Raw genomic sequence first — 57,671 nt, 5'->3', positions numbered from 1 at the left:
TCGCGCCAATTCGCGCAGCAACGTCCCGTGCGTGCCGATGACCTTCTGCATCGTCGGATCGGTAGTCCGCAACACCACCGCCAAACGCTGCACCGGCGGAATTTGGTGTTCGCTGCGAATTGTGCGAATCGCGGTAATGATCCGCGCGAGTTGGTCGAACAATTTGGCCTCTTTGATATACAGCGGATGCTTCGTGACGGGCGGCCACGCGGCCACGACCAAGCTGCGCCGGCCTTCCCACGCCGCCGGACCGCCCACGGCAACGCGCAGTCGTTGCCACAATTCTTCGGAAATAAACGGCATGAAGGGATGCAATAAACGCAGCGTCCCGTCGAACACGTCGACCAGTGTCTTCAGCGTGGCCTGCCGTCCGGCGATGCCGCCACGGAAGCGCGGTTTGCTCGCTTCCACGTACCAATCACACAACTCATGCCAGACGAATCGGTACAGACAATGCGCAGCGGTGTCGAACTCGTATGCCTCTAACGCCTTCGTGACCGCACGGACCGTTTGTTGATACTGGTGCAGGATCCAGCGATCGGCCAACGCCAAGTCGCATGTCTCGACCGGATCGGCGTCCGGTCCGCACTGCGCGGCCACGTCGCCTTCGAACGCGCCCAATTGGAGCAACAGGAAGCGCGCGGCGTTCCAGAGTTTGTTGCAGAAATGCTTATAGCCTTCGATCCGTTCCTCGCTCAGTTTAATGTCGCGCCCTTGCACCGAAAGCGCGGCGAGCGTGAAGCGGAGCGCGTCGGTGCCGAAGCGGTCGATCACGGCGAGTGGGTCGATCACGTTGCCTTTCGACTTGCTCATTTTCTGGCCGAGCGGATCGCGCACCAGCGGAGTAAAGTAGACATGGTGAAACGGGACTTCACCCATACAATGCAGTCCCAGCATCATCATGCGTGCGACCCAGAAAAATAGGATGTCGAATCCGGTAATCAACAACGAGGTGGGATAGAACGTCTTCAACGCGGTGGTTTGATCCGGCCACCCGAACGTGGCGAACGGCCACAGCGCCGAGGAGAACCAGGTATCGAGCACGTCGTCGTCTTGGCGCAGCTCGGTATCCCCGCATTGCGGACACCGCGCCGGACGCTCCCGCGCCACCAACGGCGGACACGCGCCTTTCGCTTCGCCCGCCTTCACACAATACCAGGCTGGGATACGATGCCCCCACCAAATTTGGCGCGAGATACACCAATCTTCGATGCGCTCCATCCAATCGAAGTACGTCTTCTCCCAACTCTTCGGCGAGAAATGCGTCTGCCCTTTGCGCACCGCCGCGCTCGCCGCAGCCGCCAACGGCTGTACCTTCACGAACCACTGCGGCGAAAGCGACGGCTCCACGACCGTCTTGCAGCGATAACAATGCCCGACATTGTGGGCGTGCGGTTCGGTCTTTTCCAACAAGCCCAGCTGTTCCAATCCTTCGACGACCTTCTTGCGCGCCTCGAAACGATCGAGTCCCGCAAACACACCGCCGTGTTCATTGACGGCCGCTTCCGACGTGAAGATGTTGATCCTCGGGAGTTTGTGATCATTGCCGATCCGGACGTCGTTTAAGTCGTGCGCCGGCGTCACCTTTACCGCACCGGTCCCGAACGCGCGATCCACGCGCTGATCCGCGATAATCGGAATAGTGCGACCAGTGAGCGGGAGAATCACACGTTGCCCGATCAGCGATTGATAACGTTCGTCGTCAGGATGCACCGCCACGGCCACGTCGCCCAGCATGGTTTCGGGACGCGTCGTAGCGACGATGATCGCGGACGGCTGGGGGCTGGGGGCTGGTGACTCGTGGGCCGTGGCCTCGTCTTCGCTCAGTTCCGGCACGGTTAACGGATATCGGACATGCCACAACGAACCTTGATGGGCCTCGTGTTCCACTTCCAAATCGGACAGCGCGGTATGGCAACGCGGACACCAGTTGATCAAATATTCGCCGCGATAAATGAGACCGCGCTCGTGGAGCCGCACGAAGACTTCGCGCACCGCACGCGAACAGCCATCGTCCAACGTGAAGCGCTGTCGCGACCAGTCGCACGAGGCCCCGAGGCGCTGCAATTGTTCGACAATCCGATCGCCATATTGTTTTTTCCAGTCCCAGACGCGCTGCACGAACGCATCGCGCCCCAACTGCTGCCGCGTCACGCCTTCCGTCGCTAATTGTTTCTCCACCACGTTTTGCGTGGCGATCCCGGCATGATCGGTCCCCGGCAACCAACAGACGTTATAGCCTTGCATCCGCCGCAGTCGCACGACGATGTCTTGCAACGTGCAATTGAGCGCGTGGCCCATATGCAGCGCGCCGGTCACGTTCGGCGGCGGAATCACGATACTGAACGATTTGCGGCCGTCTCCCTTGCCGTCTTTCTCCGTCTTGTCGGCGGCGTGAAACAGGCCCGCGTCACACCAGCGCGGATACCACGCCGCTTCCACCGCGCGCGGTTCGTAGGCCTTCGGCAGTTCGCAGGCAGCGGCATCGGGCGTCGCCACCAACTCGGACGATTCGGCGTGTGACATGGCGCCGGACTCTAGAGGGGCGAGGGAGTGGGGTCAAGCGGTGACTGGTGACTCGTGGCTGGTGACTGGGGATGAGGAATTAGAAATTGTCAAAACGAATTCCGATGCCTCGTTGAGAAAAATCGTGCGCAGCGCCTGCGGAAGACGGCGCGGTTCCAACAGCCGCCACAGCAGCACATGCGTGTCGAGCACGAAGGCCATTACACACCCAAATATCCCCGCAACGCCGCGTCGGTCTGTTCATCGAGCGGCTCGCGGATACGACCGGCAATCAGCGGCCGCAGCCCCCGGCCGCGTGCCGCCGGCGATTTGCGGCGCGTCGTCAACGCGCGGTACTGCGCATCACCGAGGATCACGGCGTCCCGCATTTTATACCGGACCCGTGTGGGGATCGTGCGCGTGGCCTGGTCCAACACGCGAAAGAGCCGCTGACACAACGCCGTTGCCGTGATCGTTTTCATACCTGTACAGCAACACATGTACATCGTTATGCGTCAAGTGTTGGCGAGGTGGCTTGGTGGCTGGTGGCTAGTGACCGGAGGCTGGGAATTGGAAATGGGAAATTGTGCGCAGTTGTGCTATGTCGCACTTGTCAGCAGTTCTCCTCGAACTTCGGAACCTCGGAACCCCAATCCACACGCCGCCGGACGGTGCGGGAGAATGATCATCGCAGTGGGGACAGGTACCTTCAAATCAGCGCCGAATGGGGATTTGAAGGTACCTGTCCCCACTGCGATGATTTTAATCGGGATCGCTTTTGGGCGGATCCCCTAACAGCACACGCACCAGCTCCGCCTCGGGACCGAGGTCGGAGAGGATCAATAATCCACTGAGATGGAGCGCCGTTGCGGGACGCGGGGCGGTCGTGTCGGGCGACGCGGATTCAGCGCGGGTGACTACGGCGAGCAATGCCTGGATCAGCACGTACGACGGATGCGCGGGATCGTTCGGGAACACGTCGACCGTCGCCGGCGGTTCCCACGGTTCCGGCAAGGCCTGCGCGCAGACCGCGCGATACAATCGCGCGACCAGGTCGTCACTCGGTTCGATACACGTCGCCAACACTAAATGGACCAACCGAATTCGCCACGCCTCGCGGGCGGCGGCGGCGGAAAGCACAACGCGCGAAGCGTCCGGCGACGCGCCCGTGTGCAACGTCCCAGAAAATTGGCGTATGTATGCCGCCGAGTCTGACGCTTGCGCCAATGCGGCCGCCCAGATCCGCGCCACATCAGAAACCCGAATGATGTCCGTGGCCGCGCTGTGTTGCGCCGCCAACGCCCACCATAGCCCAAGCGGCGGACTGGACGCATCAATCGCCGGATCCGTAAGCGCCGCGCGGAGCTGCACTGTCCGTTCCCCAGTAGTCATGCCCGCCGCCTGGAGCCACGGCACGAGTCCACGGGCCGCCGCGGCGCCCAACGTCTGCTCGATGCCCATCCGCGGCGGCAGCTCCGTAAATGCCAACCCTGCCAACGCGTCGTGCGCCCGCAGCGCATAGACGAATCGCGGCAGGTCGCCGCCGTAACTCGCGATATGTGGAATGGCATGGTCGTTCAGCACACGCCACGTTTCGAGCGCGTCGGGCTCCCACGTCTCATCCGGAGCCAGGCGGAAACGACGGACGGCCGGATCGGTCGGCGGAATGCCGCTGTATCCCAGCATAAAGGCGCCGACCCGGCGCGCCTCGCCCTCCGCCAATACCACGCCCGCCCGCTCCGTGAGCGCCGCCACGCCGCGCGCCCACAGCTCGCCGATCGCCGCCGCGCCGACGCCGAAGCAGCCGATCGGCGTCGTCACGATCACCGCCCCATTCGGCGGCAACTGTCGCGGCGCCTCCAGCAGCTGCAGCAGCCCGATGACCTCGATCGGAATCGCCGGCGTGTCGAAATGGATGAGGAGCGGACACGGCAAGGAGAATGTCAGGAGCGCAGCGTCGGTCGGGGCCGTGGCGCTACGTCCTCGCAGCAGTCGAAGCAGCGCCGGGGCCGGGATCCGTTCGCCATGGAGCTCCATGTATTGAAACGTCCCGGTCTGCGGATCGGTGGACAGATGGCACACGATCTCCGCCCCGGCACGGACATACACATCGCCGCGCCGCGTTCCGCCCGACCGTTCACTCCGCGCCAACGACAGGACCATGCTGACCGCATTCACCAGCTCATCCACGCTGTCATCCGCGACGAAGATCACGTCGCCGCACCGCTGCCACGCGTTGACCAACTCGCGGCTCCAATCGAACATCTCTCTTTTTATCACAATCGGGCCCGGCGCCACTGCCATCGTCCGCGTCCCCACTGGCGGCTGCGCCAACTGCCGGCGTGGCAACAGCGGCCACGGGAGTGGGTCGAGCGCATCGGCCGCGGCCACGACCGGACCGCCGTTGATGACCACCGACGCCTGCGTATAGCCGGCGGCGTGGAGGAAGTGGACGGCCGTCGTGGCCCATTGCTGAAAGGCGCCATCAGTCGGCCCCCCCAGTTCGGCAACCAGAAACTCTATCGGCGCCGCATGCAGGGCCGCACCCTCCGGTTCCGCTGCGATCAGCAGCAGATCCTTGATGATGGCAGCCATCGCCCGCGGCGGCGCGTGGACGCGGAACCCCCAACAGCGTCCGGTCGCGTCGGGGATGCGACCGAACAGCGCCGATCCATAAGTGAGCGTTACCGCCGCAGGCCCGTCGATCATTGCCAGCACGCGCAGGATATCGGACCGGGACAACTCGATGCCCCCAATCAACACCGCGTTTCCCTCGACCTGTAATTCCAGAATCTTGCGCAACACCCCGGCGACCGTCAGTGCGGCTCCGGAGCGTGACTCAATTGTCCAGATCCGCGCACCGACGCCGGGTGAGAATAATGACAGCGGCGGCAGCCGCGGGATCCGTGTCGTGACCGATTGCAGCGGCACATCCCGCACCGCCACGTCCGCCAGTTCAAACCCCGGCGGCAACGGCAGCGCCGCGAGCGCGGATTCGCTCGCGCGTTCGAACCGCGGCGGATCTTCCCCCCGCACCACCGCGCGCGCGGCGGCCAGCGCCCGGCCTTCCGGCCGTTGCAGCGACCAGTTCGGCGGCTTCGCCGCGTCGTCCGTATTCCACTGCGCCCATTCCGCGTCGGTCGTGGCCTCGATCTCCGCTGCGACCGCCGCAAACCCGCGGGCAATCAACTCCGGCGTCGGCTCCAACGTCCGCTCCACTTCAAGCGCTTGGCACGTCACACAGAGCTTGATCGCTTCGCGCTGCACCGCGCCCTCGAACGGCGGCCACTCCGCAAAGTCCGCCACGGGCAATGCAAACTGCGCCACGTAACGAGCCCGATCGCGTTGTTGCGCCAACATCACCGGCCAGACGCGCGGCAACAGCGCGGATCGGAAACGATAACTGCCGTAATGTGCCAGCTGGATCAGCAAATTCAGCGGCGGCAACGTGTCCGCTACTGTGGGCGTCGTGAGGGCCACGCCGAATTGCTGGGCCCATTGGCGGTCTATGGGCTCACGCCAGAGAGGGTGCAACGTTGGTCCGGGAAGTAACAATCGCTCCAGATCGGGAATTTCCGCCATCCAGCGAGCCGCATCGAGTTGCGCAATCGCGCCCCGACTCGCTATGAGTTTGAAATTGACGCGACTGCTCACAATCTGCCGCATCACCATTTCAAAGAGGAGCGGGAGCGGCAACAGGGCATAGCCCCGCTCCACGTACCCGCGCCGCATCCGCTCTTCCTGCTGCCGCTGCATGCTCAGTGCCCGCAAGCCACTTTCTATGTTGTGCTTCGGCGATAATGGAATATCCCCAGTACGGCCCATGATCAGTTGGAGCAAGATCGTCTTCCCCATCCACAGCTCTTCATCGCTCGAGACACACTGCAGCTGCCGCCGTACCACCGCCAAATAGGCTTCGAGGTACCGTTCCAGGACTTCCGTCGTCGCAAAAAAGTACTCAGCGCAGGAGGTCACGATCCGCAGCCCGTACAGAGAGCCCGCCACGCCCATCGCATCGAGGGAGGGAAGCAGTGGGAGCAGCGCTGCAGGCACCTCCTGATCGCGCCAATGCAGCTCGATCGGGCAGCTACGCAACCACGCGGCTTCTCGGTTTCCGCCGTCCGTCAACGCCAACAACCACGCGACGAGCCAATCATCGGGCACTGCGGCCCCGTCGATCACCACGCCACGCGGCACACCCAGCTCCGGATCGACCAACACTTGCACCGCCACGCGATCGTTAACGCGCAAATAGCGATCGCGCGTCATCCGCGTCCGCGGCACGCGGTCGGGATCGCACGCGGTCAAGAAGTCTTGCCACGCCGCCTCGTCCGCCGCAGCCATCGCATCCGCATCCGCCGGGCACGTGAACAGCGGCGCCTCCAGGCGCGCGCGCACGTCGTCCGGCAACGCGTCGGTCGCAGCAATCACATCGCCCAAATTGTCACGCACCACGACGGCCCGATATCCCGCGCGTTGCAAGCGCCACAGCGCGTCTTCCAAATAGTGCTGGATGCCGCGCGTGATCAGCGGCGCCGAGCGGAGCAGCGTGATACTGATCGGCAGTTCGCGCAAAGTGCGCGCCGGACCGCGTTCCGCCGCGCTCAACAGCTCCTCGATGTTGCGGCCGAGCATATCCAACCCACTGCTGATATCGAGACCATACCCACCCGCCGCGAGGGGGGCTCGCGACACGCCGACGTGCTGGCCCACGATCTCAATCGAACCGGAGAGCGCCGGATCGCTCAGCAAGGGAAAAATTTCTACTGCGGCCACCGCCCTGGCAAAAAAAGTGACCTGCGGCACACTCCCAGTAGTCAACGCCGCGAGCTGAGTTCGCAACGCCGCGCATTGCTCCGCAGCCGACCCCGCGAGGGTCGATTCTGTGCCTCGCCCCTGTTCGGACGCACGCAGAAACGGCGTCGCGCCGACCGGAATCGTTGTTGGCACCCGTCCGGCCTCGACGAATTCCGTCGGAGCCAAATCCTCCGGCCGCGCGATCGGGAAATTCACACCCCGCGCCGCTCGCAACGCAGTTCGGATCGTTTGTATCGCGCCCCCCCAAGGATGCTGAAGTGAACAGCAGGGAGCGGCCGGATCATTCTCGGACGCGTCAAGCCCCAAGTCCGCAATCCTGCCGACCGCGTTCCACGCTTCCTCCAGCAGCGCATCGCTTGGGCGACGCAACTCCGCCAACGCCATCGTCACGCAAAAACAACGGAGCAACGTCAACTCCGCCTCGCGGGGCAATGTCCAATCCGGACGGCCAGGACTCGCGAAACTCCGATCGAATCGGGCTGCGTCCCGCGCCGCCGCGCGGGCCATCCGCCAGACCCGTTCGAACAGCGGCAAGTGTCGCACCACCAGATCTGCGCCAGCGCCCAAGCGCACCAGACAGTGCAACGGCGGACGAGCCGACCCCCGCACCCCGGCGAACATATGACCTTCATGCGCCGCGCTCTGCGCCGCCGCGTCCGGCGGGCCGAGCAAATACGGCGCCCAGCCCTGTTCCGCCAAACCGGCAAACAGATCCGCATAGGGGAGATATTGCCCCGCCGACACGCCCGACTCGCCGCCGCCAATCCGCACCGCGAACACCCGTGCGGCACGATTCAGCGCCAGCGCATGGGACACCGCCGGATCGATCGCGACCGGCACCGCCGTCGGCCCGACGCGCGACCGCGCGTGATCCTCGCTCCACAGCGCCTCGGCCCCGAACAGGCGCAACATGGAAATCATTTCTTCCAGATCGGTCCGCGACAGCGCCAACCCTCGTGCGGCCGCGACGGTACGCAGCGCGACCGACCACTGGCTCAACGTCCCCCATTCGCCGATCTCCCACTGTTCCAGCGGCGTCACTACGGCTACCCGCGGGAGCCGCGCGGCGCCATACTCCCGCTGCATCGCGCGCACTGCCGCGATCAACGACTCAGAGAGTGTGGGCGTCGCGAAGCAGACCTCCACCGGAAAGGAACGCTCCGTCATTCGCAGCCACGCATGGAGCTGCGCGATGAGTGTGTCGACCGGCACGCCATCGCCCCGCATCCGCAGCGGCTGCCCGCCCTGTCCCGGAACGGGATCGGGCAATGCAGCGACAGCCGGCAGTTCCATCCCCGCCCATTGCGGCGGGACTGCCGTCACACGATCGCTCGCCGCCAACACGTGTCCGCTGCGGTCCCGCACCACGACCTGCGCGAATCCGCGCTCGCGCAACAAGCGCAACACGTCATCGAGCCAGTCGATGAAACGAGACGTGGGCACCGAGGCGAATTGCATCAATGTGATCGCCAATGGCGATTGTTGCAGTACCCGCGCGCGGGCCGGATCCAGCATGGCCAACCGGCACAGCGCGGCAACGATCGGCCCGACCAACACGGTCGGCAGCGTGAACTCATGTCCGAACACGCCAACGTCCGGACGCAGGTACCGAATGTAGCTGCCATTGGTGTTGGTATGCAGCGCGCACGACACCGGCAAAGCCGCGTCACACAACGCCGCAAACGCCCGGGGCACTGGGAGACCGATCGCCCGGATCGACAACGGGCATGTCGCGTCCGCGCAGATCGCCGTCAAATCTGGAATACCGTCGTGTCCCTGTAACGTCCGGATCGCGAACGGCGTCGCGGCGGAAAATTCCCCCCAACTCGGGAGTGCGAGGATGTCGGTTGTCCGATACGGGACCTCCGCCAACGCGGTTGCCCGGTCCCGCGCCATCTGCGGCATCGTCGGGATCAGATGCGGACCGCCCAGCCCGTCGATCGGCAGCGGCGTCACAAAATCCGCAGCGGTCACCCGATCAGGCCCAAGCGCCCCCCTCTCCCGTTGGGGAGAGGGTCGGGGTGAGGGGGAGAACGCATCTATTATAGCTCGCTCCGCCCCCACGACCTCCCCGTCACGCACTGCCCCCAGCGTCTCAATCCCCGCCCGAACGAGCACGTTCCGAAATCCGCGCGCCCGCAACACCTCCAACCCCGCCGCGCACTCGCTCACCAATTTCCCTCGCATATGCGCGTTCAACTCCGCCGGCGCGCAGCCGAGCCGCAACTCCACCAATTCGTCGGCGACGGCTTCCGTCCATTGCGCGCGCACTTCCGTAATTCTCTGTTTCAGATTCGTCGCGGCCTGTTTCGGTCCGGCCACCGTGAAGACAAAATGATGCGGCCACACCCCATTCCCCGGTTCGTAGCGAAGCAGTTCGTTCCCCGCATGGTCGCCGATCGTAATCGTCGCCGCCCACGGCAAACGCGTCTCGCCGTCGCCACGCACCGTCTTCAGCGCCGCTGTGTGTAGCGTCGCGAGCAATTCCGGATACGCCCGCCCCGCCCGCAACCGCAGCGCCACCAGATGCCGCCGCGCGTCCGGCTGATCGCGCGCGAAATGGGTGAGTGCATTCCCGATCCCGCCGAGCGTCGTCGGATCGCTCAGTGTCAACAGTGACCGTGCGGCCGAAGCGACGGGATCGTCGCCCCCCGGCCGATCCCCCGACGTCACGTAGCAAATCGAATCCGCCTGCCGCCACGGCGCGAACGGACTCGCCATCCCCAACGGCGCATGGTGAAACGCGGCGGCACTCTGCCCACCCGCCGCGCGCCCCCCAACGGCGCAACTCATTGAATCGGCGCCCCTTCGTCCCTCGACTTTCAGCATGGCCTGCTGCCGGCAGGCCATGCTGGGAGGGCGGGGTCTTGAGCCTCGAATGACTTTCATACCCCTCTTCTATCGGCAGGCCACGGAAAGAGTTGCCTGCATAGACCTGATTTCCTTATTTTCCCCTCGCCCCGACGGGGAGAGGGTGGCGCGCAGCGTCGGGTGAGGGGCCGAACCGGCCTCGGCAATGGACCGCAACATCTCTTTACAAAATGTCCATCAAAGTGTACATAATATGTACACTTTGAGGAGGCATCATGGACAAAACCTTAACCATCACCCAGGCCCGGCAACAATTGTTGGGTTTGGCCGACACCTTGACCAAACAACCGGCCGTCGTCACAGTCACGCGGCGCGGGACAAACGTCCTGGTGATCCTCCCCATTGAAACCTATGAACACATGCAGGAAACCATGGCCATCACCGCCGATGCCGCGCTGATGGCCTCGATCGAACGAGGCCTGGAAGACGCCCGGCGCGGACGAGTCAAGTCGCTGAAGGCGGTGCGTAAACAATTACGGTTATGACCACGATGCCGGATGTCCCTTGCCAGGTTGTCCTCACTGCCGAAGCCAGCGCGTTGATCAACAGCATGGCGCTACGAGACCGCCGTATTGCCGCCAAGCTGCTTGATCATATCGAAACGCTTGCCACTGACCCGCAACGGAAAGGCGCCCCGCTGCGTGGCGAACTGCAGGGACTGCTCAGCCACCATTGTCTCGGCAATCGTTTCCGCATCATCTATCGGGTGGATGCGGCGCGCCGCGTCGTCACGATCCTCTCGCTCGGCATCCGCAAGGCCGGCGATAAGCGCGACGTATACGAGCTCACGAAAAAAATCATCCGCCGCTTGCGTAAGCCTTAGAGAAAGGAGTGCTCTAGAGATCGCACTGTCAATACAGCCGTATTGACATTCCCATCCAACTCCCTACACTGAGGCTATGACCACGCCGTCGAAAAACACCTGGATGCAGATCCGCGTCGATCCGCAGCAGAAGACTGCGATTCGCGCGCTGGCGAAGCGGGCCGGGATGGACATGTCGGCCTGGGTCTTGTCGCAGCTTCTGCCGCCGCGCCCGCAGCAGTGGTCGCAACGCCTCCGCGCCTTGGAGACCGCGGCCGACGCGCGCTTTGCGCTCGCCGCAATCAACGATTACCTCACGGCGCTCCCCGCGAGCGCATTCGCGTCCGCATTGGCAACGGCGCAGCCGCGCGGCGTGTCGCCATATCTCGCCAACTATGTCGCCGCGATGGTCGAATGCGCCGCGCATCGCTGCGGCGTCGTGCCGCCACCGTGGGTCGCCGACATCGCGCCACTGGCGCAGCCGGTCTTCGGCACCGACCTCTTGTCGGTACGCCCGCTCTTGTTGGTGTCCGCACCGCCGCCGTTTCGGAATCGGAACATTTTTATCGACGCCACGATCGGCGATCGTGTGTAGTCTGGGAGGGAGCCAATGCTGCGTGAAACCGACATCCTGCGGCTGTTTGCATTGCTCAACGAGGAATTACAACGCCAGTCCGTCCACGGCGAAGTCTATCTGGTCGGCGGCGCCGTCATGTGTCTCGTGTATCAGGCGCGCCCCGCCACACAAGACATCGACGCACTCTTTCAACCGACGGCGCAATTGCGCAAGGCCGCCGCCAAAGTCGCGCAACGCGCCCACGTCGATCCATCTTGGCTGAACGATGCGGTCAAAGGCTATTGCAGCGCGCGTGGCACGTTCGCGCCGTATCTCGCACTGAGCCATTTGAAAATCTTTGCGGCCCGACCCGATTATTTATTGGCGATGAAATGCCTGAGTATGCGGATCGGCGAAGAGTTCCACGACCTGGACGACGTCCGCTATCTGCTGCGCCATTTGAATATCACGCGCTACGCCGACGCCGTGAAAGTCATCGCCCCATATTATCCCCTCAAGCGTTTCCCGCAGAAAACACTGTACGCACTGGAAGAACTGCTGGGAAAGGCGTGACTACTGCCAGTGCGTGTTTGCAATATTGATGAAGAAGTACGGGTCCTGCGGCGCATTCCACACTGCCGTTGTCAGTGCTCGTTCCGAGGGCCGGGCGAGCCTGAGCGAGGGAGATCTATGGTGTTGAAGCCCGACCGAGCGAGGTCTCAGTAAGCCGAGCGCCGTAACGCGAGGCGAACGGCCCGCGGAACTCCCCTCTCGCTCCTGCCGGGGCATGTGACTCAGCAATGCAATCTGGATGCTCTACTACTCCTCTTTTGCCGCCTTCGCCGACTCCGCCAGTTCTGCTAACGTGTCAAGGTGGCCTTCCAACTGCTTGACGGCGGCGTCATCCAGGCCGGTGCCGTTTTCGGCCGCGGTTAATGCATCCACCATCCGACGCCCCTCGGCCAGCTCGCTCTGTAACTCCTCTGCACTACCGTTGATCTCACGCTCGATCGCGTCCAATCGTCCACTCGCAGCAGCAAAACGTGCACTCAGCTGTGCACGCTGCGCGCGTTTGGCAGCGAGCGCTGCGGCGTCAATCCGTGGTGCCGGAGTCGCTGCTGCCGCGGGCGCGGGTGCTGGGGAGGCCACAGTCAGTGCGGATGCGGGGACTGCCGCCGGTCGCGTTGGAACAGACGGCACCGCAACCGAGGTGGGCGCTGGAGTTTCCGCCTTAACAACCGGGGGTTTAGGAGCGGGTGCCGGTTCGGGAACGGGCGCCGGCTGCGCCGCCGTCGGATTCCCAAGCTTTGCCTCCAATGCCTCACGGCACCAGCGGGCATTCCACGGCTCCAAATTCCCGCGCAGCTCCGTCCCTTGCGCTGCCCGTTCCTGTAGCGTGGCTACGAGTCGCTCGCCGACCACCCAATGGACCACATCGGTCAATCCCGCGTCGCTCCAAGTCATCTGCGCTGCAGCGGCCACTCGTTCCGCCACGGTGCGAATGGATGCCATTCGGTCCGAACGGCGCAAAAACTCAGTGGCACGCGCCACGACGCGCTCGATGAGCTGATCTGCAGCCACCTGCTCCCTCAACTTATCCACAAAACGATGTACGACGAACTGGAGATACGCCGCCGGTAACAACCGCCCTCCATATTGGGCCTCCGGCAGCTGCTGCAACCGCTGCAGGACCGCAGCAACGACTTGATCGTCCGGCACGAGCGTGTCTCGCAGCGTTCGGACGTAGCCCTGCAATATGGGGCGATTGAATTGTTGGAACTTGAAGGCCTCGGCCTCGACCTCGCCTGCGCCGGTGAACGCCCGCTCGACATTCCGATAATATCCGTGAATCCGTTGCCGCAGCCGCTCCTGCACTCGCGCGCGGAGCGTTGCATCCGCGATTTCTGCTTGAAGCATCGCGTCCACATCGCCAGCCAGCTTGACGTAATTCGCCACCACCTCGCGGCCACGCGTCAATTTCGATTCCCATCCATCCGCCGTCCGTTGCATCGCAAGGGCCGCCGCGCCGCGCACCACATCGTCGGGAACACCCTCAGTCCCCTCACGCAACGCCTCCAGCATGTTCTTGAAATATGTCGGCCCGTACACAGCGGCAATCTGTTCCTCCAAGGGATCGGTCGCGCGGAAATCGCCACGCGCCGCGACCCATGCCGCGCCCAACCAGGTGTGCGCCGTATCCTTCACATGATCCAGCCCCTTCCCTGATTCAATCCAGGCCGTCACGAGGGCCCACCAGGCCGCGTGAAAGGGCTCACGTAATGCAGTTTGCGCGATCGCCGTTTCGGTCGCTCGTTCAAGCCGCACCAGTTCGGCGAGTATGCTGGATTGTACCGATTGTAAGACCGCAGACGCGGCCTCCCCGACCCGCAGTCCACCGGCTGCCGTCTGCGTGCGCCTACGATTGGCCACCCGGCGCGCCACTGCCGAAAGAAACGCATCGGGAACGCCGAGACTCGTCACGGTGGCATCCCCTTTGACGGCGTCTATCGCCGGCTGCAGTTCCTCGGCCGTTGCCGTGGCACTCGCCGGTGCCACAGCCACCTCCGGCCCTGCGGCCGGACCGGCCGACGCTCGCGCCGCGCGCTCCGCGGCCACCTGTTCGACCATGGCCAGCACGGCGGCACGCGCCGGATAGGAATTGGCGGTGCGGGCATGTTCCACCATCAACGCCAGCACGGCCCGCAACTGCGCCATGCGCTCGGTCTCGCGAGCGGCGGCGTCGCGAATGCCCTGAACAGCCACCTCAACCGCCATGCGCGCCGCACTATTCACCACCACGGCGGCTTCAAGCTGCGCGTCGCGCTGGTCTTTGTCCTTTGAGTAAATATGGTCATCGTACAATGCGGCGAGCTGTTGCCGATCCGCATCCGTGTGGCCGCCCGGATTTTTGTCATCCGCCCCGCGCACGTTGAACAAGTGAAACGCCAGCTTAAAAACACCTGACCCAATATGACGTGGCTGTGGCGCTGGCTCGACCGCCGGTTCCGCCGCACGCCGATCGCCAGCCTGTGCCCCCGCGCCACTCGAAGCGGACACCGCCGTGATTCCCAACACCGCGCATGCCTCCGCCAGCCATCGCGCATTATTCTCACGCAGTTCGTGCGGCGCTTCCGGATTCGGCGCACGGAGTCGGGACGCATACGCGTGTTCCATCACCTGCACGACAATGTCGGCGACTTGGTCCGGCGGCAATCCTCGCTGAGACAATGCTGCGACCCAACCACCGATTCGCTTGGACAGACGGTCCTTGATTTCAACTGCGGCCGTCCTTCTCAAATCCGACTCAAAGGCCGCCTCTTCCTTACGACTGACCGACGGCCGCACCGCGACCTTTTCCACGAGCGCGGCCACGAAGCCCTGCGGCAGTGGGCGGTCAACGAACTCGCCGCCGCTCGCCGCCGCCACGCGCAGCTCGATATCGCGCACCAGGTCGCCTATCACACGCTGTATCACCATTGTCCGTGCTGCTGCGGGGTCTGTGGCACCGCCTACAGTCGCGGCCCCAACAACCGCCGCGCCCTCACTTCCCACCGTCGTGGTCTCGTTTGCGGGGACCGGTGGCTCCGGCTCCGCCGCGCCAGTGCGCAGCTCCGGAGCAACCGCACCCACCGACTCTCCAACAGGCGCCGACAAGTCCAACAGCTGCGCAATCAACACCTGAAACCCATCCAACTTCGTCGCTGCATCCGGCGCCAATACGCGAACCATACCTGTCAATTGCGTCATCACTTCCGCACCCGCCGCCAACGCGGACCGTCCGTCGCGCACCGCATCTGCGACGGCGCGATAACTTTCGCCAGCAAGCGCGAGTCGCTCCACTTCCGCCGCATGCGCCGCTGCTGCGTCGGCATACTGCGTCGCCACCGCCTGTTGCGCCGCGCGCAACCCCTCGACCTCCGCCGCCACATCCGCGATCCGTCGCTGGTTCACGGCCAGCGCCTGTGTCGCGGCCTGCCAGTCGCTATAGACGGTCCAACAGCGCTCGTACGCCGCCGCGACCTGCGCGTACTGTTGCACCAAATGCGAGACCATCATGTCGATCGCGGCCTTCACGCCCGCCTGCATCTCAGCAGAGCTATCGAGTCCCATCGCCGCGGCCGCGTGCTGTCCAGCGGCCGCCCTGACCTCCGGCGCCGTCGCCAATGTCTCGAGCGTCACCACGTGGCTTGCCAACAACCCATGCACTTCGACCGCTAACGCATCCAATGCCGGCAGCAAGGTCGCGCCCAAGTCATTTCGCTGCTCCGCACTCAACAACGCACTCGCGCTCGGCGGCTCCGCGACCGATTCCGAAGCCTCGACCGTCGCGGCCCCATTGCCTCGCACCACCCCGCCGCCGCTCCCACTCCCCGCGCCTAGCGATCCCGCATCCTTCGCCTGTCCCGCTCCACCGGCCGCCGTAAAATTCGCTGCGAGCGCTCCAAACCGCTCCACCCCACCTAGAGAAGAGTGGCCGCCCAACGGAGAAAAACGCCTGCCCCGCTCAGCGGGTGCAGAAAGGGCCGGGGGGGCAAGGTGCGGCTTTGCCGCGCCGCGCAGTCCGCCGGAGGCGGACGGAGGAAACGCCCGCCCAGTCGACAAGAACGGATGAATGAAACGTGATCGCGTCATACGAACTCCTTTTTCTACTCTTCCAACCGTCCACCCGCGAGCAACAGGTCGGCAAAATGCTCCACAATTTGATTCATTGTCTTCGCCCCAATGATCCCCAGGCTCTCACTGCAGATCTCGAGGGAACTCAAGATTTCTGCGATGACCGGCACGGAGACATCTCCACGATTCGCCGCCATCACCGCTTTGACCACGCCCCTCGCCTTCGCAATCGTTGTCACGGCCGCTTGCGCACGGTCATAGGGAAATGAGATCCCTAGCTCTCGAATCAGGAATTTATGTACGGACTTCACCTCTCGCTTCCGCGCCTCAACGTCAGCGTGGCTCGCCACTTCCGCAGCAGTCCGCATCACTACCGCATCGTACTCATGCAATCGCAGTTCAAACACCGCTAACGTCTCCGCCTGCTGCAGGGCCGTGGACGCATCCGTCAGTTGCCGGCGTTGTCTGCCAGTCAATTCATCCTCCGCCAACGCCCGCCGTTGCTGCGCAACCGCCGTCCATTCCGTGACCCGCCGATACAGCTGCCGCAACTGCGCCATCAAGGTCACTTGCTCTGCAAACGGATAGGTCTTCCATCCGAAGATGACGTCGAAGGCCCCGATCTTGTCCAAACGCTCCACAATCCCCTGCAACAAGTCCGGACGCGGCTCCGACACCGTACGCAGTGCGAGTTGGATTGCGGTCAACTCTTCAGCCACCTTGACAGGGCCGTCGCGTCGCAGCTCGGCCACGCAGTCCGCCCCTTCCGACAAATTCAGCGCCCCTTCGGCTCTGCCCGCGTCACGACTTGTCACCTGCTCCAGACGTGCCACGAGCCGACGCGACGCCGCGTCCCACGCAACAGCCGCTCGTTCGAGCGCATCCGCCGTAAACGCGGTTGGCAACGGCGGTAGTTCCACGTCCTGCAACATGTCGACCAGCGTATCGGTCGCGGCCGGCACCAGCGACAACAACGCCGCGCGCTGCGCACTCTCCCACTGACTGACCACTTCCGTCAGATACGGTGGCAACGCCTCCACCGCCACACGCCAAGTTAACAACTGCGCCATCACCGCGTTCACCTGCTCGCGCGCTATCGGCACGTCGATCGCCAAGATCGCCAGCGCCTGCTGTTCGAGCCATGTTCGTAACGCCGCATAGCTCGCCGGGACCTCGTCCACGCTATCCAACACCTGCGTCCCGACGGCATCCAGCCACGCCGTCAACGGATGCTGCACTCCATCCACTTTCGGCGCCATGAGTTGTTCCGCAGTCAGCCCGGTCGCAGCCGTCAGTTGGGCGGCCAAGGCAGCGTCGATGGAAATGGGCGGAGGTGGCGCCTCATAGGGAGGGATCTCAAGTATTTCCGTCAGATCGCCCAGCACTCTGGAGAGCAGCCCGATCTGTAACCGGAGGCGCGTACCCGCAAACTGGACTATTTGCCGCAACCCTGCCCGAAACAATCTGGTATTGGTGGACAACTGATCTCCCGTAAGCGTTCGATTCAGTGCGGCCCTCAGCGTCGGACCTAACAAGTCCGGCACCACAAAACAGGTCGTGATCGGAGTGTCGTCCGGCAATCCAAGAACCACACGAGACGCTTCGAGTTGCGCCACGGCGTCTCGTGTCAAGACGGATTCCAGCCGACCCACAAAATCTTGCCAATCCCCTGTCCACCAGACCGTCTTGAGCTCCACGACCTCGCGAGCGTCGAGCAGAAAATCCGCACTCCGCGCCTCGCCCGGAAGGCCCTCGCCGATCGAGACTACAGTCCGACCCTGACCGGCCACGAAATCGACAAACGCCTCTTCCGCGACATGACCGAGCGGACGCCCCCCACCCCGGACATAAAGAGAACGGAGCAGTCCGTAGAAATTGACCCCAGCCACTCGTGCGCCATGGCGCGCCTGAGCGGCGTGGACCCGTCGCAAGAGTCGTACGACTTGCCCCGAATCCAACTTGTGCATCGTGATATCGAGGAAAAGTCCGAGCAAGGCCATGAGTCGCTCCGGATCACCCAGCGCGGCGCCCACGGCGTCCACGATCAACGCATGCTGTTCCGGAGGCAGTACAGTATCGGTCAAGCAACGAAGCAACGGCTGCTGTGCCTTGCGCAGCACCCGCCTCCGATCAGTCCCATTCAATTCTCCCCAAGCATGGTTGTTATAGACGGTCCGTCTCTGCGCATCGATCGCCGCCCACAGGGCCTCCACCCGCGCCAACACGCCATCCAGCGCCGTTTGCCACACGCCGCGGTCGATCCCCAAATGATCCGCGAGTTGTTGCGCGATCGTCGCCGTTGTCACCCCACCGGTGTCCGGCTGAGCGACATCGGCCGTGGCTTCCGGCGCCAACGCGCTGCTGCCCGCCAGTGGCGCGGCGACACTATCGACCGCGCCCTCTTCCGACACGATCTCCGCCGCAGCAGCGCCACCGATTTCCGCAGCTGCTGCCGCAGCGTCGTTCCCAACACCCCGCACGGCTCCAACGTCCCGAACCGCCATCGCCAGCGGCGTTGCGTCTTCCGCCATCACGACCACTGTCGGTATCGGACGCTTCCGCACCGCCTTGACCGTCTTGGCGATTTGAGTGGCATTGTCGCGTAAGATCGCAATCACGTCGTCGATCGTCAGTCGTAACAGCAGCCCGTCGAGCTCCGCGTCCTCGCGTCCTTGTGCCTGCAAATGGGTCTGCACACGTTTCCGCACTGCGTCCGCACAGGCCGCCGCATTAAAGCGCCGCTCCCCCACGCGGAACACCGGATCGACGTTCGTGCCGATGCCATCTTGGAGATACGCACGAATCACATGCGTCAGCGTCGCAACGCCTGCTTCGAGCGGCACCCGTACTTGTTGGCGCAGCGCCCATTCTTTCAGCGCATCGGCCGCTCGTTGCAACGCCTCCACCGCGCCCGCATGATCTTCCCCACGCAAGTCCCGTTCCACGTAGCCATCATCCCGCAATCGCGTGAGCCGTTGGACGAGATGACCAACGTCCCGCGCTGCGACCTGATGGTCATCCAGCAAGGTCCTGCCGAGGTCCTTGATCACGTCTTCCTCGACCTCAGCGATCGGTGGAGGCTTCAAGTCCAACAGGGCAATGGCCGATTCCAACTCCCGGAGTGCCGCCAAGACTTCCGGCAACGTCATCGCGGGATCCGCTGCCTGTATGCGCTCCGTCACCCGCACGACGGCCGCAATTAAATGCTGCGGCGGGAACCTTCCCCAGACGTCCGTGCGCAACGCGGCATCGCCGAATGTGGCACTGAACAGTTGGATCGCCCCGATAAAGCGCTCGACCAACGTCTGTGGCGGCATGTCGCGCGTAATTTGAAATCGCTCTAAGATATCTCGCGCGCCGGGGAGCGTGGCGGCGAGGCTCGGCTCCGCGGTCTGCACCCACTCCGCGACGGCTGAAATCATCTCCCCGCTGCGGGCCAGGTCCGTATTAAGTTGCAACGCCTCACGAACCATCATCCCCAGGAATGGCGCGCGCACCATTTGTCGCAATGTCTCGCGGGCCGCGTCCAAGCGAGCCAACGCCGCGTCGGCCTGATGCGCGCGATCGATCAGCTGTTGCACCGTATCGAGCCCGATTTGGGCGCGCGGCGGGAAATTGGCTAAGATCCACGCATCGGCCACGCTGCCCCGGAGACCGCGCGTGCGCTGCAATCCGGCACGCAGCTGATGCAACAGCCGCGGATGATTCAACAGTAACAGTTCTAACTGCTCGAGCGCCGCACGTACTTCAGCCATCGATGCCAGCCGTTCCGCAGCGTCGGCATTATCCACAATTTCGGCATCCACCTCGACGGCTGCATCCACACCCGGCGCCGGTACTGCTTCGGATTCATCCTGCCGACCATCCCGCGCAGCCTCCCCATCGGCCGCATCGCCCGCCGCTGCGCCTAAGCACAACGCCGGATTGATCTCGCGCAGAGTTTCGTCGTACCACTCCAGCGGACTGCTAATCCCTTTTCGGAACACATCCAATCGCGCCACCAAGAATCGATCGAGCGCGGCCGCATATAACGTGTCCGGCAAGCCACAGAGCGCGGAAACCGCTTGACCAAATTTTCCTTGCAACCAATCACTAAAGCGCACCCGCACGGCAATATCGGCCATCTCAATATTCAACACGGAGTCCCTCTGTACGATATCGCCGACCACTTCCGCCAAGAACCAGAGTGGCAACGCAGGCGGTTTACCGCCAAACTTGGCCGAGTGTTCGTGCACCACGTCCGCTGCGACGTTCAACAAATCCACCAACGCACGCGCCTGCAATTCCTCCCAAAAGAAATCCTTCGCCGCGACAATCTCCGCGATCTCCCGCAACCGCGGCGTCACGACCGTTCCCGGAAAGGCCTCGCAGACCAAACGGAGCGATTCGGCAACCACATCTCGCGCAAGATCTCCCCCCTCTCCCATTGGGGAGAGGGTAGGGTGAGGGGGAGGTTCACCAAGGGGCTCCGGTCCCACTGCATCCGCCGACTCTTCTACCGGCACCACCGCCCCAATGCGCGCTAACGCCTCCGTCATCGCGACCAGTTGCTGATGCGCGGACGCGTCCATCCAGCCACTGCCTTGCGCCGCCAACGCCTGCAGTGTGCCCACCATCCCCCGCAACGCCTCGCCGTGGGTCCCAACGAATTCCGCGACCGCGCGATCCTGCACCGTCCGCGCCGTCGCCCATCCACGTTCCACATCCCAGCGCGTCTGCGCCGCTGCACGTTCCCCATCCGCTGCCGCAGCCGCGTCGCGCGTGCGCCGCGCATCGGCCTCGACCTCCGACAATCGCGTTGCCACCGCCACTTGGGCATGCGCCACAACGGCCTGTTGCGCCGCAACCGTCCGGCGGTACGCATTGCCCACCGCGATCCGCCGATACGCCTGCGCCAACTGTCCCGCCATCGTGCGCATGATCGGGAGCAGCGACGTGTCGGCCGCCGACCAGCCTTGCATCTCCATCACCCACGCCACAGCCGCCGCATCCAGCACCTGTGCTGCGGCGATCTCACCCTGCATCAAGTCCTTCACCCACGCCGGATCGTGCGCATATGCGTCGTACAGATGCGCCGCAAACGGTTCGAGCCACAGCATGATCGGATCATCACCGGCATCGGCGGCGGAAAGTCCGCGCGTCCCGGATGGACTCACGCCCGGCGCTTCATTCGGCACCAACGCGGCAGGGCGACTCCTGCGGGCCGCAGCATCATCGCCGCTCGTCGCAGCAGTGAACGCTAAGGGAAGGCCGTGGTTGGGGGCTAGTGACTGGGGACTGGGGAAACCGAGTGGGGGATACGAAAGCGGCGATGCGCTGCCAAACCGCGGCAGACCGGAAAACGATGCCCCACCGGGCGGCACACCGCCAAACGCCCCCCCGGCTATCTGCATCTGAGTGGGGACAGGTACCTTCAAATAGCTGCCATTTGGGCATTTGAAGGTACCTGTCCCCACGGAAGCGAATCCAGCTCCCTTGCGGAAAGGGATCAAAAAGTTGCTCGGATAGCCCGCACGCCCCCGACCCACCGGTGGTTTACCCATAACCCGACACCTTAATAAAGCATCCCATGCCCCAACCGCGGGCACACCAACCCTTACCTCTTTATCGGCTGCGACCGCAGGATGTTGCTAAGAAAAGTAAGAGCAGCGCTACGCACGGATTGGCCATGTCTAACCCGTTGAAAACATTGGCCTGAATTTTACGCTCTGCGACTATTAAAATGCGGCCGTTGATTTCCTTACATTTTTTGCCAATTTTTCCCCCATCCTCCAAGCCCGCTTGCATTGCCGAGCCCGTCTAAGTGCCCCACAAAGGCCTTCAATGCCCATGCCTGGCGCAAGTTTTGTCGCATAATAAAATAAAGTCCTCAGGGAACCACGTGCACGTAACACGACACTCCGAACGCATCGATGTGGGCGCGTAGTGCGGCGTTACTGATGCTCGCGTAATCGATGACATCGAAATAATACGGGAGTGGAAGTTCTTGATTCAGCAGCGTGCTGATACGCGTGACACAGGCCAGCGGACCGGTTCCGTAGAGCGCCAAATCGACATCCGACCCGGTCTTGAAATTCCCCATGGCCCGGGAGCCGAAAATTCTGGCCTCGCGAATTTCCGGAAATCGCGCCAACGTCGCGCGCACGGATGCGAGCTCATGCGGTTTCAGTCCCCACGGATTCACGACGCTAGCTTCCCGGCCAAAAAATCGATCGCTTCTTGCAAGGCCGCCGCATAGGGGTGGCGAATCAGCTGCAACGCAGCACTGGCCGCGCCCTCATCGTACGTGTGTGTCATCAGATTGCGTTTTTCCAACATGTCCATCCAGACGTCCCCGCTGCGCACGACACCATAATGAAACGCCTCTTTAATGACTTCCCGCGGAAATTGCGCCGCCACATTTTGACTCTCCAAGTAATCCTTCAGCGTCTTCCACGCGAGCTCGAACGTAAATTCGAAACTTTGAATGATGCCTTGTTTCTCGATGTCATTCGGCGCCGCGATGGCGAGCCCTCTGCGCAATTGGGCATGCGCCTGTTGCAGATTTTCAAACCGTTGCCGCCACCGAATCGCTTTCTTCATAGGGGCATACTAGCCACCTTTCCCCTAATCGACAAAAGAAAATTGCGGGCCTCCGCCATCCCGTTGCCCACTTGACCCTGGCCCGTTGTCCTTCTAGAAGCGGTGGCATGATCCGAATCGTCATTGTGGGGGCTGGGGGCCGGTTGGGGCGGGAGCTGGTCCGGGCCGTGGCGCGTGACGCGCGCTTTCGCCTCTGCGGGGCGACCGTGCGCGCTGATTCGCCACTACTCGGACGCGACGCCACGGAGTTGCTCGGCTTAGCGCCATGCGGCGTCGCACTGAGCGCGGATCTGCACGCATTCCGAGACGCGGCCGACGTCCTGATCGATTTCACGACTCCCGAGGCCACGTTCCAACACGCGAGTTGGGCCGCAGAGGCCGGCGTCCCACTCGTGGTCGGCACGACGGGATTGAGTGGCGACATCACGGCCCATCTGCGGACCTGCGCGGCGCGGATTGCGATTGTCTATAGTCCGAACTTCAGCGTCGGCGTCAATCTGCTGTGGCACCTCGCGAGCGCTGCGGGTGCGGCGTGGGGCGCGTCGCCGGCGATCGAAATCGAAGAGACCCATCATATCCATAAAAAGGACGCGCCGAGTGGGACCGCGAAGCGCCTCCATGAAGTCGTCAGTCTGGCTACGGGACGGCCGCGCGAGGCCATTTCGGTCGTCTCCCACCGCAACGGCGAAGTGGTCGGCGATCACTGCATCCGCTTCGACACCGCAGGCGAGACGCTCACGCTCACGCACCACGCCAAGTCGCGCGCCGTGTTTGCGGACGGGGCCGTGGGCGCAGCGGCGTGGGCGGTCGGGCGACCAGCGGGCTGGTACGGGATGGACCACGTATTGGGCCTGACATCGGTCCGACATCCGGAACGGGAGGATGCATGAAGAACAACACACCGTTTGCCACCGCCGAACGGCTGCAACAATTGCCGCCGTACCTCTTCGCCGAACTCGACGCGAAAAAATCCGCGCTCCAAGCCAAAGGCATGGATCTGATCAGTTTAAGCATCGCCGATCCGGATCAACCGACACCACCGGCCATCGTCGCGGCGATGCAGACCGCCATCCACGACGTCGCCACGCACGTCTATCCCAGTTACCAAGGCGCCCGCGCGTTCCGCGAAGCCGCGTGCGACTGGATGGCGCGCCATTACGACATTGCGTTCTCTCCGGACACCGAATGCCTCGCCCTCATCGGCAGCAAAGAAGGAATCGCCCATTTTCCATGGGCCTTCATCAATCCCGGCGACGTCGTGCTAGTCCCCGATCCTGGCTATCCGGTCTACGCCTCCAGCACCATTTTCGCCGGCGGCGTCCCGTATTTTGTGCCGCTCCTGCCGGAACGCGGCTTTCTCCCCGATTTAAACGCCATCCCCACGGATGTGTTGCGTCGCGCCCGCTTACTCTTTTTGAATTATCCGAACAATCCGACCGGCGCCTGCGCGACCCGCGCGTTCTTTGCCGAGGCCGTGGCCTTCGCCCAACGACACCGGTTGATCATCGCCCACGATGCGGCGTATCTGGAAATCTTCTTCGACGGCGTGCGGCCACCATCGATTTTTTCCGTTCCCGGCGCGCGCGACGTGGCGATCGAATTTCATAGCCTCTCGAAGACCTTCAACATGACCGGATGGCGCCTCGGTTGGGCGGTCGGCAACGCAGCGTTGGTGCAAGGTCTGGCCAAGTTGAAGACCAATCTCGATTCGGGATGCTTTACTGCGATACAGCACGCCGGCGTGACGGCCCTGACCACAGCGGCCGGATGCGTGCATGAGATTCGCGCCCAATACCAACGGCGCCGCGATCGATTAGTTGCCGGACTGCGCGGCCTCGGTTGGGCCGTGGAACCGCCGCAAGCTTCGTTCTACGTCTGGACGCGCGTCCCGACCGAGGAAGACTCAATGGCCTTCGTGACTCGCCTCATGGAAACCACCGGCGTGATCCTCACTCCTGGGATCGGTTTCGGCGTGGCTGGCGAAGGCTTCGTCCGCTTTCCGCTCACGGTTCCGGAGTCACAGCTCGACGAAGCCGTCGCGCGATTGGCGAAATTCGTGTGAGCGCGCTGGCCTTCATCGCCATCGGCTCCAACCTTGGAGATCGCCTCGCGTTTGGTACGCAGGCGATCGACGGACTGCGCGCATATCCGGCCATCGCCGTGCTCGCACAGTCGACGTGGCGAGAATACGCTGCGTTGACGCTGCCGCCGCACGATCCCCAGCCTGCGTACCTGAACGGCGTGGTACAAATACGCACCACGTTGGAGCCTGCGGAATTACTCGCCGTCTGTCACCAATTGGAACGCGACGCAGGACGACCGCGCCGTGACATCGCACTTCGTTGGGGCCCGCGCACGCTCGATCTGGACCTCTTGGCCTACAACACGCGCTGTGTGGACATCCCCGGCCTGACGCTGCCACATCCGGAGTTGCACAAACGCCGCTTTGTGCTAGAGCCGCTCTGCGACATCGACCCTAACTGGCTGCATCCGCGCCTCGGCCGGACGGCCCACCACCTCTTGGAGGCCTTAATATGCAATTCTTCCTAGACTCCGCCGACATCAACGAAATTCGCCAAGCCAACGCAATGGGCTGTCTGGATGGATTAACCACGAATCCGTCACTGGTCGCGAAGACCGGACGCGATTTTCTCAGCGTTGTAAAAGAAATTTTGACCGAAGTCCGCGGGCCGGTCAGCCTGGAAGTCATCGGCACTGAAACCGACACGATGATCCGCGAGGCGCGCACGCTGACGGAATTGGGACAAAACGTCGTCGTGAAAATCCCGCTGATTCCGGCGGGATTGGTGGCCGTCAAACGGCTCGCCAGCGAAGGCATCAAAACCAACGTCACGTTGTGCTTCTCCGCGACACAAGCCTTGCTCGCCGCAAAGGCCGGTGCGACCTACATCAGCCCGTTCATCGGCCGACTCGACGACGCCGCCACCGAAGGGATGCAACTCATCCGCGAGATCGTGACGATTTACAAAAACTACGACTTCGCCACCAAAGTGTTGGTCGCCAGCGTGCGCAATCCCGTGCATGTGCGCGACGCGGCACTGCTCGGCGCCCACGTCTGCACGATTCCGTGGTCGGTCTTGGCCCAATTGCCGAAGCACCCCCTCACCGATGCCGGCTTAGCGAAATTTCTCGAAGATTGGAAAAAAGTCCCGACGCGTTAATCGGCCCGATGCGTTTTCAAATCGTGCAATACGCGCGCGGTGATGGCCTTCAGCGCGTCCAGAATGCCTTCGTGTTTCGTGGCCACCGTTTCGAAATCCGGCACCTTCGACGGATTCAACACCTCGCGGAGTTCGGCCAACGGCGCAGCCTGCGGCAGATCGCGTTTGTTATATTGGATGATCATCGGAAATTCTTCCAGCGCGATGCCATCGACGGCGAGGATTTTTTGCAATTCATGCAGACTGGCCAAGTTCGCTTCCATTCGCTGAATCTGCGAATCCGCCACAAAGACTACGCCGTCCGTTCCTTTGGCGATCAGCTTGCGTTGGGCATCGTAGGCCGCTTGGCCGGGGATGGTGTAAAGGTGGAGACGGATCGTATAGTCTTTGATCTTGCCCAAATGAAGCGGGACGAAATCGAAGAACAGCGTGCGATCGTCGTCGTTGCCGATCGCGATCGGATCCGCGCCTTTGCCGCTGTGCACGTTGCGGTACACCGCGCGGAGGGTCGTCGTCTTGCCGCCTAATGCGGGACCGAAATAGACGACTTTGCAATTAATCTCTTTTTGCTGCTCGTTGATGAATGACATGGCGAAAGCGTAGCAGGGCGGAAATGGTTGTCAATGGTCTTGGTGCCTCGATCCGGCCATTACGCGATCGCGCGGCGGTCGTTCAGCGCGACCGCTAACGTTTGTGGATCGATATATTCGACCTCGGCGCCGAGCGGAATACCGCTGGCGATGCGGGTTAGCCGGCAATTGAACGGGCGCAGCAGCTGCGCCACATACGTGGCCGTCGCATCGCCTTCCACGGTCGGATTCATCGCCAAGATCACTTCGGCAACCGGTCCGGCCCGCAAGCGTGTCAACAATTCGCCGAGCCGCAAGTCCTCCGGCGCGATCCCATCGAGCGGCGACAAGACGCCGTGTAAGATATGATACAGTCCGCGATACGCGCCGCTCCGTTCGATCGCGCCGACATCCGCCGGCTCCTCGACAACGCAGATCCGTTCGTGATCGCGGCGCGGATCGAGGCACAGCGCGCACGGGCTTTGCGGCGACGGCGCCAAACAGATGGAGCAGAGCTGCATCGCCTCTTTGACACGCAGTAAGGCCTGCGCCAGCTCGTGCGCGTAGGCCGCTTCGCTGCGGATCACGTAGAACGCGAGCCGCAGCGCGGTCTTCTGCCCGATCCCCGGCAATTTGGCAAACGCATGGGCGAGCTGGTCGATCGGCGTGGGCATTACGACAGGACCTTCACTTCTTTCACTTCGGCACCCAGGATCCGCGCGGCCTCTTGCACTAACGGATTCTTCAACGCCGCTTCAGTCGCAGCGCGTTGATGTTGCGTACGCGCCGCGACTTGCGCTGTACGCCGCTCTTCCGACGACGGGCCCTCCGCCTGCCGCACTCGCAATTGGCACTGAGGACCGAGACGTTGCTGCAAGACGGCCGTAAATTGATCCAACCGTCGCGGTTCCTTCAACATCTCGACATACACGGAGTCCTTCGGGAACTCGATTTCCACCGCATCCGCATCGGCCCGCGTGATCGTGCCGTGTTCCAGGATCGACGCCAGCTGCGGCCGATTCGCTTGGAGCCACTCGAAACACGTGGACCAAAGGGATGTGACTGGTGGCTGGTGACTGGTGACTGGGGGCGGAGGGGTGATAGTTGGGGGCTGGCGGCTGGGGACTAGTGGCTGGGGCGCGACGGGTAGCATCGCCGATTTTGTGGGCTGCACTGGTGTACGAGCCAGCGCCTGTGGCACCGGCGATTGCAACAGTCGCTCGACCTGCTCGATCAATGCGCCGACGGCCGTTACCGGTTCCACTTGCACCAAGCGGAGCAACAACGCCTCCATCGCCAATTTCGGCCAGCGACTGCGATTGATTTCTTCGATCCCGTGATACAGTAACGTAAACCACTGTTGCCACTCTGCGACGGTAAAGCGCTTCGCCGTGGCTTCCAAAAACGCCAGATCATCCTGCGGCAGACTTTCGGGCGTCGGTGCCTTCCCGCACGAGGCGATCACCCAGAGGTGTCGGAATTGTTCCAAGAGCTCCAAGACCAACCGCCCCACATTGCCACCTGCTTGGTAGACCGCTTCCAATCGTTCCAACACCGTGGCGGCATCCCGCGCGGCAATCGCTTCGACAAAATTCCGCAACGTGGTGCGATCGGTGAAACCGAGCAACGCGCGCAGTTGATCGACCGTCACGACCGTGCCGGCGAACGCGACCGCTTGATCGAGCAGCGATTCGGCGTCGCGCAAACTTCCTTCCGACTCAATGGCGAGGAGTTGCAAGACTTCCGGCTCCACCGTGTAGCCCTCGCGCTGTGCGAGCGTGCGCAGTGTTTCGACGATCCGTTGCCCGCTCACGCGGCGGAAGTCGTAGCGCTGGCAACGCGACAAAATCGTGGCCGGGATCCTTTGTGGTTCCGTGGTCGCAAAGACAAACAGCGCATGCGGCGGCGGCTCTTCCAACGTCTTCAGCAATGCGTTGAACGCCGCAGTCGACAACATGTGGACTTCGTCGATGACGTAAATTTTATAATGATCCCCAGCCGGGAGGTATTTGAGGAATTCGCGAATCTCGCGGACGTCGTCGACGCCGGTGTTGGACGCGCCGTCGATTTCTTGCACATCCAGCGAGCGCCCGTCGGTGATATTCAGACAACTGGGACAGGTGTTGCACGGTTCCGCGCTCTCACCCCGTCCCGCGCAATTCACGGCCTTGGCCAACAAGCGTGCGACGGTGGTCTTGCCTACGCCCCGCGCCCCACAAAACAGGTACGCGTGGTGCAGTCGCCCCCCGGTCAGCGCATTTTGCAACGTGCGGGTGACATGCTCCTGCCCGACCACATCCGCAAACGTCTGCGGCCGATATTTCCGTGCGAGGGCGAGATGCATAGTTTAGATAAGTGGTTGCGGATCGCTCAGATCACAAAGGCAGTCAGGGCACCCTCACAGCACATTGCCGACGGGGACCGTTGCTCCCTTCCGGGCCTGGCGGGGTTCGGCCGCAGCGAATCGCGTAAGACCCTAACTGCCTTCGTGATCGCACGTGCTCTCCACGTGCCCGCCCCCCATAGCGCGATCCCCTACCCCGGGCAACTGGGAAACGCAGCGTCTTCTTCGGGACCGTTTGACACCCCCCCTCCCGCCATGCTACCGAGGCCCTGCTTGATAACTCTGGCCAGAGCGAGTCTCTGGCCTTTGCTTTTCGGCGCCGCGCTGGAACGGCCACCGACCGGCAAGCGAAGGGCGATCCCATGCTGCTGTGTCACTGTCTGACTCCGAACCTCATCCTGTGCCCGATGACCGGCGAGACGAAGGCCAAAGTGTTAACCACGCTCGCGGAACACCTGACCACGGCGCACGACTTGAAGTCGTCGAAGAAAGTCCTCGATGCAATTATGGCACGGGAACGCGTCGGCTCCACGTTTCTCCCGATCGGCGTCGCGGTGCCGCACGCGCGCTATGAAGGGATTGAAGACGTCAAGATGGTCCTGGGCGTCCACCCATCCGGGATCCTGGAAGAGTTCGACGGACAACCGACTCGGGTCCACGTCGTGACCCTCTTTCTCTCGCCATTGGCAGAAGCGGATTTCGGTCGCCACCTGAAACTGCTGGCCTGGATCTCGACCATTTTCCACACGCGGGACCGCGTCGCCGAAGTGGCGAGCGCTCCCAATCCGCAGTCGGTCTTCGCGCTGCTGCAACGCTACGAACGCGAGGCACACGAAGTCCAAAATTGCGCGTTGCGCGAAGATTCGCTGCATCCCCCACGCCCGTGAACGACGCCGACCCCAACCAACCGTCCCAGCTCCACCGCGCAACCACGGCCGTCGTCGTCACGACCGCAATGCTGACGTTCATCTCCCACTGGCGCGCCGCCGCGATCGTCCTCTGCGACCTCTCCTCGTCCGCGTACTACGCCTGCGGGATCGCCGAAGAGATGGTCGGCAAGGCCGCGCCGTGGTTCGTCTTAGGCATCATGCTCTGCTCCATGCCGGTCCGTTGGGTCTTCATGGAATCGTCCACCATGTTCGTACGTGGCGGCGTGTATCGCGTGGTGAAGGCCGCGATGGGCAAGACCACGGCCAAGATCGCCGTAGCCGCATTACTGTTCGACTTCGTGCTGACGGGCCCGATCAGCGCCGTCTCGGCCGGACAATATCTCGTCCACTTCCTGAACGAAACGGCCCGCCATACCGGCTACGGCTACATCCAACTTCCGGAATGGGGCGTGATGGTCGTCGGGACATTGATCATCATGTATTTCTGGCGCAAGAATGTGATCGGCGTCGAAGAGAGCAGCGGCAAGGCGTTGCGGATCGTGCAACTCACGGCCGTGATGGTCGTGCTGCTCCTGGGCTGGAGCATCGTCACGTATCTGCTGCATCCCGTACCGCTCCCGCCATTCACACCGGTGATGCACGACAAGGCCCTGGGCTGGCTGCAGGGCATTTCGTGGGTCCGCACGATCGGCGTCGTCGGTGTCGTGATCGCGCTCGGCCATTCGGTCCTCGCGATGAGCGGCGAGGAAACGCTGGCCCAAATCTATCGCGAGATCGCCGCGCCGAAAGTGGCGAATCTGCGGAAAGCGGCTTACGGCATCTTCATTTTCAGTTTTCTCCTCACCGGCGTCATTTCTCTCTTCGCTGTCATACTGATTCCGGATGAAATTCGCCCGCAATACCGGGACAACTTGCTGAGCGGCCTCGCGATGCATTTGGCCGCTCCGTCGTTCATCAAGTTAGGCATCCAGGCCTTTGTCGTGCTGGTCGGCGTGCTGCTGTTAGCCGGCGCGGTCAACACCGCATTGGTCGGCGCCAACGGGATCATGGGGCGACTCGCCGAAGACGGCATTCTGCCCGGCTGGGTCCGCGTGCTGCATCGTCGATTCGGCACCACATCGCGGATCGTCCATATTTTTGCGTTGTTGCAGATCGGCATCGTCTTCGCCTCGCGCGGCGATGTCGTCCTGATTGGCGAGGCCTACGCGTTCGGCGTGCTATGGAGCATGACCTCGATCGCGCTCGCCACGCTGGTGCTGCGCTGGCGCGATCACTCGCCGCGCGACTTTCGTGCGCCGTTCAACTTCACGTTCGGCCGCGTACATATGCCCATCGGGTTGGCACTGACCTTCCTGTACCTCTTCCTCCTCTCCGCCGCCAATCTGCTCACCAAAACCACGGCCACCAAGTTCGGCATCCTCTTCACTGGCCTCTTCTTCCTGACGTTCCAACTCACGGAACGTTACAATCGTCGCAAGACCAAACTCGCCGGCGATCACTTGGAACAAGTCAACCTGAGTTTCGAACCAACCGCGACGGCCGAGACGTGTGGACTCACGCATGAGTATCGCATCTTGGTCGGCGTCCGCGACCCGAACAACCTCACGCATTTGCGCCGCACCTTGGAACGGATCGATCCGAAACAAACAGACTTGGTCGTGATGGCGGTGCGCAAGACGCCGGCACCGGGCAAAGAAGCGGAAGCGCTTCCCACCGACGAGCAGCTGCTCATTACCAACGTCGTCGCCGCGGCGGAGAAATACGGCGTCCACGTCACACCGTTGATCGTACCCGCCAGCGATCCCGTGTACGCGATTGCCAAAGCGGCCTACGATCTCGGCGCCGCGGAAATCGTGGTCGGACGATCCGGCAAGACCCGGCCGGAGATCCAACTCGAAAAACTCGCGCTCGCGTGGGGCTACGTCTCCGCCGCGCGTCCGCGCCACCTGTTACTGCGCGTCATTTGGCCGCAACAGGAATTGCGGTTTGAATTAGGATAATGCCCCCCTCTCCCCGTTGGGGAGAGGGCAGGGTGAGGGGGAGCGCATGCACCTCATCAGTTTCATTGCGATCGGCATCATCGCCGGCATCGCCGGCGGCTTCTTCGGCATCGGCGGCGCGATCATCCTGATCCCGCTGCTGACCGGATTGTTTCACTTCTCTCAACACCTCGCCCAGGGCACCACGCTCGTCGCACTGCTATTTCCAATCGGGCTGCTCGCCGCGATGAAATATTGGCAACAAGGTCACGTCCATTGGTCGGCCGCGATCGGCATCGCAATCGGCTTCTTCTTCGGCGGCTACGGCGGCGCCACACTCGCCCACTACGTCCACGGCCCCACCCTCCGCCGCGCCTTCGGCGCCCTCTTGGTGGCGATGGGGTTGAAAATTTTATTGGGGAAATGACTGCAGTATTCTGACGCGGGCCTTTTTCAACAGCCCGCCGCTTTCTTCCCCTCGACACACATCATCTTCCACATCCCCAACACCGTAAACTGCCGATAGTCCGCTGGCGTCAGGCCGGCGTCGCGCATCAGTTGTTGCATTTCGGCCAGATGATAGACGCGATAATGTTGCGGGAAGAAGACCTTCCGCATCAGGTGATAGAGTTGCGCAAAGAGGAAGTCGCGACACCAATCGAGGACCACGACCCGCCCGCCCGGTCGCACTACACGTGCGAATTCGTTCACCACGCGCTGCGGCTCCCGCATGTAATGAAACGCGCTCAACGTGACGACAATATCGAAATGCGCATCCGGGAACGGCAAGTAGCGACTGTCCGCCCGTTCCCACTGAATATTCGGCACCTCACCCAATTTTTCCCGTGCCGCAACGAGCATCTCTTCGGTGAGATCGATTCCCCAAATCGGTTGTTGCGGATGGACTTCCAGAATGCGCCGTTCCAATTCGCCGGTACCGCACGCGACATCAAGAATGCGTTCGGTCCCGGTAAGCTGCAGCATCTCCAGCGCAGTCGAGATGGTGCGCGCGATATAGCCGCGAAAACGCCGATCATAGACCGACGCCATGCGTGCGTACGACGTGATCACTTTTTCCTGACGTTCCACGGGGCGGCGTTTAGCGAAAACGCCACATAAAAACAAGGAAGACCTGCACAAATTTCAAATTTTCAGGCCCGCGAGATCTTTATCCGAAATACCGAGCAGGTAGAGAATCGTATCGAGCCCATGCCGCGCCGAAATCCCATGCGCCGCCTGCCTCCGTACTCGCTCATGCGCATGAAACGCAATGCCGAGCCCCGCGCGCGCCAGCATCGGCAAGTCATTCGCGCCGTCGCCCAACGCCACGACCTGATCGAGCGCAATCCCCTCGCCTTGGGCGATCGTCGTGAGCAACAACGCCTTCCGCTCGCCATCGACGATTTCCCCCAACACGCGCCCAGTTAACGCCCCGTTCCGCAGTTCCAACGTATTGGCGAACGCATAATCGAAACCTAAACGATGTTGCAGTCGCTCCGTGAAATACGTGAACCCACCACTAATCAACGCGGTGCGAAACCCGAGATGTTTGAGCACGCGGATCAGTCGCTCCGCACCCGGCATCAGCCGAATGCGGCGATACACGCGATCCAGCGCCGCGACCCGCACCCCACGCAACAAGCGCACTCGTTCGGCCAGCGCTTCGCGGAACGGCACCCGCCCTTGCATCGCGCGCGTCGTGATCGCTTGCATCTTCCGCTCCACGCCCGCTTCGCGCCCTAGTTCGTCGATCACTTCCGTTTGAATGAGCGTCGAATCCATATCGAGCGCGATCAAACGCTTCGCGCGCCGCAACCAATCGGCCGGCTGCACCGCGATATCGATTTCCAGCGCCGTCGCCAATCCCAACAACTCCCGACTCAATTGCCGATGATCCAACGCGCGATCGGCGTGCACCAGCAGTTCGACACAACTCAAATTTTGCACCGTGAGTTTGCCGATCTTGTCGATGTTCACACGACGCGCCGCCAACGCCCGCGCAATGCGCGACAGCGGGACGGCCCCCACTTCAGCCCCAAGACACGTCACGGCGTATTGATAATCGACTGCCGGCTGCATCCAACGCGGATCGAAGACATCGAACGATAACTGCACGCCCAGCCCCTGCGCCGCGAACAGCAACTCCTTCAGCACGGCGCCATGTTCGACAGCCCCATCAAATCCCAGTAACAAACTGAGCAACAATTTCCGATGCACCACCGTTTGCTCGATGTCGAGCAGCCGCGCGCTCGGAAATTTCGCGATCACTTCAGTCAATGCGGCCGTAATGCCCGGACCATCCGGCCCTTGCACCGTGACCAACACGATATCAGCAGCCGCTCTTCGCACGACGCGCCGTTTCGGTTGCATAGATCCGCTCGTTTCTTCGACTTCGCAGATGCCACAGCAGCCACGCCAGCAGCGTGGCGAAAATCAGCGCCGCACCGCTGAACGTGCGCACGCTCGGCACTTCTCGTAGCACAACATACGAGACGAGTCCGCCGAAAATTGGCTGCAGGAATAACGACAACGTAATCTGATTGACCGGCATCCGCCGCAACAACACACACCAACCGGCATAGCCGAGCGCCGAACAGCCGAGCGCCAAGAAGAGCACCATCCCCCACCCGGTCGGCCCAATCGCCGCCACCTGCGCATGCGTCAACGCGTCGTGGTGCGCCAACAGATTCGCCACCGCTCCCGCCGACATCATCAGACACGAGAGTCGATACGGCGAATGTTGCTGACTCAGAAAACGGCTCGACACCGAATAAAGCGCTTCGCAACAGAGGCTGAGCAGAAAGAGCACGTTGCCATACAAGCGCAGGCCACCCGAGAGCCCGTCCGTCGTGAATGCTAAGTCCGACATCAACAACATCCCCAATGTGGCCACCGCAAACGCCACTAACGTGGGCCGCGCCAACCGTTCGCGCAGCACCATGACCGCAAGCAACGCCGTCAACATCGGTTCGAACGCCACCAGCACTGCCACATCGCTGGTGAACGTGAGCTGCACCGCGCGCAATTGCAGAAACGGCGACAGCGCGAAATCGAGCACGCCGACGAGCACGATGATAGCTGCATCGCGGATTGAAAACCGCCACCCGCCGCCGCTCCGCAGCGCCAGCGGCCACAACACCAACGCGGCCATCCCGTAACGAAAGATCAGCACCAGCCCCAACGGCATTTCGCCGAGCGCCAGTTTCATCGCCGTGTACGACGACGCCCAGAACAATTGAAAGAGGGCTAACAAAAAGAAATCGCTCATATTAGCGACGACGCATCCGCGGCCGGAGACGCGCGATCGACTTGGCCGGGGCGTCGATCCAGGCGGGAATCGTCGACAATGTACAACGCGGCAGCGGATTGCCCAACAGCCGCTCAATGTCCCCGATCTTCACTTTATCCATCCACGTGGCAATCGCCGACGCAATTCCTTTCGACGCGAAACGCGCCGTGCGACCGGCGCGGTGAATGTAATCCTCCGCTTGCTCCGGCAAGTCGTACTGCACGACATGCGCGATCTCCGGCACATCGAGCCCGCGCGCAGCCAAATCCGTGGCCACCAAGACGCGCACGTTGCCTTCGCGGAACGCGGCCAACGCCGCCTCGCGTTCGTTCTGATTCCGATCGGCGTGCATGCGCTCCGCCGTCACTCCGGCTTGCACACTGAGCGCCCGCGCCATCCAATCGACATCGTTCCGCATCCGCACAAAAACGAGCGTGCTCCCCGGCACTTCATTCAGCAGCGCGACCATGGCCTTCAACTTGTGCAGCGGATCGACCAAATAGAGCCGATGTTCAATTCCCGCCGCCGCCGTGCCGGACGGCGCGATCATGATCTTTTGCGGCTCGTGCAAATACCGATGCGCCATCCGCTCCACCGACGACGGCATCGTGGCCGAAAACATCATCGTGTGCCGCGTCTTCGGCACATGCCGCATGATCGCTTCGATTTGCGGCAGGAATCCCATGTCGAGCATCCGATCCGCTTCGTCGAACACCAACTCCGTGACGCGCTCCAACCGCACCGACTTCCGCTCCAAGTGATCAAACAAGCGGCCCGGCGTCGCGACGACAATATCGGGCCGCTGTTGCAAGGCCCGCAGCTGCGGGCCGATCTTGACGCCACCGATCAAGACCACGGACGTCAGGTGATGATTTTCCCCGAACAACTCCAAGAACGCCTGCGTCTGCATGGCCAATTCACGCGTCGGACAGAGAATTAATCCGCGCACATGATCGCCGTGGCCTAACCGCTCCGCCAGCGGAATCGCGAATGCAGCCGTTTTTCCCGTCCCCGTCTGCGCGCAACCGATCACGTCCTTTCCTTGCAACGCGGTCGGAATCACGGCCGCCTGAATCGGCGTCGGATGGACGAAATTCACATTGTCGAGACAACTCAAGATCGGCCCGGAGACCCCCAATTCCGCAAAGGTCTGCTGCGTCGTCGGAACCGCGTGCTCCGTGGGCAAGGAATGAGGCATAGTGCGGCGTCCCTAACACACACAGCGAAAAACCAAAGGAAAATCCCGAGACCCCGCCGCGCCCCCGCCACTCCAGATACCGATTGACGATGCTTACCCGGTAAGCATTGCCCTCGCCGCCATCGATCAATAAATCCTCACGCGCGCATGCGAAACCCCAGACGCCAAACACACATCAGCAGCACCACGATCCCCGCTGCCGTCAACAGCGACTGCACGGCCACTCGTTCAGCCAACACGCCCGCGAGTATCATCCCGAACAAAATGCCGCTCCGCTCCACCATATTGCAGATCGACATCGCCCATCCGCGCTGCACGTCGTCGATCTGCAATTGTATCGCCGTCCGCCCGGCCACATTCCACATGGCCTCTCCGGCCCCTTCCAACAGCAGAAACGGCAATGTCGCCCACAACACGGTCTGCAGACTGAAGCCGAGGATGCCTGCCCCAAACAACGCGATGCCCACCGAGTACCAGATCGCGGCCCGCTGCGGCGCCAGTCGCCGCAACAGCAGCGTCGTCACGACCGCGCCGCATCCGGCAACGGCCACTAAGCCACCATACGTATGCGCATCGACGTGCAGCACGCGCACACAGAAAACCAACTCCAGTGTCCCCAACGCCCCCATCGCCGCAAACGCCACGGCCGACATCACGAGGAAATCCAAGACAACTCGATTCGCGCACCACGCTCGCCACCCCGCCCCACATTTCGCCATTCCCTGCGCCGCACTTGCACCGACCGACGCGCGCCGCGACGGAAAGCGGATCAGCGCAAGCACGAGCCCGAAACATGCGAACGAAATCCCATCCAACAGAAACGTCGTCCCCACACCAAACGCCGCAATACAGAACGACGCAACTGCCGGCCCCAGCACCATCGCCGCCATCCGCCCCGCCCCCAACCACGCATTCACGCGCAGCAGCCGCTCCGGCGCCACGCAGTTCGGTACCGCCGCGTCCAGCGCCGGCCGAAAAAACACCCCGGCCGCCGCCACCACGCCAGTCACGACATACACCACCGGCATCGCTTGCGTAAAAAAGAGGACACTGATCCCAAGACTGCGCACGGCGTTGGCCACTACCATAATGCGCCGCCGACAATACCGATCCGCCGCCCGACCGGCCACGACCCCGCAGAGCAATGTCGGCAGCGAACGGACCAACAGAATCGTACTCATCCCAAACGCCGACCCCGTCCGCTCGTAACCAAGAACCATCAACGCCACGAGCGACAACCAATCCCCCAAATCCGACACCCCACTACTCACCAACAGCCACGCCAACTGCCCCCGGGCCATTTCGCGAGCCGGATCGATGCGACAATTCATCATCCATGGCTTAACCCTCAACGACCTCAACCCGCAACCCCAACGCCCCACTCCCCCACTCGACGCCGAATCACACACTACGGCTTCGAAATTGACACCGGCCGCGAAATTCACTACCAGGACCCCTCGCACCGGGGGGAACAACGCCAGACACCCGCCGGTCGAAATTCCGCGGTAGCTCAGTTGGTAGAGCAGGTGACTGTTAATCACCGGGTCACAGGTTCGAGTCCTGTCCGCGGAGCATTTCAGAACAAGAAGCCGTTTTTCCGAACAGGGAGAGCGGCTTCTTCTTTTCATATTCAAGGGTTGCGCCGTTTAAGCGCAGGTTCGAAAGTGTGAAGTTGATGAGAGCCCGCTTTTGGGCGACTTTCGAACTCTCGAATAAATCGTAGGCTCGCGAGGCCAAGTCTAGCAAGGTGGAGACGGTGATATTAAAGCTTTCGTCGGCCTTGGTATGGGCTGATAATTCCGCGTTCAACGCGTACTGCCGCTCCTTCAACTGCGTGCACTTTTTGTCGTATTCATCCCGTGTAATACTCCCTTCGAGGCGCATATCGAGCAGGGCATCGAGTTTCTTCTGGATCAGGTCGTAATCCCGACGGATCCGGGCAATGGCCTCTTCGTGATAAACTTTTTTGGAGTTGGCTGAGGCGCTGAGATGATTTTTGATTGCATCGAGGACATTTTCAGGAAGTTGGAAACTTTTGAAGATGTCTCGAACTTGCTCCACGACGACTTCTTCCCGAATACGATGGTTGGCACAGGAGCCTCTGTATTTGGTGCAGAAAAGATAAACGTATTTCCCCTTCTTCAAATCGCTGGTGATGGTGCAACCACAGTGGGCGCATTTGATGAGGCCCCGAAGGGCTTGTCGGAATATTTGAACGGTTTTTTCTTCCAGCCAAGCCGAATCTCCTGACAGCGGTCGAAAAGCTCCTGAGAAATAAGCGGCTCGTGGATGGCGGGGAATACTTCCCCCTTTACCCGCATGGCACCGTAGTAAAAGGGGTTCTGAATGAGCGCGTGAACAAGGCTTGTCGTGAGTGGCCGTCCCTTGTAACCAGTGAGCCCCCATTTTTTGGCAAGGGCCGCCACCTCGCGGATTGATTTGCCACCGGTGCCGTATTCTTCGAACACTCGCCGAACCTGGAAGGATTTTTCCGGTTCCAGAACAATTTTTCTTTTACCGGTAACGGGATCGGGTTCATTCATGTAACCCAGTGGCGCCTTACCGATCCATTCGCCGTTTTTGACTTTGTGATTGAGGCTGCGCTTCACGTTATCACTCAGATTCAGAATGTAGGAATTGGACATGAGCACCGACATGTTCCACATGAGATGCTGTGTGCCCGTGGAGTTGCGGTTGATGATGAGATTCTCGCGGTTGAAGTGGAGCTCGATTTTACCGGAGCGAAGCTGGCCATCGAGATCCACTGTTTCCTTGAATCGTCGCTGAAAGCGGTCCACCGCATCAATGACAATCGCGACCGTTTCCTTTTGTGCATTGGCAAAGTTGATGACTTTCTGGAATTCCTTGCGCTCTCCCTGAGTGGAGGATTCGATCACGCGACAGACCTTGAGTACCTTGTGTTGTTTTCGCTGGCAATATTCATGCAATCGCGCAACCTGGGCATCGATGCTGTGGCCTTCTTCTTGTTCTTTTGTGGATACGCGGGCGAGAATGATGGCGTTCATGGGGCTCCTTTCATTACGTCGTTCTGTTGCCTATGTTGGGCTCCTGTGCCCACCATAGCAAGTTCTCAGATCCATTGAGATGTCGGGCCGTTAGGGCGGCATTACCTCTTCTTTTACGCTCTTAAGGATGTAATACGCTTTTGGGTGAAACTGGGTGGATGGACTTCGCCGGATCCAGAAAGAAATGAGGTAATGGGGATGAATGATTAGAATTCTTTACCTTTTTTCAAAGGAGAAGTATGTAACTCCCTTCAAATTATGACCAATGATCTTTCAAAACTCGAGGAGCAAGCGTGTAATCCTTTGCTTGTTGATGCAGCTTGCCTGAACAAGGATGCTGTCATTCCGTATGGCTGTACCGTTTCACATATTTGCGCTGCCATGAATGATTTTATTGATTTCCTCGGCTTTATAAATAAGCAACTGCACTCACGTTCAATGCCACGACTTGAATCATTTTTGATGCCGGCTAATTTTAGCAGTCTAGTAGGCGAATTCATGGCGATGACAATTCCTAAATACAGTCCTGGTTTGATAAAGAACAAATACCACAATGGGCACCCAGATCTTATTCCTCTCGGCGTCTTTGCCGATGATGCAGTTTTACATGCAAAAGATGGAATTGAAGTAAAAGCCTCTCGGCACTTGAGTGGTTGGCAAGGGCATAATCCAGAAGAAGTATGGCTTTTGGTTTTTGCCTTTGATGCCAACAGTTCTCGGGATGAGTTACAGGGTGGCTTGCCAAAACCCTTTCGGTTTTCTCAAGTCTTAGGAGCACAATTAACGAAAGATGACTGGAAATTCTCAGGTAGATCGGAAACAAGTCGGCGCACAATTACTGCCAGCGTGACTCGCAGCGGTTATGAAAAAATGAAAGCGAATTGGATTTATCGTGCTCCCGCGTAATTAAATATATGCTTATTGGTAGAGTTGTTTTCAATTAAGTTGGTCTCATTGAGAAATAAACTTTGTTGACCTGTACCAATTCTGTCCTCTATTTCTTCAACGGCAACACTGGCTAGTTTTGGAATTGCCCTACATGCTAGTTGGAAATAATCAAGATGCCGTTCGATTCCAATGGATTCAAGTTCTAGTGCATTGGCAGCAGCAATCGTGGACCCTGATCCCATAAACGGATCTAGTATTTTCCCTTTTCCAAGAGGCAGAGCAGTATAAACAATTTGCCTTAGGAAAGATTGAGGTTTTAGGCTCGGGTGTTCTGCTATTTCTCTTTCAGCACGGGGAGTGCGTTCACTAAAGATTAAATCTTCAAAGGGTTTTTCATTAGCATATCTTCGTATTCCCCCAGTTTCAAATTCTCTCAGACAATCGCTCACAGTCATACCTGCCAATAATGGCTTTCTAAACAACCCCCACGGTTCATAACAACCACGTGGCATTGAAGAAACACCAGGAAATTCCTCCTCGGCATTTTTAGGCCGATCTCCACCTCGTAATGTTCTCACAATGCGTATCACCTGTCCCCTGAATTCAAGTTCCCCCTTCGATAAGGACTGATAGAGCATTGGAGCAATAAAGGAGTTTGTTGCAATAAAAATATGGCCGCCTGGTCTTAACACTCGCGAAATGGCTTTCGCCCATTCAGAAAAAAAAGTGACCAACTTGTTTTTTTCTCTGTCATTAAGTGCAGTAAATCTAGGGAGCGGCGATCTTATATGCCCATCAAAAGAAGGTGGTATGCGCCATACACCACCTCTGCCACTTGACAACTTTTGAAGCTCAGATTCTTCGTATTCTTTTATTCCATATGGAGGGTCTGTAACAATCGCATGAATAGAATTTTCATCAAACTGTGCCAGTACATTAAGACAATCATCTTGAATAATCGTTCCCTTTCCGATTGAAAGGATCTGAGCTTTAGATGTTTTAAGCGTTTGACTCTTTAATTTCATAACATTTTCCATAGCATCCGCCTTTTTGGAAGTACTCTACTATTCGATGCTTTGCTTCATAGGCACGTTCAAATTAACCCAATAGCTGATAGTCTGATTGTCATCGCTTGAAGACTGACACCAAAAAAATCGGCCATATTTGCAATTGTTGTTTCGGTAATCACCCTGACCTTGTTGTCAACGATGTATTGACCAACGCATTTTTCGGGCATCAAAAGTTCTGCCGCAAACTGGTTGGCCTCGATTTCATGAAGGTCTTCGCCGGTTGACGACTTGGTGTTCCTGTAAACCACCGTAAAATCATTATCCACGTGAACCTGTTCCTGCTTGTGAAGGAGGTAATGCCCCAACTCGTGGGAAATCGTGAACCTCTGCCTGTTTGAATGCTGTTCGGCATTCACGAAAATCACGGGCCTTGATTCCTGCAGGACAAGAACACCTGAAACCTCATCATCCAGTTTTTCATACACGACTTTCAGACCGAGTTTTTTTGCCAGGCTTTCCGGATCGGTCTTGCCGTATTCACCGATGTGGGTTTCCCAGATTTTTTTGGCCTCATTTTTTGCCTGAATTACACTCATGGTTTATGTCCTGTTAAGGCGGTTCAGTATCTTGGAGGCTGAATGCGCCGGAAGTTTTTTGTTTAATTCCTTTTTCAGGGCATCGCCATTTCGGTCCGCCTTCTGGGTCGCCGCAATCTTTGGCAGCAGTTTAAGGGGATCCGTGTGACAAGCATCTGCTATGTTGTACAGGGTATGCAAAAGGATCTGCTGTCGACCACTTTCGATGTTGGCCACGGCCGCCCTTGTAAGACCGATGGTACCCGCCAGCATTTTCTGGGTGAGATTTGCGGATTTTCTGGCTTCCCTGATTTTATCGGCAACAGGCTTGTAAAAATGATTGTCTACGGTACCCATGATGTTTCTCTTGTAAACCAGCCCTCCACAGGTGTCAATATAAAACACACTTCTGGAATGTGTTCTTGACAATCGATGTGTTTTTCATTATCTACTTTGAAGTGTCACTAATAATATCCTAAAGGAGGACATGTGCCAAAGTACACGAGAAACACGGGAAAATCATGGAGGTCATCGGAAGTCTCGCAACTGCGAACCCTCGCCGGACAAAACACGCCAACGCGTGTAATCGGGCTCAAGCTGGGCAGAACGGCAGCCGCCGTCCAGCAGAAAGCAAGTCAGGAAGGGGTTTCCCTGAAGCCGACAAACCAAAGACCCTACGGGAGAAAATGAAATGTTCCTCAATCCTGCCATTCCAAAGATGTTTACGCCAACCAAAAAACCGCTTGAAGAAGCCTTCTCAACCCTTCTTTCTCGGCTCGAATTGAATCCGACCAGGGTTCGTCTGGCCAGCGAACGGTATGACGCCATCAAAACTCACTTGGAGTCCCGTTTACAGAATGTGGAAGTAAAGCAGGTCGGCTCTTTCAGGAAGAAAACCAAGATTCGACCGGGTGATGGGAGTGATCGAATTGATCTGGACGTGATTGTCTGCCTCGGAAATTTTACTGGATATTCTGATTTTCCTGGAGTGGGAGTGACGCCGAACGATGCGTTAAGAGCGGTTCAGGATGCCCTGAAAGATAATGCGGTTTACCGAATGATGAGGCCCCGTATTGATGCCCCAACCATTGCTCTCGACTACAATGATGATTTCTCGGTGGAACTCATCCCCTGTTATCGTGACCTGTCCGGCCGATATCCGCGTCTTTTGGGGCCTGCCTGTTATGTCGTGGGGGCAACCGGAAATTGGGAACCGGCCGATTACGATTATGATGCTGAATACCTGACCCAGCTGAATCAATCCTCAGATGTGGATGGTCGGCTCATCCCTGCCATAAAAATCACAAAGGCCTTTTTGCGGAACCACGGAATTTCGATAAAATCCTTTTTCATAGAGATTGTCTGCGCCCAGCATCTTCCGAATGTCCTACGCTTCGCCAAATTGTTCAATACAGACTTGGGTTATGCCCGTCATCTCTATATTGTTCTGGATAAACTTGCCGACAATTTGGGAAAGCAACTGTCATTTCTAGAAAGCCACACACCGCCTGTGGAGTCAGGCCTGAACCCCTTGGAGGAGTTGTTCACCAAAGGCCGGTTAAAGAAACTGGCACAAGATGCCCGCGCGCTTTGTAACACGTTTTATTCTACGGCTCTTATGGAGCGATGGAGTGATTTTTTTGGCTCTCCTTTTCCGAGGGGGAAACATGATTGATGATTTGAGCAAGGCTTGCAGCAAAGTCTCCGAAGACTCCCTTTACACAGCACAGGCCCATTTTTTCTGTGCGAAAAAGTGGCACACCAAGTCGCTCTGGCTTGTCGTCGTACCTTCATTCATGGCGGGCTTGGCTGGTTTTATAGTGGCAATGGGTGGGCCTTCATGGATAGCGGCTATTTCTGCCATTGGTGGTCTGATTCCGGCTGTCGCATCGTGGGTGGGTGTGGAACGCGACAGTATTCGTCACGAGTATGCCGGTAAAATGTTTACCTCACTTCGTCACGAAGCCGATGTCCTGAATGAAACCTTGAAGAATACAATGCCACCAGAAGAGTTTAAAAACAACTTTCTGCAACTGCATAAAAAATATCTGCTTCTGTCCGAGACGCTGGAGATCACCGAAGATGATTGCCTTCAGAAAGCCAGAGAAAACGTGCAGAAGGGCATCTTTCTGTATGATTTTGAGCAAAAGAAATAGCTCCACCAGCATTGCAAGGTTTGATTGGCAAAAATTCAATCAATGATTCCCGGATTTGGCGCATCACTTGGGCCTTTGGACTGTCCGAAATCGGGTAGTTTTCGAGTGCCTTTTTGAGCCGTTGCCATGTCCGATTTGATGTCTTCCCCAAAAGGGACCGAAGGCCACGAATTCCGACCGACTGAATCAGGGACAGCCCGCCCAAAACCTGAAGCGTCTTTGCCGACTTCATCCCACCGCTGGTCATGACCTGAAATAGATCCTCCGGTTTATGTTGAGACAGCGATACGACGTTCAATTCCCGTTCGATCAAGCCCCAAAAGTGAAGAAGGATTGTTTGGGCGATATCCGGCCGCAAGGCATCGCGTAGTGTTTGTGGTGGCGGCAACCCAAGTTTCTCGCACAGGCTTTTGATCTTCCGTCGGGTGTTGAGGCGCACCTCCATGCGCAGGACCTCCAACCCTTTCGGCAAACCACTATCCTTGAGCATTCCCGACTGGATCCAGCTGTCATTTTCGACGGCGCGTCTCTCGCTGATGTGGGCTTGCTCCAAATCCTTGATCTTGTCGTAGAATACTATTTCGTAGCTATTGGCATGGAATCGAACGGCGTGGCCTTCGTTACGGTAGTCGGTCTTGTTGAGGTCCAACCGCTTGGTCAGGTTCAACTTGCCCAGCTCCGAAATGACCATCGAGGCGGTGATGTGTTTGGGCAAGATGATGTTCTTGGAATAGTGCACGGCTGACAAAACCGAATTTTCCGGAGAATGGGCAAAAAACAGACCCATAGTTTCAGCTAACCCATTGTCGAACAAGGAGCTGTCGCTGGTCCTGATTTGCAACTGGTCCTTATGGGCAATTTCGGTGAAATTATTTCCATACAGGAGCTTGGGAATCGAGCATTCAATCCGTAGGGAGACCGATAGCCGCCCATTCATCACGCGCTTGGTCAACGTGAGCCTTGGACGATAACGGCCACGAAGCCGGTCTTCCTTCGTGGAGTTTTGAATGCAACGGATGACACCGCCCTTTCCGAGTTTGTAAAACGGCGGTTCAAAGAGACCGCGAGCGGAGGGGGTGAACTTGTCGTAGTCCAGAATCCTGAAGTGGCCTTCAGGCAATGTCAGCACAATCGTGTCGATCATAGGCTTTGCTCATTACGTTCTTCAGTTTCATGAAAATGGCCTGCTCGATGGCCTGACTGATTTCGCGATTGATCGGATGGAAGATAGGGCGATTATTCAGCGGGCTTTTCTTGGTTGGGTAGGTCAGGCGGTAACCGGTGCCATTAAACTTTTGGTGAATCCCGATGGATCCCAAATAAAATGCGTCATCAATGACGAGACTGGCAAAGCCGAGCATTCCATCAACGGGTTTGATGAATTGAATGTTCACTTCGGAGATTTTCATCACGTTTTTCCTTTTGTTCACGGTCGATCTGCAGGAGGAGTTCAAAGAAGCCGAGGAGATTGTGGGCGGCCTCGTTCAATTCGCCACCGGTGGCAAAGGTGTCGCACTGATTCAGCGTTTCTTTAAGATTTTGAAATGTATCCTGCACAAGGGTGAATACGGCAGGGCGAAAAACTGAATGGCTTTTCAGATCTGAAAGAACTATTTTCAGGCTCCAATTGATGACAAATGAATGACGACAATGAACAACTTAAACAGCAACTTGCCAGGGCATTGGCAGAAATTGAAAGCCTGAAGGCCGAGAACCGCGCTCTTTCCGAGAGACTCGGGATGCCCCCGAAACAAGAACCATTACCGGCCGTCGATACGATCCCTGCCGAAGCCAATTCAAACCTGACAGTGGAAGAAAAGATTCGCTTGTTTCGCTCGCTCTTCAGAGGGCGTGACGATGTCTATCCTGCCCGCTGGGATAACAAGAAAACGGGAAGATCTGGTTACTCGCCTGTCTGCGGCAATGAGTGGCTCAAGGGAACCTGTGAAAAGCCCCGAGTCAAATGTTCGGATTGCCCCAGTCAGAATTTTTTGCCTGTCACCGACCAGGTTATCTACGACCACCTGGCTGGAAAAAAGACGGTCGGCGTTTATCCGCTCCTCGAAAACGAGACCTGTCATTTTGTCGCCGCCGATTTCGACAAGGAAAACTGGCTTGATGACGCACGAACCTTTCTCCAGACTTGCCGCGACCATGAAATTGATGCCCTTCTGGAAAGATCGCGATCCGGCAAGGGTGGGCATGTGTGGATATTTTTCGAGCATCCCGTCGCGGCATCCATGGCTCGTCGGCTGGGGTCTTTTCTGCTGACGAAGGCAATGGAAAAGCGCCACCAGGTCGGTCTCGATTCCTATGATCGACTGTTCCCGAGCCAAGACACTATGCCCAAGGGCGGTTTTGGCAACTTGATCGCGTTGCCTTTGCAAAGGGATCCTCGAAGCCGCGGCAACAGCACCTTTATCGATGACAACGGTAATTTCTTTGAGGATCCGTGGACCGTTCTGGCCCAAGTGAAGAAGACCGATGAGATGTTGATTCACCGATTATTGGACTCGGTCGGTTTTCATGGCGAAGTTGGCGAGATCCAATTGGTTGCTGACGAAGACGAGCCCGCGACAAAGCCCTGGGAAAAATCGCGGGAGAAATCGAAGCCTCAGAAGATCAAGGGACCATTCCCCGAGAAAGCCCGTGTCGTGCAGGCCGACCTGATTTACGTGGAGAAGAACGGCCTGCCAACGGCCATGCTCAACCGCATCCTGAGGATCGCCGCGTTCCAGAATCCTGAATTTTACCGTGCGCAGGCCATGAGGCTCTCGACCTACGATAAGCCGCGCATCATTTCGTGCGGAAACGATTTTCCCGATCACGTGGCCGTCCCTCGCGGGTGTCTGAATGAGGTTCTGGTACTACTCAAGGAGCATGGTATCAAACCGGAAATAATCGACGAACGCTTTCCCGGAAAACCAATCACGGTCAAATTCAAGGGAGAATTGAGGGATTTGCAAAAGGAGGCGGTTGCCGAATTATCCAGGCACGACATCGGAGTCCTTTCCGCCACGACCGCATTCGGAAAAACGGTGGTGGCCGGCTGGATGATCGGCAAACGAAAAACCAATACGCTGATTCTGGTTCATCGCAAGCAACTGATGGATCAATGGAAGGAGCGATTGACCGTGTTTCTCGATCTGCCACCTAAATCCATCGGCGAGATCGGCGGCGGGAAATCCAAAGCGACCGGAGTCATCGATATCGCGACCATGCAGACGCTTCACAGAGATGGAGAGGTCAAACCCGTGGTTGCAGAATACGGGCATGTGATTGTCGACGAATGCCACCACGTTTCGGCATTCAGTTTCGAGCAGGTTCTCAAACAAGTGAAGGCCAAATACGTCCTCGGCCTCACGGCGACACCCTTCAGAAAAGACGGACATCATCCGATCATCACGATGCAGTGCGGTCCCATACGATTCAAGACTACGGCCAAGCAACATTCCGATCTCAACAAATTCGAGCACGTGGTTCTCCCGCGCTACACGTCCTACCGCTTGCCGGAAGCAAATCAGAATATGTCCATTCAGGAAATCTACGGGTCTCTTGTCCAAAATCAGAAAAGGAATGACCTGATCTTCGATGATTTGCTCAAGGCGCTCGTCGCTGGTCGTTCACCGCTGGTTCTGACCGAAAGAACCGAGCATCTTGATTACTTCGAGGCGAGACTCAAGGGCTTTGCCAAGAACGTCATTGTCCTGCGCGGCGGCATGGGGAAAAAACAACGCATGGCGCTACAGGAAAAAATCGCCAATCTGCCAGATTCGGAAGAACGGGTGATCCTGGCCACTGGTCGTTATATCGGCGAAGGGTTTGATGACAGTCGCCTCGACACCCTGTTTCTGGTGATCCCTATTTCCTGGAAGGGAACGCTTCAGCAATATGTCGGGCGTTTGCACCGGTCCCACGATGGCAAAAATCTGCTACAGGTTTACGATTACGTCGACCAAGAGGTTCCCATGCTGCGCAAGATGTTCGAACGGAGGCTCCGAGGATACAAAACTATCGGGTATTCCCTTCTACCAGCGGATACGCAGATATCTCCCGCCACAGCCGAAATTAAGCGGCTTGTGGAGCCAATAACTGGCGAATGGCAGGAATGAACGGCTCAAAGGCCATCACTTCGCGGAAATGCTCGGTTCGCAATGTGTCCACCAGGGGGAGCATTTCAGGTTTCAGCCTTGCGCGGGCCAATTTAATGGCCTGATGTAGTTTCTTTTCCAGGACCTTTCGCGAAGGTAGCTCTGTCATATATTCGGCAACACGAATGCCGCTCTTGCCCAGTTGCAAAAGCTCGATTTGCTCGTCGGATTTTCCTGCACAAAGAATAAGCCCAATGGGGTCATCCTCACCGAGCTTTCTCTCGTATTTCTCAAGCCATCGAAGATACAACTCCATCTGCCCCTTATCGGCTGGCCGGAATTCATGAAGCTTGAGTTCGATTGCCACGAGACGATTCAGTCCCCGATGGAAAAAGAGCAAGTCGAGGTAAAAATCTCTTCCGTCCAGCGATATCCTCTTTTGCCGCTCCATGAACGCGAATCCAACACCCAGCTCCAGAATAAAGGCTTCCATTTCCCGCAGTATGGCGGCTTCCAGGTCTTTTTCCTGATAAGCACCCCTCAATCCAAGAAAATCGAGAAAATAAGGATCCCGAAACGCCAAGTCTGGGGTGAGTTGATTGGTGGCTTTCAATTTCTTGAGTTCGTGTTTGATAAGCTTTTCAGGCTTTTTGGACAAGGCGGTGCGCTCATAGAACATGCCACCTATTTTGTTACGCAGGGTTCGGACATCCCAATTTTCAATGCGGCACATTTCGGCGTAGAAATCCCTTTTGAGTTGGTCCCGAAGAGGCAGGATTTCGACAAAATGGCTCCAGGTCAATTGTTTCGACAGTGTCGAAACAATCTCAGCGTCACGGAAATACTCATGCAAAGCCATCATTCTGGAGAGATTGGGTTTAGAGTAGCCGCGCCCATATTCTTTCAACAATTGTTTCGACAGCGTCGAAATAATCCGCTCGCCATACTCCGCTCGTTTACCCTGCAGGACTTTTTCACTAATCCTTTTTCCAATACGCCAATAAAGGGCAACAAGGGTGTTAGTGACCGAACGAGCGACATATTTGCGCGCCTGCTCGATCAGGGCGCGAACGTCACGGACGAGGGCCCCTGATTTTACGGGCCTGGTTGGCCTCAACGTCATCAATTGTGTTTTACGTTTCGGCATCATGATTCCATTCTATTCCAAAAGTTTCAATTGCGGCATTTCCGCTGTTTCTTCTGAATCCTTTGGCTGCGCCAATTCAATCAACGTCGGCGCCACATTCCAGTGGCCGCCATTATCGGTGATGACCGTGACCGATTTTCGGTTGAAGCGGGTCAATGTGCCTGTTTGGGGTTCGTGGCCCGACGGATGAAACCTCACCCGGTCGCCGATCTTGAATTTGAACATCTCCTTGTGCGAACGGATCTGGCGCATCAGGCGCAGCCGCTCCACGATCTTGTGGTTGAGTTCGATGAGTTCAGCTTCGGTGAGGTGATCGATGTTGAGGCTCATATTATATACCTTTCAACTGATTCCTCGTTGAAACCTTCCCAACATTTTTTAACTACTTTCGGTCTGAAAATGGACTCCATGCGATCAAAGTGTGGATCTTTTTCCTTTCTTTCTAGCTTCAGGTCGATAACGATTAATTCTTCAATTTGTTGAGCGCGATTCGATATGCATTGTCGAATTATGTTGTCATGATCTTTGTCTGTTGGAGGCAGACTCCATCCAATGACAACGACCCTTCTTGTATCGGGGCTAGAAAGCTTTTCTATGAAATGCCGTTCTGCTTCAAAAAGAATTGGATGTGATTTAATTTTGTTCTGAGTAGGTGGCACAATCAGAGGCTGTAAGTGACGAGCATGATGATCAAAGGCTTGATGAACAGGTGGAAAGGGAACAAAATTGCCGTCGTTCAATAAAAGGTAGGTCTCCTTGTTTTCATTGATCTTAGTAAATGCCAATGACCCGTGCGGTTTAATTAGTCGTAATCTAGAAAAATTGCCATTACCATGATTGCTGAACACCTGTGGAGATGGTGTTGGGGAAAATATACCACCAATACTGTGATCGAAAATCGAAATGTCAGATGGATTGAGAAAGCCTTGTAAGGAATCACATCGTGTTAACAAGCTTTTAATATCTTTATCCGTAATGTCTGTTGTTTTTTTTAACCAGCTTATTAAAGAGCAATCCAGCAATAAATCATAGTTAAAAGATACAAGAGAACATTGTTTTTCATCCCCAATAAATCTATCAAATAACTTGTGATATAAGTCATCAGATTTCTTCTCGATATCTACATCTCGGTATCCAAGCAACCAATTCAGCATATAAAGTGTGGAGGAGAAAGAGGATCCAGAAGAGACATTCAAACTTCTATCCAATAAGATTTCGAGATTTTCTGTTATATGCTTGTTAGAAAAACGGTTTCGCAAGGCCTCCAGATAACGATCCCTCAAGTTGATCTTATACTCATTATCATAGGTGCTTAGCCGATTTGGTGGCATAAATAGAGACCATTGTGCAGCTAAGTTTTCACACTTGATGTCTTTATTTGTGAAAATGCGCTCATAATCCAGAATTGAGAGGAAGTTTGCTATGAGTCTTTTATCTTCATCACTTTTTGCGCAAACCAAAATTCCTTGGAAAAAATTGTCCATCGTGGGAAATCTTGATAGATCAATTGCCGCTGATGCTCCAGTACCTACTATGATCATCTTGCTCATTGGGGCCGGCTCCTATCGAAAGAAATGTTATTGGCCATTACGTCTTCCATTGCCTGCTTGTAGTTCTGGATAGCCTCCGGGGAGAATATGTGGCAGTGAATTCCTTCTTCTGGACTCAGATTTATTGCAAATTGTCTCACAACTATTGCAACCCTTGCCATCCAACATTGCCGGTGAAGCTGAAGAAACATTTGCAAAAGAAGAATAGGCAACACCGGTTGCGATAATCAATATTTTTAGAACCAGTTTTTTCATGGATATTCTCTTGATGGTTTGAGTCTATGCCACCAGTATTTTCCCATTAGTATCAAGCCGGGAGTTGTAAAGATGGAAAGAAAAACAAATGACCATATGTCTCCCGTATCTCCGGATTGCACGTCTTCAACTATTGGAGGGGCTCACGTACCCTGCGGCTCCGCCTCCGGGTACTTCCTCGTCCACCCGCTTCGCGGGTGCCCGGACTCGGTCGTCGCCACTGCCCCCCCAACGGGCAAAGCCCGTTGGGTCCCCCCCCCTCTCGCGCGCGGTGCGCGCTGGATCGTGGGGCCCCGGACGTTAGTCCGGGGGGTGTCGTGCTCAGGCGAAGCCTCCTCCAGGGTGCCACGGGCGTGAGCCCGTGGGGCCCCACGAAAATAATTCTTCCGAAGAAACTCAGGGTAAATAAAGTGGGCAGTGCCAATAACCAGGTAGCTGCTAATAACAAGAATTGTTTCATAGCCTCTCCTGTTAGGGTCTGACCGGAAATGCCTATTCATTTTGGCATCTCATCTTGGGACCATCTTTGCCCGATCTTCACTCGCAAACAGCACAGGCATTTCCGGTCAGACCCTTACATCGTGATGGGGTTGGTCCTGTGTGGATCGATCGCGAGTTTTTTTGCCGCCTGCTCCACGATTTTTATGGGGATAGCGCCCTCACGGGCCAGGGCGCTCAAGGTGGCAAACGCAATGTGTCGTGCATCGACCTCGAAGAAATCGCGCAGCGCGTTGCGGGTCTCACTCCGCCCAAACCCATCGGTGCCGAGCGAGACCCACGGACGACCGGACCATCGGGCGATCGATTCGGGGAGTGCCTTGACGTAATCGGAGGCCGCAACGACCACCCCCTCAGTTTTACCGAGGCACTCGGTCACATACGGAGTGCTTGCCGGCTCAGCGGGATGGAGGAGATTCCATCGATCCACATCGAGGGCATTCTGATGCAGGGCCTTGTAGCTGGTTACACTCCAGAGGTCCGCGGCGACGCCGTAGGATTCCAGCAGTGTGGCGGCCTGGATCACCTCGTTCATGATCGCGCCGCTCCCGAGCAACTGGGCCTGCGCGACCGGTTTCTTGAGCGGGGAGGGGCGGAATCGATAGAGGCCTCTCACAATGCCATCGTGGACCCCGTCGGGCATGGCCGGTTGCGGATAGGGTTCATTTTCTACCGTCAGATAATAAAAACACTCTTCGCCATCGTAATACATGCGCCGAATGCCATCGTGGACAATCACCGCGATTTCGTACGCAAACGCCGGATCATACGCCCGGAGCGTCGGCACCGGATAGGCAAGGAGCTGACTCTGTCCGTCCTGGTGCTGCAATCCTTCGCCCGCCAACGTGGTGCGTCCGGCCGTGGCGCCCACGAGAAAACCGCGGCAACGCATGTCCGCCGCCGCCCAGATCAGATCTCCGATGCGCTGGAAGCCAAACATGGAGTAAAAGAGGAAGAAGGGGATCGTCGGGACTGCGTGATTGGCGTACGCGGTGCCTGCGGCAATAAACGACGACATGGAACCCGCCTCGGTAATCCCTTCTTCGAGCAATTGGCCTTCTTTGGCCTCGCGGTAGTAGAGGAGGCTCTCGGCATCGACCGGTTCGTAGAGCTGACCGACGTGCGAATAGATGCCGATCTCGCGGAACAGGGACTCCATGCCAAACGTGCGGGCCTCGTCGGGAATAATCGGGACGATATATTTTCCGAGCTGCGGATCGCGGATCAATTTGGTCATGACGCGCACGAGCGCCATGGTGGTGGCGACATTGCGGCCGTCAGACCCGTGCTGAAATTCCGTGAACGCCGCATCGGGGAGTGGCGGGAGCGCCGAGGCCGTGACGCGACGGGACGGGAGATAGCCGCCGAGGATTTTGCGCCGCTCACGCAAATACCGGATCTCTTCGCTGTCGTCAGCGGGACGATAGAACGGTGCGTCTGCAATCTTCTCATCGTTGATCGGGATGTCGAAGCGATCCCGAAAGGCACGCAGTTCTTCTTCATTCAATTTCTTCTGCTGGTGCGTGATGTTTTTCCCCTCACCCGCCTCCCCCATACCATAGCCCTTGATCGTCTTGGCCAGAATGACCGTTGGGGCGCCGCGATGCTCGGTCGCGGCTTTGTACGCCGAGAAGACCTTAAACGTATCGAGTCCGCCGCGGTTGAGTTTCCAGATTTCTTCGTCGGTCATGTCGCGGACCATCTCGGCGAGTTCTGGGTAGGCGCCGAAGAAATCTTCGCGGACACATTGTGGACCCGTGGCCTTGTAGCGCTGGTATTCGCCATCCACCACTTCGCCCATCCGTTTCACGAGGAGACCGCCGGTATCTTTTTCGAGCAGTTTGTCCCAGCGGCGTCCCCAGATGACCTTGATGACGTTCCACCCCGCGCCACGGAAGGCGGCTTCGAGTTCCTGAATGATCTTTCCATTCCCACGCACCGGCCCATCGAGACGTTGCAGATTGCAGTTGATGACAAAAATCAGATTGTCGAGTTGTTCGCGTGCCGCCAGCGTGATGGCCCCGAGCGATTCCGGCTCGTCCATTTCGCCATCGCCCAGGAAACACCAGACCTTGGAGTCGTCGGGCGGTTTGAGCCCGCGGTCTTGCAGGTAGTGCTTGAAGCGGGCCTGATAGATCGCCATGATCGGACCGAGCCCCATCGATACGGTCGGGACTTCCCAGAAATTCGGCATGAGCCAGGGATGGGGATATGATGAGAGCCCACCGCCATCGGCGAGTTCGCGGCGGAAATTCTCGAGTTGGCGCTCGCTGATCCGGCCCTCCAAAAACGCGCGGGCATAAATGCCGGGCGACGCGTGCCCCTGGAAGAAGACGAGATCCCCGCCACAGGAGTGGTCGCGGCCCCGGAGGAAGTGGTTGAATGCGACTTCGTAGAGGACCGCCGCCGACGTGTATGTCGAAATGTGCCCCCCAATGCCGCTCGCCAGCCGATTGGCGCGGACGACCATGGCCATGGCATTCCATCGGATCATCCGCGTAATCCGCCGTTCGAGCGCAAAGTCGCCCGGAAACTCCGGTTCGGCCTCTTTGGGGATCGTGTTGATGTACGGCGTGGTCACGGTGGAGGGGACACGGACTCCCATCATCTCCGCGTGCTTGTGCAGGGCCTCGATGAGTGAGGAACCCCGTGCTTCGCCGCTTTCGGCGACCACACTATCCAACGAATCGAGCCACTCCTCTCTCTCAAGGTCTTCCAGCTCTTCCGGGGCATATTCGGAGAGGCGTCGCCTGCGCTGTTTCATGATGCAGTCTCTTTACCGGCGAAACGGAGAGGGTGTCAATGATGGTGCAATTTTTGTCGATACGACTTCAAATTTATTCCCCGCGGCTTGCCGCGGACCTTGGTGTGGAGGGAAAGTTTGAAAACCGTAGGTTTTCAAGTACAGTCACGGAGCGACGGTCCAGCGTTCGTGGCATTGTGTGTCTCAAACGCCCTATTACATTGTCTTTCCGGTCAAATATCGGAGAGCTTTGTTGGTGCCCGAGGTTGAGGCGGAGATTGTGCGGATTGCGGTCGGGATTGGCGAGCGCTATGAAATCGTGTTTGAGAAAATAGGGTGTGACATGAATCACATCCATCTGTTGTGTTCGTTTCATCCGAAGTACAGCATTGGCGAGGTGGTGCGGGAGTTCAAAAGTATCGTGGCGCGGGAATTGTTTGCAGGGTGTGCCTGGCTGAAGCGCGAGTTGTGGGGTGGGGAGTTCTGGAGTGATGGGTATTATGTGAAAACGGTTGGAGAAGGCGGGAACTGGGCAGTGGTCGAGCAGTATGTGCGGAATCAAGGCAAAGCATTGCAAGGGGAGCCGTTGCGGTTGTTTAACCGATAGCTCGGCAGAGCCGAGCTCTGATGCCCCGTGGTTTGCCACGGGGTACCTCATTAAGTGTCACATCAAAAAATAGGGCTTGCTATTTAAAATGGGGCGGAATTATAGCTCCGCCGTGCGGTTTGGTGGCCATAAAGGAGGCAATATGAATAATGTCCGGGGAGCAGGTGGAGGGAAACAAAGGGGCTCTGTTGCGACGAAGGGGAGTGCTGTGCAGCAACCTCAAAGAGGTCAGCCGGTGGCAAGAGCAGATTTATCGGAGATCTTCCAAGCCTTGCGAAAAATTGAGCGAGGCGAAGGCACGGGGAGAAATGATCGCAAGGGTGTTTACAACTACAACGACTGTCCAGATCCGTGCTGTTGGTAAATATATCGTAACGGGCGCATAAGTGGCTGAGAGGATGAAGATTAAAGTTGCGGTTGTGATGGGGGGGCCGTCACCTGAATGTGATGTGTCTCTAGTAACGGGGGCCGGTGTTGCCGAGGCCTTGCGTGGGCTTGGGTACGACGTTATCGAGTTTCTACTAAATAAAAACCTTCCGATTGTATTGCAGCATGCCAATGTGGATGTTGTCTTTCCTGCGCTTCACGGGCCGCTGGGAGAGGACGGGTGCCTGCAAGGGTTGCTGGAAATTTTAGAGATCCCTTATGTTGGTTCATCTGTTTTGGGCAGTGCCTTAGGGATGAATAAGTATGTGACAAAACGAATGTTGAGCGCTGTGAAGGTGCCAACCCCAAAGGGATTGATGTTTCATGTTGGAGATGACTTAACGACCTTTCTAGCACAAATAGCCGAATATGTTGGTGGTCCGTCGTTGATGGTGAAACCGAATCGTCAAGGGTCTGCTTTGGGGGCAAGTCGAGTATTTAAGGAAGAAGACTTGCGTCCGGCGATTGAACGCTCAGTGACATTGGGTGGGGATGCGCTGGTGGAAGAATTTATTGTTGGAAAAGAGATCACAGTGGGTGTCCTTGAGAAAGATGGTGAGTGTATAGCACTGCCGGTAATCGAGATTCATGCGAAGAAAGAGTGGTACGATTATGAGGCGCGTTACACTCCCGGTATGAGCGTGCATGATTGTCCGGCAAAGCTATCGGCAGAAATGAGACAACGATTACAAACATTTGCCATTCAAGTGCATCGGGTGTTGGAATGTCGACACCTTTCTCGGGTGGATTTTGTGGTGACCGATCAGGATCAATTGTACGTCCTAGAGGTCAACACTATTCCTGGCATGACGCCTACGAGTTTGTTTCCGGAGGCAGCGCAAGCCCATGGCATTTCGTTTTCAGATCTGGTGGATGGACTTGTGCAAGGTGCGTTGTTTCAAGTTCCGAGAAGATAGAGTATGAACGCTCACAATGATCAGTTGCGATCGTGCCTTTCTCGGGTTGCCGAAGAGATAAATAATCTGGACGACAATATTACCCCTGTAGTTTCCGCAGATCAGCCCAATTCGAAATTGCGTTGGTTTCTCTCAATGGTTGATCAGACCCCAACATTTGAGATAGAAGCCATTGATTCGTTGACAGAGTGCCCTCTTTTAGCGCAGTGCGAATTGTATTCTCCCACGGGAAGTCACAAAGATCGAATGTATCTGTATATCATTCGCAAAATGGAACGAGATGGGAAAATTAAACGAGGGATGGTGTTGGTTGACTATTCTAGCGGCAACGGGGGAGCGTCACTTGTGTTTGTTGCGCGACTGTTAGGGTATCGTGTGATTGTCGTCCGTCCGGCAGGGATGAGTTTTGGGAAAGCGGCACATATTAGTGCCTTGGGTGGTTTCCTGGTGGAAACGCCGGAGCACCAAGGTGTAGAAGGTGCTGTACAGGGGGCCAGAAAGTTGACAGAATTACTCGGTGCTGATTGTTGTCTCATCGACCAGGGAGATTCACAATACAATGCGGAAGCTTTTGAATCACTTGGGAAAAAAATTGCTCAGGTTTTGGTGGGTCAAGGTCGAGAACCGGCATACTTTGTTTGTGCCGTTGGCACTGGAGGAACGTTTACAGGTATCGCCAGAGAGTTGAAAAAAACGTTTCCAAACATTCGGTGTATCGGTGTGGACGTTGAAGGCAACACCATGCTGTCTCACACCTTCGGCGGGCAGTCTCTTTCATCGGAAGGGCATCAACTTGAGGGTGTCAGCGTTGGAAAGATTTTTGCGAATGTCGACTCTGATCTCATCGATGAGTTTGTTGTTGTTAAGCCTGCGGAGGCAATGGAATCATGTCGTCTGTTGTGGTTACATACGTTAATTCCAGGTGGACCAAGCTCTGGTGCGAACTTGGCGGCAATTTCAAAGCTTCCAGCCAAATTTAGCGTTACGGTGTTCTTTGACGCATTTTGGAAATACTATGATAATGAACCGCTGTTTGAGAGGGTGTTGAGGGATCAGAGAACGAATTTGTATCAGACGCTAAATTTTCTCAGTCTGATTCCCGATAGCAATGTTGTGTTGAAAGACAATAAACAAGGGAAAGTCTCGTGTAGGGTTAGATAGTGTCACTGCGATGAGAGAGATATTCCTCGATAATGTTTTAACGCATGAAGGGCTGTCTTTACTTGTGAAACGTGCAAAAAGTAAGGATCGTCTATGCGTTGCTGTGATGGCCAGTGAAATTTGTAAGGATATTCTTGCCAAGTTCCTATTGGATAAGGTGGATTTTTTCCGGAAGCATTTGCTAATTGCTACCTCGGGGACGGCGAGCACAATTCGCAGTCATGTGGATCTTCGTATCGAATCTGTCGGTCATGGTCCGGATGGAGGGGATATAGTTATTGCTATACACGACGCCATAAGTAATTGCCGATATATTTAGGATGTGTTATGCCGGGGCATGACATTAAAAATAACCGTCCCGCACGCGGGATTAATATTACAGGATGAAATTCGACGATCTGAAGATGCCCGTTACGATCATC

Annotated in this window: 47 protein-coding genes, 1 tRNA gene and 1 other RNA gene (1 of these 49 running past the window's edge); 20 read left to right on the top strand and 29 right to left on the bottom strand. The window is 58.2% G+C overall.

Going from position 1 to position 57,671, the window contains the following annotated elements; all coding sequences use genetic code 11:
- The 4 genes from HY696_01115 to HY696_01100 all read right to left on the bottom strand — a co-directional run.
- A protein-coding gene (locus tag HY696_01115; GenBank protein MBI4237000.1) for a valine--tRNA ligase crosses the window boundary here: on the bottom strand, positions 1 to 2,526 show its 5' portion. Its footprint begins 315 nt before the window's first position; the window shows 2,526 of its 2,841 coding nt (coding positions 1-2,526); the start codon lies at positions 2,524 to 2,526; its stop codon lies off the left edge, out of view.
- 33 nt (positions 2,527 to 2,559) lie between these two features.
- Positions 2,560 to 2,727 carry a hypothetical protein gene (locus tag HY696_01110; protein MBI4236999.1) on the bottom strand — a complete coding sequence of 56 codons (168 nt, stop codon included), beginning with the start codon at positions 2,725 to 2,727 and terminating at the stop codon, positions 2,560 to 2,562.
- Positions 2,727 to 2,987, bottom strand: a complete 261-nt coding sequence (locus HY696_01105) for a hypothetical protein (protein MBI4236998.1) — start codon at positions 2,985 to 2,987, stop codon at positions 2,727 to 2,729. The genes HY696_01110 and HY696_01105 overlap by 1 nt, the downstream gene beginning before the upstream one ends.
- A gap of 280 nt (positions 2,988 to 3,267) precedes the next feature.
- Positions 3,268 to 10,116 (bottom strand): hypothetical protein, encoded by a 6,849-nt coding sequence (locus HY696_01100; GenBank protein ID MBI4236997.1) that lies wholly within the window; start codon positions 10,114 to 10,116, stop codon positions 3,268 to 3,270.
- A 293-nt stretch (positions 10,117 to 10,409) separates the two neighbouring features.
- Between HY696_01100 and HY696_01095 the strand changes: the two genes are divergently transcribed.
- From HY696_01095 to HY696_01080, 4 genes are all read left to right on the top strand, one after another.
- On the top strand, positions 10,410 to 10,679 hold the full coding sequence (locus tag HY696_01095; protein ID MBI4236996.1) for a type II toxin-antitoxin system Phd/YefM family antitoxin: 270 nt from the start codon (positions 10,410 to 10,412) through the stop codon (positions 10,677 to 10,679).
- On the top strand, positions 10,676 to 11,017 hold the full coding sequence (locus tag HY696_01090; GenBank protein ID MBI4236995.1) for a type II toxin-antitoxin system RelE/ParE family toxin: 342 nt from the start codon (positions 10,676 to 10,678) through the stop codon (positions 11,015 to 11,017). Before HY696_01095 ends, HY696_01090 begins: the two co-directional genes overlap by 4 nt.
- A 76-nt stretch (positions 11,018 to 11,093) precedes the next feature.
- Positions 11,094 to 11,591: a hypothetical protein gene (locus HY696_01085; GenBank protein ID MBI4236994.1), complete on the top strand. Its 498-nt coding sequence runs from the start codon at positions 11,094 to 11,096 to the stop codon at positions 11,589 to 11,591.
- 15 nt (positions 11,592 to 11,606) lie between these two features.
- Positions 11,607 to 12,125: a hypothetical protein gene (locus HY696_01080; GenBank protein MBI4236993.1), complete on the top strand. Its 519-nt coding sequence runs from the start codon at positions 11,607 to 11,609 to the stop codon at positions 12,123 to 12,125.
- Positions 12,126 to 12,371: 246 nt separating this feature from the next.
- On the opposite strand, the gene HY696_01075 is transcribed toward HY696_01080, so the two are convergent.
- The 4 genes from HY696_01075 to HY696_01060 form a co-directional block, all read right to left on the bottom strand.
- Entirely contained in the window at positions 12,372 to 16,184 is a 3,813-nt protein-coding gene (locus tag HY696_01075; GenBank protein ID MBI4236992.1) for a hypothetical protein, read from the bottom strand.
- 14 nt (positions 16,185 to 16,198) lie between these two features.
- Positions 16,199 to 21,559 carry a hypothetical protein gene (locus HY696_01070; GenBank protein ID MBI4236991.1) on the bottom strand — a complete coding sequence of 1,787 codons (5,361 nt, stop codon included), beginning with the start codon at positions 21,557 to 21,559 and terminating at the stop codon, positions 16,199 to 16,201.
- A gap of 476 nt (positions 21,560 to 22,035) precedes the next feature.
- Entirely contained in the window at positions 22,036 to 22,335 is a 300-nt protein-coding gene (locus HY696_01065) for a nucleotidyltransferase domain-containing protein (protein ID MBI4236990.1), read from the bottom strand.
- A gap of 11 nt (positions 22,336 to 22,346) precedes the next feature.
- Positions 22,347 to 22,748 (bottom strand): nucleotidyltransferase substrate binding protein, encoded by a 402-nt coding sequence (locus HY696_01060; GenBank protein ID MBI4236989.1) that lies wholly within the window; start codon positions 22,746 to 22,748, stop codon positions 22,347 to 22,349.
- A gap of 110 nt (positions 22,749 to 22,858) precedes the next feature.
- On the opposite strand from HY696_01060, the gene dapB reads away from it, so the two are divergent.
- From dapB to fsa, 4 genes are read left to right on the top strand one after another with little or no spacing between them, the layout of a single operon-like run.
- Positions 22,859 to 23,638: a 4-hydroxy-tetrahydrodipicolinate reductase gene (gene dapB, locus HY696_01055; protein MBI4236988.1), complete on the top strand. Its 780-nt coding sequence runs from the start codon at positions 22,859 to 22,861 to the stop codon at positions 23,636 to 23,638.
- Positions 23,635 to 24,810, top strand: a complete 1,176-nt coding sequence (locus HY696_01050) for an LL-diaminopimelate aminotransferase (GenBank protein MBI4236987.1) — start codon at positions 23,635 to 23,637, stop codon at positions 24,808 to 24,810. The genes dapB and HY696_01050 overlap by 4 nt, the downstream gene beginning before the upstream one ends.
- A complete protein-coding gene (gene folK, locus HY696_01045; protein MBI4236986.1) occupies positions 24,807 to 25,298 on the top strand; it encodes a 2-amino-4-hydroxy-6-hydroxymethyldihydropteridine diphosphokinase in 492 nt (163 codons plus the stop codon). Before HY696_01050 ends, folK begins: the two co-directional genes overlap by 4 nt.
- Entirely contained in the window at positions 25,283 to 25,930 is a 648-nt protein-coding gene (gene fsa, locus HY696_01040) for a fructose-6-phosphate aldolase (protein ID MBI4236985.1), read from the top strand. The genes folK and fsa overlap by 16 nt, the downstream gene beginning before the upstream one ends.
- Here the strand turns inward: fsa and HY696_01035 are convergent.
- The 4 genes from HY696_01035 to ffs form a co-directional block, all read right to left on the bottom strand.
- Positions 25,927 to 26,520, bottom strand: coding sequence for a GTPase domain-containing protein (locus HY696_01035; protein MBI4236984.1), 594 nt, complete (start codon positions 26,518 to 26,520; stop codon positions 25,927 to 25,929). The two genes, fsa and HY696_01035, sit on opposite strands and share 4 nt — an antisense overlap.
- A 59-nt stretch (positions 26,521 to 26,579) precedes the next feature.
- Positions 26,580 to 27,173: a recombination protein RecR gene (gene recR, locus HY696_01030; GenBank protein ID MBI4236983.1), complete on the bottom strand. Its 594-nt coding sequence runs from the start codon at positions 27,171 to 27,173 to the stop codon at positions 26,580 to 26,582.
- Positions 27,173 to 28,843, bottom strand: coding sequence for a DNA polymerase III subunit gamma/tau (gene dnaX, locus HY696_01025; GenBank protein ID MBI4236982.1), 1,671 nt, complete (start codon positions 28,841 to 28,843; stop codon positions 27,173 to 27,175). The genes recR and dnaX overlap by 1 nt, the downstream gene beginning before the upstream one ends.
- Positions 28,844 to 28,882: 39 nt before the next feature.
- Positions 28,883 to 28,980, bottom strand: an RNA gene (gene ffs, locus HY696_01020) — signal recognition particle sRNA small type.
- A 225-nt stretch (positions 28,981 to 29,205) separates the two neighbouring features.
- Here ffs and HY696_01015 point away from each other — a divergent pair.
- From HY696_01015 to HY696_01005, 3 genes are read left to right on the top strand one after another with little or no spacing between them, the layout of a single operon-like run.
- Positions 29,206 to 29,730, top strand: coding sequence for a PTS sugar transporter subunit IIA (locus HY696_01015; protein ID MBI4236981.1), 525 nt, complete (start codon positions 29,206 to 29,208; stop codon positions 29,728 to 29,730).
- Entirely contained in the window at positions 29,727 to 31,733 is a 2,007-nt protein-coding gene (locus HY696_01010; protein ID MBI4236980.1) for an amino acid permease, read from the top strand. The genes HY696_01015 and HY696_01010 overlap by 4 nt, the downstream gene beginning before the upstream one ends.
- A 46-nt stretch (positions 31,734 to 31,779) precedes the next feature.
- On the top strand, positions 31,780 to 32,139 hold the full coding sequence (locus HY696_01005; GenBank protein MBI4236979.1) for a sulfite exporter TauE/SafE family protein: 360 nt from the start codon (positions 31,780 to 31,782) through the stop codon (positions 32,137 to 32,139).
- A gap of 26 nt (positions 32,140 to 32,165) precedes the next feature.
- Here HY696_01005 and HY696_01000 read toward each other — a convergent pair whose 3' ends face one another.
- The 5 genes from HY696_01000 to HY696_00980 all read right to left on the bottom strand — a co-directional run bounded on the left by HY696_01000 (position 32,166) and on the right by HY696_00980 (position 37,533).
- Entirely contained in the window at positions 32,166 to 32,801 is a 636-nt protein-coding gene (locus HY696_01000) for a class I SAM-dependent methyltransferase (GenBank protein ID MBI4236978.1), read from the bottom strand.
- A gap of 54 nt (positions 32,802 to 32,855) precedes the next feature.
- Complete coding sequence (gene serB, locus HY696_00995) at positions 32,856 to 34,082, bottom strand: phosphoserine phosphatase SerB (protein ID MBI4236977.1); 1,227 nt, start codon at positions 34,080 to 34,082, stop codon at positions 32,856 to 32,858.
- Positions 34,042 to 34,980 carry a DMT family transporter gene (locus HY696_00990; GenBank protein ID MBI4236976.1) on the bottom strand — a complete coding sequence of 313 codons (939 nt, stop codon included), beginning with the start codon at positions 34,978 to 34,980 and terminating at the stop codon, positions 34,042 to 34,044. Before HY696_00990 ends, serB begins: the two co-directional genes overlap by 41 nt.
- A gap of 1 nt (position 34,981) precedes the next feature.
- Positions 34,982 to 36,199, bottom strand: coding sequence for a DEAD/DEAH box helicase (locus HY696_00985; protein MBI4236975.1), 1,218 nt, complete (start codon positions 36,197 to 36,199; stop codon positions 34,982 to 34,984).
- Positions 36,200 to 36,336: 137 nt separating this feature from the next.
- A complete protein-coding gene (locus tag HY696_00980; GenBank protein MBI4236974.1) occupies positions 36,337 to 37,533 on the bottom strand; it encodes an MFS transporter in 1,197 nt (398 codons plus the stop codon).
- Positions 37,534 to 37,698: 165 nt separating this feature from the next.
- Between HY696_00980 and HY696_00975 the strand changes: the two genes are divergently transcribed.
- Positions 37,699 to 37,771 (top strand) — tRNA-Asn (locus HY696_00975).
- On the opposite strand, the gene HY696_00970 is transcribed toward HY696_00975, so the two are convergent.
- Complete coding sequence (locus tag HY696_00970; protein MBI4236973.1) at positions 37,745 to 38,260, bottom strand: hypothetical protein; 516 nt, start codon at positions 38,258 to 38,260, stop codon at positions 37,745 to 37,747. The genes HY696_00975 and HY696_00970 overlap by 27 nt on opposite strands.
- 80 nt (positions 38,261 to 38,340) lie before the next feature.
- The gene (locus HY696_00965) at positions 38,341 to 39,225 is read right to left on the bottom strand and encodes a recombinase family protein (protein ID MBI4236972.1); all 885 of its coding nucleotides are present in this window, start codon (positions 39,223 to 39,225) and stop codon (positions 38,341 to 38,343) included.
- Between the two features lie 258 nt (positions 39,226 to 39,483).
- Between HY696_00965 and HY696_00960 the strand changes: the two genes are divergently transcribed.
- Positions 39,484 to 40,131 (top strand): hypothetical protein, encoded by a 648-nt coding sequence (locus HY696_00960; protein ID MBI4236971.1) that lies wholly within the window; start codon positions 39,484 to 39,486, stop codon positions 40,129 to 40,131.
- Here HY696_00960 and HY696_00955 read toward each other — a convergent pair.
- The 3 genes from HY696_00955 to HY696_00945 form a co-directional block, all read right to left on the bottom strand.
- Entirely contained in the window at positions 40,113 to 41,138 is a 1,026-nt protein-coding gene (locus HY696_00955; protein ID MBI4236970.1) for a site-specific DNA-methyltransferase, read from the bottom strand. The genes HY696_00960 and HY696_00955 overlap by 19 nt on opposite strands.
- 68 nt (positions 41,139 to 41,206) lie before the next feature.
- Complete coding sequence (locus tag HY696_00950) at positions 41,207 to 41,719, bottom strand: ImmA/IrrE family metallo-endopeptidase (GenBank protein MBI4236969.1); 513 nt, start codon at positions 41,717 to 41,719, stop codon at positions 41,207 to 41,209.
- Between the two features lie 3 nt (positions 41,720 to 41,722).
- A complete protein-coding gene (locus HY696_00945; GenBank protein MBI4236968.1) occupies positions 41,723 to 42,055 on the bottom strand; it encodes a helix-turn-helix transcriptional regulator in 333 nt (110 codons plus the stop codon).
- A gap of 334 nt (positions 42,056 to 42,389) precedes the next feature.
- On the opposite strand from HY696_00945, the gene HY696_00940 reads away from it, so the two are divergent.
- Both HY696_00940 and HY696_00935 read left to right on the top strand, forming a co-directional pair.
- Complete coding sequence (locus HY696_00940) at positions 42,390 to 43,373, top strand: hypothetical protein (GenBank protein ID MBI4236967.1); 984 nt, start codon at positions 42,390 to 42,392, stop codon at positions 43,371 to 43,373.
- On the top strand, positions 43,366 to 43,854 hold the full coding sequence (locus HY696_00935) for a hypothetical protein (protein ID MBI4236966.1): 489 nt from the start codon (positions 43,366 to 43,368) through the stop codon (positions 43,852 to 43,854). The genes HY696_00940 and HY696_00935 overlap by 8 nt, the downstream gene beginning before the upstream one ends.
- On the opposite strand, the gene HY696_00930 is transcribed toward HY696_00935, so the two are convergent.
- A complete protein-coding gene (locus HY696_00930; GenBank protein MBI4236965.1) occupies positions 43,772 to 44,998 on the bottom strand; it encodes a hypothetical protein in 1,227 nt (408 codons plus the stop codon). The genes HY696_00935 and HY696_00930 overlap by 83 nt on opposite strands.
- Positions 44,967 to 45,263 carry a septation protein SpoVG family protein gene (locus tag HY696_00925; GenBank protein ID MBI4236964.1) on the bottom strand — a complete coding sequence of 99 codons (297 nt, stop codon included), beginning with the start codon at positions 45,261 to 45,263 and terminating at the stop codon, positions 44,967 to 44,969. Before HY696_00925 ends, HY696_00930 begins: the two co-directional genes overlap by 32 nt.
- A gap of 13 nt (positions 45,264 to 45,276) precedes the next feature.
- Here HY696_00925 and HY696_00920 point away from each other — a divergent pair, with 13 nt between their 5' ends.
- A complete protein-coding gene (locus tag HY696_00920; protein MBI4236963.1) occupies positions 45,277 to 45,441 on the top strand; it encodes a hypothetical protein in 165 nt (54 codons plus the stop codon).
- Between the two features lie 50 nt (positions 45,442 to 45,491).
- Complete coding sequence (locus tag HY696_00915; GenBank protein MBI4236962.1) at positions 45,492 to 47,966, top strand: DEAD/DEAH box helicase family protein; 2,475 nt, start codon at positions 45,492 to 45,494, stop codon at positions 47,964 to 47,966.
- On the opposite strand, the gene HY696_00910 is transcribed toward HY696_00915, so the two are convergent.
- The 5 genes from HY696_00910 to aceE form a co-directional block, all read right to left on the bottom strand.
- The gene (locus tag HY696_00910; protein MBI4236961.1) at positions 47,923 to 49,068 is read right to left on the bottom strand and encodes a DUF1016 domain-containing protein; all 1,146 of its coding nucleotides are present in this window, start codon (positions 49,066 to 49,068) and stop codon (positions 47,923 to 47,925) included. The two genes, HY696_00915 and HY696_00910, sit on opposite strands and share 44 nt — an antisense overlap.
- 36 nt (positions 49,069 to 49,104) lie before the next feature.
- Positions 49,105 to 49,422 (bottom strand): hypothetical protein, encoded by a 318-nt coding sequence (locus tag HY696_00905; protein MBI4236960.1) that lies wholly within the window; start codon positions 49,420 to 49,422, stop codon positions 49,105 to 49,107.
- Positions 49,419 to 50,642 carry a hypothetical protein gene (locus HY696_00900; GenBank protein ID MBI4236959.1) on the bottom strand — a complete coding sequence of 408 codons (1,224 nt, stop codon included), beginning with the start codon at positions 50,640 to 50,642 and terminating at the stop codon, positions 49,419 to 49,421. The genes HY696_00905 and HY696_00900 overlap by 4 nt, the downstream gene beginning before the upstream one ends.
- A gap of 27 nt (positions 50,643 to 50,669) precedes the next feature.
- On the bottom strand, positions 50,670 to 50,897 hold the full coding sequence (locus tag HY696_00895; protein ID MBI4236958.1) for a hypothetical protein: 228 nt from the start codon (positions 50,895 to 50,897) through the stop codon (positions 50,670 to 50,672).
- 574 nt (positions 50,898 to 51,471) lie between these two features.
- The gene (gene aceE / locus HY696_00890) at positions 51,472 to 54,159 is read right to left on the bottom strand and encodes a pyruvate dehydrogenase (acetyl-transferring), homodimeric type (GenBank protein ID MBI4236957.1); all 2,688 of its coding nucleotides are present in this window, start codon (positions 54,157 to 54,159) and stop codon (positions 51,472 to 51,474) included.
- Between the two features lie 178 nt (positions 54,160 to 54,337).
- On the opposite strand from aceE, the gene tnpA reads away from it, so the two are divergent.
- The 3 genes from tnpA (at position 54,338) to HY696_00875 (ending at position 57,249) form a co-directional block, all read left to right on the top strand.
- Positions 54,338 to 54,745, top strand: a complete 408-nt coding sequence (gene tnpA, locus HY696_00885) for an IS200/IS605 family transposase (GenBank protein MBI4236956.1) — start codon at positions 54,338 to 54,340, stop codon at positions 54,743 to 54,745.
- 398 nt (positions 54,746 to 55,143) lie between these two features.
- The gene (locus HY696_00880) at positions 55,144 to 56,088 is read left to right on the top strand and encodes a D-alanine--D-alanine ligase (GenBank protein ID MBI4236955.1); all 945 of its coding nucleotides are present in this window, start codon (positions 55,144 to 55,146) and stop codon (positions 56,086 to 56,088) included.
- Between the two features lie 3 nt (positions 56,089 to 56,091).
- A complete protein-coding gene (locus HY696_00875; GenBank protein ID MBI4236954.1) occupies positions 56,092 to 57,249 on the top strand; it encodes a cysteine synthase family protein in 1,158 nt (385 codons plus the stop codon).
- Positions 57,250 to 57,671 lie beyond the last annotated feature (422 nt).

Source organism: Deltaproteobacteria bacterium (assembly GCA_016210045.1).
Taxonomy (GTDB): Bacteria; UBA10199; UBA10199.
The sequence above is the reverse complement of the archived record's forward strand: the minus strand, read 5'-3'. Positions and strand labels throughout refer to the sequence as shown.

Bases quoted from the DNA above. Each gene is read 5' to 3' on its own strand.
- HY696_01110 (MBI4236999.1), bottom strand. From the start codon at position 2,727: ATGGCCTTCGTGCTCGACACGCATGTGCTGCTGTGGCGGCTGTTGGAA.
- HY696_01105 (MBI4236998.1), bottom strand. From the start codon at position 2,987: ATGAAAACGATCACGGCAACGGCGTTGTGTCAGCGGCTCTTTCGCGTG.
- HY696_01100 (MBI4236997.1), bottom strand. From the start codon at position 10,116: ATGAGTTGCGCCGTTGGGGGGCGCGCGGCGGGTGGGCAGAGTGCCGCC.
- HY696_01095 (MBI4236996.1), top strand. From the start codon at position 10,410: ATGGACAAAACCTTAACCATCACCCAGGCCCGGCAACAATTGTTGGGT.
- HY696_01090 (MBI4236995.1), top strand. From the start codon at position 10,676: ATGACCACGATGCCGGATGTCCCTTGCCAGGTTGTCCTCACTGCCGAA.
- HY696_01085 (MBI4236994.1), top strand. From the start codon at position 11,094: ATGACCACGCCGTCGAAAAACACCTGGATGCAGATCCGCGTCGATCCG.
- HY696_01080 (MBI4236993.1), top strand. From the start codon at position 11,607: ATGCTGCGTGAAACCGACATCCTGCGGCTGTTTGCATTGCTCAACGAG.
- HY696_01075 (MBI4236992.1), bottom strand. From the start codon at position 16,184: ATGACGCGATCACGTTTCATTCATCCGTTCTTGTCGACTGGGCGGGCG.
- HY696_01070 (MBI4236991.1), bottom strand. From the start codon at position 21,559: ATGCAGATAGCCGGGGGGGCGTTTGGCGGTGTGCCGCCCGGTGGGGCA.
- HY696_01060 (MBI4236989.1), bottom strand. From the start codon at position 22,748: ATGAAGAAAGCGATTCGGTGGCGGCAACGGTTTGAAAATCTGCAACAG.
- HY696_01050 (MBI4236987.1), top strand. From the start codon at position 23,635: ATGAAGAACAACACACCGTTTGCCACCGCCGAACGGCTGCAACAATTG.
- fsa (MBI4236985.1), top strand. From the start codon at position 25,283: ATGCAATTCTTCCTAGACTCCGCCGACATCAACGAAATTCGCCAAGCC.
- HY696_01035 (MBI4236984.1), bottom strand. From the start codon at position 26,520: ATGTCATTCATCAACGAGCAGCAAAAAGAGATTAATTGCAAAGTCGTC.
- recR (MBI4236983.1), bottom strand. From the start codon at position 27,173: ATGCCCACGCCGATCGACCAGCTCGCCCATGCGTTTGCCAAATTGCCG.
- dnaX (MBI4236982.1), bottom strand. From the start codon at position 28,843: ATGCATCTCGCCCTCGCACGGAAATATCGGCCGCAGACGTTTGCGGAT.
- HY696_01015 (MBI4236981.1), top strand. From the start codon at position 29,206: ATGCTGCTGTGTCACTGTCTGACTCCGAACCTCATCCTGTGCCCGATG.
- HY696_01005 (MBI4236979.1), top strand. From the start codon at position 31,780: ATGCACCTCATCAGTTTCATTGCGATCGGCATCATCGCCGGCATCGCC.
- serB (MBI4236977.1), bottom strand. From the start codon at position 34,082: ATGCAACCGAAACGGCGCGTCGTGCGAAGAGCGGCTGCTGATATCGTG.
- HY696_00990 (MBI4236976.1), bottom strand. From the start codon at position 34,980: ATGAGCGATTTCTTTTTGTTAGCCCTCTTTCAATTGTTCTGGGCGTCG.
- HY696_00985 (MBI4236975.1), bottom strand. From the start codon at position 36,199: ATGCCTCATTCCTTGCCCACGGAGCACGCGGTTCCGACGACGCAGCAG.
- HY696_00980 (MBI4236974.1), bottom strand. From the start codon at position 37,533: ATGATGAATTGTCGCATCGATCCGGCTCGCGAAATGGCCCGGGGGCAG.
- HY696_00965 (MBI4236972.1), bottom strand. From the start codon at position 39,225: ATGAACGCCATCATTCTCGCCCGCGTATCCACAAAAGAACAAGAAGAA.
- HY696_00960 (MBI4236971.1), top strand. From the start codon at position 39,484: ATGACCAATGATCTTTCAAAACTCGAGGAGCAAGCGTGTAATCCTTTG.
- HY696_00955 (MBI4236970.1), bottom strand. From the start codon at position 41,138: ATGAAATTAAAGAGTCAAACGCTTAAAACATCTAAAGCTCAGATCCTT.
- HY696_00950 (MBI4236969.1), bottom strand. From the start codon at position 41,719: ATGAGTGTAATTCAGGCAAAAAATGAGGCCAAAAAAATCTGGGAAACC.
- HY696_00945 (MBI4236968.1), bottom strand. From the start codon at position 42,055: ATGGGTACCGTAGACAATCATTTTTACAAGCCTGTTGCCGATAAAATC.
- HY696_00940 (MBI4236967.1), top strand. From the start codon at position 42,390: ATGTTCCTCAATCCTGCCATTCCAAAGATGTTTACGCCAACCAAAAAA.
- HY696_00935 (MBI4236966.1), top strand. From the start codon at position 43,366: ATGATTGATGATTTGAGCAAGGCTTGCAGCAAAGTCTCCGAAGACTCC.
- HY696_00930 (MBI4236965.1), bottom strand. From the start codon at position 44,998: ATGATCGACACGATTGTGCTGACATTGCCTGAAGGCCACTTCAGGATT.
- HY696_00925 (MBI4236964.1), bottom strand. From the start codon at position 45,263: ATGAAAATCTCCGAAGTGAACATTCAATTCATCAAACCCGTTGATGGA.
- HY696_00915 (MBI4236962.1), top strand. From the start codon at position 45,492: ATGAATGACGACAATGAACAACTTAAACAGCAACTTGCCAGGGCATTG.
- HY696_00910 (MBI4236961.1), bottom strand. From the start codon at position 49,068: ATGACGTTGAGGCCAACCAGGCCCGTAAAATCAGGGGCCCTCGTCCGT.
- HY696_00905 (MBI4236960.1), bottom strand. From the start codon at position 49,422: ATGAGCCTCAACATCGATCACCTCACCGAAGCTGAACTCATCGAACTC.
- HY696_00900 (MBI4236959.1), bottom strand. From the start codon at position 50,642: ATGAGCAAGATGATCATAGTAGGTACTGGAGCATCAGCGGCAATTGAT.
- HY696_00895 (MBI4236958.1), bottom strand. From the start codon at position 50,897: ATGAAAAAACTGGTTCTAAAAATATTGATTATCGCAACCGGTGTTGCC.
- aceE (MBI4236957.1), bottom strand. From the start codon at position 54,159: ATGAAACAGCGCAGGCGACGCCTCTCCGAATATGCCCCGGAAGAGCTG.
- HY696_00880 (MBI4236955.1), top strand. From the start codon at position 55,144: ATGAAGATTAAAGTTGCGGTTGTGATGGGGGGGCCGTCACCTGAATGT.
- HY696_00875 (MBI4236954.1), top strand. From the start codon at position 56,092: ATGAACGCTCACAATGATCAGTTGCGATCGTGCCTTTCTCGGGTTGCC.